Origin of the sequence: Marinobacter shengliensis (genome assembly GCF_003007715.1) — a bacterium.
Classification (GTDB): domain Bacteria; phylum Pseudomonadota; class Gammaproteobacteria; order Pseudomonadales; family Oleiphilaceae; genus Marinobacter; species Marinobacter shengliensis.
This window is the reverse complement of record NZ_PXNO01000023.1, coordinates 684,989-736,526: the sequence shown is the minus strand read 5'-3', so window position 1 is coordinate 736,526 and position 51,538 is coordinate 684,989. Positions and strand designations below refer to the sequence as shown.

Here is a 51,538-nt window from a genome sequence, read left to right as displayed (position 1 = left end):
TGGCCGTCTTGCCACACCACCAGGTCCACCGGTTGTTCCAGAACGTCAGCAGCGGCCACATCGGGGTCGGTGCTCGCCAGTTCTAACCGGCCATGAAACAAGGAAGACAGCTGTTCGGCCAGCTTAAAGCCAACTACCGAAAAGTGATCTGAGGGGAATTCGCCTACACGGGCGGTGAACTGCAATCCGCTTGCCTGGGGCATGACTTCGGTCCCTGAAGAATAGTGGTTTGTAACTGACTCATCCTGAGCCCGACCGATTATAACCGCACAGTCGTGGATTACAAACCACCGTTCTTTGCGCTACTCCTCAACAAAATGATATTCCCAATGGCAACCAACGCCTACTCAACGAGCACCTTGCAGAACACTCACAGGATACTCCACCGAGTCAATGTCCCCCCAATAACGGATCAGACCACTACCATCCTGAAGCCGCTCAAGCTCTGGACCGGGCCAGCCATTGCCGAGGGGGAACAGCGCACCGCCTTCCTCATTGAAGGCGACCAATGGCAGCTGCTTGAGGCTGAACGCCGACTGCACCTCCTGCAGCGTTTTCAAAAACTCCGCACTGACTTTAAGCGTGCCGTTCTCAACCTGCTCCAGTTGCGAATTACCACCCGCCGACACCATCGGCAGGGCACTGCGCTCCATCCGATAGCTCGCAGCCTCATCACGCTCAGACTTCAGGTCAAATCTTGGCACGTTACCCCGGTACAGCGTTCTCTCGGATACCACTCTACCGCCACTGAGCGTTGTAAGCGCCGAAGGGACCGTCAGGGTAATCTCTTCCGTCCTGGTGCTGTAATAGTGGAACTGAAGACGATCCACCGGATGTGATTGTGTTCCGGTGTACTCGAAAATGAACACACCTCTCTTCTCATGAGGCGGCAGTGCTTCAAGGTAATCGAGGAACACCTTTGCCATTTCCCGCTTTCCCCCGCGGGTATTAGCTGAAGCGGTGTCTATCGCCGCTAATGCCGATTCAATCGTGGAATGGGCCATTCGCATCGTAAACTGGGGAACCGCGTCTCCAGACTGGTCCACGGGGTACCCCATTACGGGCGGTAATTCACCCACCGGAATACCTTCTTCTGTTTCGACCCGGATGCGCACCCGCTCGGGGCTCCAGTCTTCGATGGTCAACGTCAAACCCGCGCTGTCTAATTCAATCTCCTTCTGCGACGGCGTTAACAGGGCCGTTTGCATCTTGTCTGGCCGCGTTACCCTCATGTCGAGCTCAATCGTATCAACAGATTCGAGCTGATCATCCGTTAACTCCTGCCTTAGAAAAGGTAACCGGTCCGACCGGGGTCGGCTCTGACCAGCGTCCGGTTTGAGTAACGTGAAATCCGGATTGGGCACTACATTATTCCCCACTGGCTCCCCGTCCGAGCCCAGCAGTCGCACGGCTGTCACTGGCGAGAACTGCACTCGCTCCAAATCGCTTGAGTTTACCTGTGGTTCGACCCCCAGACCTCGCCTGTAGCCATAGTCAACTGGCTGCATTCCGAACCACACCAATGTTCTGCTCAGCTTTGCCAATCCCTGATCCGCCGACACTGCCCCGAATGGGGGTTTAAAGTGACGGGCGAACTCGGAACTGGATGTGTCAACCGGGAGAGCCCGCACAGACCACTCGGCCTGAGAAAGCAACCGGTCCGGCTCGGGCCCTGAAGGTATATCCGTCTGCCTGAGCGACAGGCGGCTGTTTACCTCGAACATGGTTCCACGGTAATTTGCCCCACCAAGAACCTTTGCAGCAGCCTGCCGCGGCCAGCCACTCTCTCGCTCCAGCTCAAGGTAACCCGAAATATGGTAGGCATTCGCCTGAACCTCACGCTCAGGATCAAGAGGGCCAAACGTCAAGGTCACGGTCTGATCATCAAGATGACTGACTTCAAATTGGAGCGGGTGCAGGGTTAAGCCGTCCATCTCCCGCTCCGCTGTTTGCCACGTCATTCCGGCGGCAAGTTCATCGCTCGGAAACTGAGCCGGGTACCACGCAAACAGTCGAAGGCTTCTGAGCAGCACAACCTGAAGAAACTCTGGCCGCGCCTCACCGCTTTCGAGTCCATCTGAAGGCCCCTGATACGACACATCCATCGGCACCCCGCCATGGCTGATGCGCTCAACCACACCGGCTTTGAGGAAGTCCGCCAGTCGGGTCTTTTCATCACTCTGGCGACCGACGGACTCTGTATCGACCAGCGTTCGACGGCCAACTCGCTCCGAAGCCCTGACCACCCCGGAGCGTAACTCGGTAAAATCATCCCCGGCATGAACAACTTCGCTGCGAAGGATACTGTTTGTATGACTGGAGATACCTTTTCGATTAGCCCACCCCGGCATGCTCACGTCTGAAGTCTGATCGACAACAAAGTAGCGAACATCGCCTGCTTCGGGATCGAAGGCCAGGGTCTCTTGATCGGATAGCCAGATAACCCCCGCTAAACCCAGCGCAAATACGCAGGCCAATACTGCGATAATCCTCATCATTCATGTCCTTTCCATGGATTTTCAGTTTGTTCATTCAGTGCATCGTCAGTGCGGTCCGGTCAAGCCGGTATACATTCAAATTCAGGCTTTTGTCGGATTCTGCCAGCGCTTTTGCTTCCTCGAACTGACCCAGCATCTCGCTTATTCGTCCTGACTCATCCTTTGCTCCGTGCTTGCCGATAACAAGGGCTAACGGGTTCACACAGCTCGAATGCTCCCAAAGCAGGTGCACACCACGGCTATACCATTGCTGATAACCGTCGGCCGAGAACCACTTCCAGTTTCCATCGTGCCTGGCTACCTGATTGTATTTGAACAGCTTGGCCACGGAGAGAAGCTCCCCACCCAGAGATGCACCACTGAGGTGAGTTTCAAGATCGGCAGACAACCTTAATGCCTCTTCGGTGCTGCAACGGTGCGAATCAGCCGTTTTCAGAGCAATCTCGTAGAGATACTGTGCTGGTATATCCTGGCTGTCAGCCCCCTTTTCGGTGTCCGGCAAAGTTTCGTATAACTTCTGCAAGCTCACATATTCAAGCTTATCAACCGTATAGGCGGGTGACTGTGCGTCAAAGCTGTTCTGATAGTCTTTGAAAAATGAAACCAACGCTGAGGGTGCATTGCCGTCCACCTCTTCAGACAAGTCAACTTCGGCCTGCAGAGTCATGGACCGGAAATTTTCAGAGACGACATTGCCAGCCAGTCCGGACTGAAAGATGCGTCTTTCAAGGTAGGGTCGTTCTTCATCGCTATAGTCCCTGGAACGTGAGACTACCGGGTGATGGGTTCCTGTAGAGCTGTCAAGAACAATGTGCGTCTGATCCTCGCTCCAAAGAGACGTCACACCCAAGAGACCAAGCTTCCCTTGCAACCGCTGCTCTGCCAGAGCTTCGTGCAATTGGTGAATATCGTTAAACACCGCAGGCGTCAGAACATCGTCTGCTTCCGATCTGGCAGAGACATTCACAGAGACCCAGCTTGCCTGGTCCTTCGGCGCATCGCCGAATGAACGCCGAAAGCTGCTGGTGTTCAGATCAAGAAGCCGCACCACCTCCGGACGATGCAAAAGCGCCTTGGTCAGCAGGTAGCCCGTGTACGGGTTCGCCTTATCCGTGCCTGCAAAGTGGTAATCATTGTCGGCAAGAAAACCAGTTCCCTGAGCACCGGTTACCAGTAGTCGTCCATTCTGTCCTTCCACAACTCCGGTCAAGGTTCCCGGCGGCAAATGTTCATCCTGCAGAAACATGGCCTCTCCGGCATGACGGCGAACCACCATGCCTTCGCTGCCAACCAGCAAAACGCTGCCATCACCAAGATGTGCACCAGCCAGGTAGTTGGCGGAGCTGGTGGTTTTAACTTCATTCCAGGTGGCTCCCGCATCCGCTGTTTCCAGTATCAGCCCATGAGAACCGAACGCCAGTATCCTACCAGACCCCAGATCGATCATGCCGAGCAGAGCCTTGCGACCAGGCCCATGCACCCGGTTCCACTTGCGCTCCCCCGGCAAGCGAACCAGCATTTCGCCCGCGCTGGTCGCAATCAGAGCATGGCCACTGTCGAGCAACAGCGCGGCATTATGGATGGAAGAATATCGCCCGGCTTCATAGACTTCGCGAGACCAGCTATCGCCGCCATCCCGGGTGGCCAATATCAGATTATCCTCACCAACAATCAGCCCTTGTTGATCCTTGCCAAACGTGACATCCATTAATGCCAAATTCGGGTGTTCTTCACCGGCAAACTGCACCTGCTGCCAGCTTCTACCTCCATTCAGGGTTTGCAAAACAATGCCATTGTGCCCTGTAACCCAGCCCTGCTTTTCGGTGACAAACTCAATGGCGGTCAGCGTGTGCTCAACGCCTGAGCTGACCACTTGCCAGCTGTCCGCGTTATTGTCAGACACCCGAATAGCCCCCGCCTCCCCGACAGCAAACACACCCTCACCGCCGAATGCCAGCCCCGTAAAGACTCGCTGCGATGGCGTTTCCTGCCCAGAACCCGCCATGCCTGGAACCAGAAATCCAAGAACAACGAGGGCGGAAACGATTGCTAGCAAAATAAGAGTTTTTTTCATCGAGTGATCGTCCCTGATCCTGAATCCGGGGATAAATCCATATAGAAGGAGCCCTCTCCCACCCTTTCCCCGTTGTCATAGTGAAGGCTGAAGAGGTGCTGTCCGAAGTCTCCCGTTTCAAGAAACTCGCCGTGGGGAACGCCATTACGGTAACTTCGCTTGCTTGCCATCCGGCCCTCGCGGTCAAAGCTATACTGGGCACCGTGCAGGTTACCCCGGCGATAGTGGGCCTTCTCAATCAGCCGGCCATGCCTGGTGTATTCAAGGTAATCGCCGTCTGGTTCGCCCTCATGGTAAGACGTCACCACCCGATTACCCGACTCTGTTTCGTGGTCTGCCGGGCCATGCTTTTCATCGTTCTTGTAGGTGATATAAGCCCTGCGAATACCATCGGCATCCATCACCTGCATCAACCCATGCAGTTTGCCATTTTCGTAACGAGCCTCTTCACGAGAGCCATCCCGCGCCACGCTCAGCCATAAGCCGGTTTTCTTGCCATGTTCGTAGTTGCCTTCAACTCGCTCCTCCCCTGAAGACGTCTCGACGAATCGCCCGTGCAACACACCATCCACGTAATGAGCGGTTATCACGTTGCGCCAGTCTTTTTGGATGAACAGGCCCTGGTAACCGTGCGGCCCCTCCTCCTTGCGCGCAACAAGGTTGCCGTTTTCGTCATACTCTTCCGCTAGCTCCCAGCCGGGCTTTTTATGATGCAAACTCCGCAACTGCTCCGCCTCGCCGTAGTGCTCCTCACGTCGCTCAACTTCTCTTCCACTGTCATCCAGCACTCGCATCACATTGCGTTTCAATAAGCCAACTTCACTGTAGGTGCGGTCCTCGCCTTCAGGCTCAAAGTGCTGACCAACAAAGTAGATGCGTTTCAAGGCACCGTCTGGATAGTAGCTCTTTTGGATTCCCTGGCGCCGGCCATTTACGTATTGCTCTTCCAGCACCAGCCTGCCGCCCCGGTACTCGGTGTAAAAGCCTTGTTTTCGGTAGCTTTTCATCGTGTAGGCGCGGACAACCCTGCCTTCAGAGTCGAACTCCTGGTAATCGCCATCGACCAAACCACCGCCATAGTAGGTAACCTTGCGCTTTAGCTGGCCGTTCGGGAAATACTCCTCAGACTCACCGTGCTCAACCGGCGTTGATCGCCCACAGTTGCATACATCATCACGCGGAACATAGTGTGTTTTCCGAGCCAGCTGCCCATCAGGGTAATACTCCCGAACGCCTCCAAGCAGAGCGTAGCGATTAAACTCCGGCGTCAGGGACTGCCCTTCCAGGGCAAGTTGCCCGTCCGGATAACGCACCACTACCCGGTACCGTTCTCCCTCTTTGGCAAAGGGCAATTCGAGATACTTTGCCCTGCGGTCATCCGGGTCTGCCCCATCAAAGTAGCGCCAGTCCTCCTGCAGCCAGACACGTTGGCCTGCCTGAACAAACAGGGGCAAAAGCAAAAGAATAAAAACGAGTCGTCGATTCATCATGACTATGTCCACACAAAAGGTTCTGGCAAATCAGGGAAGTGGCGGAAACTGCACCGGCAACTGAATGGATTCGCGATTCACACGGGCCGGATACCGGACTTCCGCCACCTCACCCCAAAACCGGAAGCGACGACCTACAGGCTGGTCATACATAGCAAAATTCCCATATACGCCTTCCGTCAGCGGCTCCAGCGCCAAACCGTCCTTGCTGAATGCAACGAATGGAAGCTCGCTTCGCAAACCGAAACCTCTGCGCGCCCATTTGAGATTCTGGTGCAGGGCCTCAGACACCTCCACGGTGTTGTCATCCAGCCAGCGCACTTCCGGGTCGGACCCCGGCGCTGAGGTTTTCATCTCAACACCGGTTACACAATCCACCAACACATCGACCGCGTAATCGTAGAAGAATGAAACACCGTGAGCGGTTGTCAGAAGATGCCCTTTCCTTTCTCCGAAGCTCTGGTAGGAGAAATCGAGCGGGCTCCTTTGGTACTCCGGCGCACCAGCAACGGACAGTTCGCAGCGATCACCCAGGCCATCGGGCAAACCAACACTGAGCCAGTTCGTCGACAGGCCTCTCGTGGAGACGTCCTCTGAGTGCAACGATACAGGGGGTAAATCGGACAACTCTGTTCTGTTAAGAAAACGTTCGCCGATCACGGGGCCGCCACTGAGCGTAGCATCAGCATTTCTGGCCACCAGGGTTCTGGCCTCCGTTTGGGTGCTGTGTAGGTAGACCACCAGCGCCTCAAAGGTGGAGCCTTCCGGCACGGAGATCTCGTAGATCATATCGCCGCGGCGCTCCTGAAGCGGCTTCGCCAGGATCTCCACAGCGACCTGATCGGCAAAGTAGTCCGATAACGTGCTGGGCGAAACGTAATCATATTCCTTAAGCAAGGCCGCCCTCATCGGCTCAACCAGCGAGTGACTGGTTCTGGGAGTGAAGGCCGGAAGCCGCTCACCGTTTCGGTCTAGTGGCACCACGCTGACCAAAGGCTGGTCTTGAGGAAGGTAGCCGTCATCCCGGCTCATGCGAACAAGGGCCTTATCGTAAGACCAGGACTCAACCGTCAACGTGACACCAGCTCCGACCACGTGGTGCTCCGTGTCGCCACGATTCAGGGTGATGGTAAACAGTTCGTCCGGCGTGGTAACGCTCAGATCTACCTCTACCCGATCGACCAATGCCAGCTGGTCATCGCTCAGGCCATCTGATAAGAAGGGCTTTAATCCAGAGCCCGGATCAAGCAGGCTTTCTTTCCAGGCTCTCGACAGAAAATCCGGATTAACCTGCACATCCTCCGCAACGGGAGCTCCCTCCTCAGAGAGAAGGCGCACCGCTGTTGGCGCGTGGAACTCAAAACTGGAGACGTCCAGTCCATGGGGCTGATAGTTCAAGCCATGCTTTTTGCCCCTTTGCCCGGGGCCAAACCAGAGCAGCGTTCGATCCAGCCACGCCAAAGACTCCTCTGGCGTATATGGGCCAAAAGGCGGTAAAAAATAGTTCTGGAATAATTCGGTATCCGTCTCCAGCTCATAGGCGAACATGGCACGCTTGGCGTTGAACCTGAGTCGGTCACGGCGCGTGACCGGATCAACGCCGGTTTGCTCCAGGGTAATCCGGCTGATCTGCGTCATCGGCTCGCCATCCAGGTTGGCCTCTTCGGTGATCGTTGCCCCGGCTCTCAGAGGCCAGCCACTGTGCCGCTCAAGCTCCAGATACCCCTCTACTTTTCGAGCGCCTTCAACACCTGCATCTCGGTTCCGAAATTTGAGTGTTAGCGAATGCTCGTCGATATAGCGGACTTCGTATTTCAGCGCAGGCATAGAAACGCCGGCGATGTGTTGCGGTGGCGTGTTCCAGGTTGCGCCCAGGCGGGGTTTACCGCCAGACAGATCAACTTGGTACGGTGCGGAGACGCTGAGGCCGCGATGCAACATGTTGCGGGCCACATCATCTTCATCGCGCTCAGATCGCAGGATTGAGGCAAGACGGGAGTCCGCATAGGCGCTTTGCAACAGTTTGCCGCGCTCAGAAATCCGCTGCACAACACCGGACGTCGCCAGGCCGGCCATCGCCTCGATGTCGGCACCATAGGCCGCCGCACCACCAGCATTGAAGAGTTGCCTGCCATTACGGGAGAAGTGAGTGCGGAGCGCCCGGGAGCGGATCTCGTAACCATCATCTTGCAGGGGGCCGGCGTCGGTTCTGAGAAGGCTTCTCATGACCAGCGTACTTTCGGGCGCCAGGCGCTTTTCCGGGCCCCAGTATTCGACTTGTTCCGCAACCTTGAAGTAGCGAACATCCCCCTCGGCGGGGCTAAAGGCGAGCGTGCTCTTGGTAACCCACATGAAACCGGCACCACCGAGCACAACAACAAAAGAAAGCACGACGAGACTCCGCATCGTCATCCACCCCTCCATGGGCAATCAAACATCGAATGGCCGGCGATTATAGGAACCCCCCAACCAAAACTCAAGGCGGGGTCAGACCCCAAGACATTTCACCCCATCAAATGTTCTGGGGTCTGACCCCAACTTAGTTGGAGAGCCAGACGCTTTGGTAGGGTTTCAGGGTTAGCACACCGGCCAGGTCGTCAACGGCAATACCAGAGAGCAAATCGGTCCACTGGTCGGTGCCGATGAGGTTGATGTCGGTGAGGGCCACTTGCTGCACTTCGTCGCTTATGTTGTGGATGCAGAAGATGGATTGCTCCCGGCGCATGCTCTGGCGCCAGAAGCCAAACAGCTGCAGGCCCAGGTGCAGGGTGAACTGGGTGGCGTTGGGGTGGAAGGCGGGTTGGGCGCGGCGGATGGCGATCAGGCGCTTGAGTTCGGTGAAAGCTTTGCTGTGGTGGCTGAGTGGGTCCGCCAGGGCGGCTTCCACGGCATCCAGCTGCCACTGGCCGCGATTAATAGAGCGGAAGCGGCCGGTGTGTTCTACCCGGGCATGGTCGTTTTCGGTCGCCAGCAGGCTGTGAATATAGAACGCAGGAATACCTTCCAGCGCCAGCATAATGGTGTGGGCGCAAAGGAATCGCTGTAACTGCCAGTGGTCTGCGCCACCCTCGGCGGTGCCTTTGAGGGCATCCCACAAGGCAATGTTCATTTCGTAGGGCTGGTCCCGGCCGTCGGCGGTGCGCCGGTAGGATACCTTGCCGCCGAAGGACTCCATGGTGTTGATCAGCCGCTGTTTCTCGTCCTCATCCAACAGGCCGTCAGTGGGCCGCAGGCCAACGCCGTCGTGGGAGGCAATGAAGTTCAGGTAGGTGGTGCCCATCTGCGCCGGCGGCATGCTCATCAGCCAGGTTTTCAGGTGCCGGCAATTACCGGTGACCAGGGTATTGATCAGCAGTGGCGGCAACGAGAAGTTGTAGATGGCATGGGCTTCGTTGGCGTTGCCGAAATAAGTCAGGTTCTCCCGGTTGGGCACGTTGGTTTCGGTGATCACCACCGCATCCGGCGTGTGATGTTCAATCAACAGCCGCAGAATCTTGATCAGCTCGTGGGTCTGCTGCAGGTGAATGCAGGGCGTGCCCGGTTCTTTCCACAAGAACGCCACCGCATCCAGCCGGAAGATCCTGACACCACGCTCCAGGTAATAGTGGATAATCCGGGCAAACTCGATCAGCACTTCCGGGTTGGCGAAATTCAGGTCCACCTGGTCTTCACTGAAGGTACACCATACATGGCGCTCGCCGTCGTCGGTCTGCACCGGGGTCAGCAACGGCGAGGTTCGGGGGCGCACCACCATGCTTAAATCGTCTTTCGGGTTGCCCTCAAAGAAGTAATCCTTGCCCGGCCCCACGCGCTTTCGGAAATTCTCAAACCATCGGCTGCGGGCGGACATATGGTTGATCACCAGGTCAGCCATCAGCTTGTAGTCCCCCGCGATGGCCTCGATGTCTTCCCAGCCACCGTGGGACTCGTTCACCGCCAGGTAATCCATCACCGAAAAGCCATCGTCCGAGCTGTATGGGAAAAACGGCAGAATATGCACGGCACTGATGACGTCCTGCAGGCAGTCGTCCAGAAACCGCTTCAAAGTCACCAATGGCTTCTCATCCGGCTGCTGAACGGTATCGGCGTAGGTGATCAGCACAATGTCCGATGGGTCCCAATGGTTCTGGTGCGCCGGCGGCGCCTCGGTATCGGGCGCCAGCGCCATCGCATCCATCAACTGCTCTGCCACAAAGGCACAGTCCACCGCCGGGTAGACCACTTCCAGCATGGCCACCAGTTTGCTGTCGAGGGTCTGGCTCATGGCCGGAACTCCTGGTTATCCAGTTCCACCGCCTCCAGCAACTGCTCCCGGATATCCGGAATGGCACTGGTTACCCGGTTCCAGCTCGGGATGAACGGCGTGTCCATGGGGTTGTCGAGGAAATAGGCGCCGGCGCGCATCACGTTCTGGGCGAACAGCTCCACCGCCTTCTCTTCCTTGTGACGATCGAAACTCAGGCCATTGATGATGGCGTCGTTCTGGTAGGTCTCTACAAAATCCAGGGCAATACGGAAGTAGCTGGCCTTGATAGTGCGGAATTTCTCGTTTGAGAAAATCTCACCGTTAGTGGCCAGCTTGCGGAACAGCGCCTTGGAGATGTCCACACTCATCTTGGACAGGCCACGGCTGGCGTCTTCCGGCGACAGCTCCTGATGCTTATGGTCATAAACATCCGCGACGTCCACCTGGCACAAGCGGTTGGTGGCGTAGTTGCGCTTCATTTCAGACAACACGCCGATTTCCAGGCCCCAGTCACTGGGAATGCGCAGGTCGTTGATGACATCAGTGCGGAAGGAGAACTCGCCCGCCAGCGGGTAGCGGTAGCTGTCCAGATAATCCAGAAAATCGTTCGGCCCACACACTTTTTTAAGTGCGCGAATCAGCGGCGTGACCAGCAGGCGGCTGACCCGGCCATTCATGCTGCCGTCCGCCACCCGGGCATAATAGCCTTTGCAGAACATATAGTTGAAACCGGGATTCGCCACCGGGTAGATCAGCCGGGCCAGCAAATCCCGGGAATAGGTCAGGATGTCGCAATCGTGCAGCGCCACGGATTTACTCACGCCCGAGGCCAGCACATAGCCAAAGCAATACCACACGTTGCGGCCTTTACCCATCTCAGTCGGCGCCAGGCCCTGCTCCCGCAATTTCATATCCAGCGCCCGCAACCGGGGGCCATCGTTCCAGAGCACCTTGAACGGCTGCGGCAGCTCGGAAAAATACTCCAGAGCATGGCGGTACTGGGTTTCATCGGCACGGTCCAAACCGATCACAATCTCATCCAAATACGGAACCTTGGTCAGCTCCTGGACGATGTTTTTAAGCGCAGGCCCTTCCAGCTCCGAGTACAAAGACGGCAACACCAAAGACATAGGCCGGGCTTTACGAAAGCTCATCAGGTCCGCTTCAACATCCTCCACGGGGCGGCGCACAAGGTTGTGCAGGGTGGTGATAATGCCATTCTGGTAAAAGTCGCCCATGGCGGCTCCTCCTTTACTGGTAGCCGTACTCAAAGAGCAGATTGAGCACGCATTCATTCCAACCCTCCGGGCCGGGCTTGAGGGAGCGCATGGCGTGCCGGGACGACGGCAACTGAACCTGATCACTGTTTACCCCGCGAATCACCACCGGTACGTCGGCGGCCTCCAGCATGCACTGGTCGTTGGGGCTATCGCCCAGGGCAATGGTCACAATCGGTTCTTCACCAAAGTGCTCCTGATAACGCTTCAGCAAGAACCGGGCCCCTTCCGCCTTATCAAAGGTGCCCATGGCATGCCAGAAGCGCCCGCCCTGCACCAGCTTCAGGCCCTCCAGCTCAAGCGCCGCGCGGAATTGCGCCAGCTCTTCCTCCGTGCCATCCCACACAAGCGGCACCGTCGCCAAACGCTGTTTCGCCCGGGCCGCCTCCGTTACCGTCAACCGGGTAAGCGACGCCACCTGCTCCGCAGACAGGTCATCAAAGCTCCGAAACTGTGCACCGGATTCCCTCTGCACCAAAATAGTGCGAACAACCTCCTCATAGGATCTGCCGACATGGACCACTTCTTCCTCCGCATTGCCCAGGCAGCCAGCAGGAATCACCACCGCCGCGCCGTTCTCCGCAATAAACGGCCCCCGCAGCCCCATTATGCTTTGCAACTCAATGATCTCCGCCGCCGTTTTGCTGGAATTGAAAATCAACGGAATGCCATTGGCCCCCAACCGCGCCATCGCCGGCTTCGCCGCCCGCCAGCTATAGCTGTCGTGATCCAGCAAGGTGCCGTCCAGATCCGTAAAAACAATCAACCGTGGTTGCATTTCCCCACCCCGCTCTGCAATGTAACTGGGGTCAGACCCCAAGACATTTGATGCGGTGAAATGTTCTGGGGTCTGACCCCAAATTAGATTCAAGAACCAGGCCAGACTATGAGCACGAATGCCTTTAAGGTGGAACACCGTTACCTGGAATTGCCAGACAGCTTTTATACGCGGGTGAAGCCGACGCCTTTGTCGCAGCCGGCGATGGTGTGTTTCAACCACAATCTGGCGGCGCAGATGGGGTTTCATGTTAAGGATGAAGCTAAGTGGGCCGATGTGGGGGCGGGGGCGGAATTACTGGAGGGTATGGACCCAGTGGCGATGAAGTACACCGGACACCAGTTTGGCGTGTACAACCCGGAACTGGGCGATGGCCGGGGCTTGTTACTGTGGGAAACCTTGGCGCCGGACGGCACCCGCTGGGACTGGCACCTGAAAGGGGCAGGCACCACGCCCTACTCCCGCTTTGGGGATGGCCGGGCAGTGCTGCGCTCCACCATTCGCGAATACCTGTGCTCGGAAGCCATGCACGGTCTTGGCATTCCGACCACCCGCGCCCTGTTTATGATCAGCGCGAAAGACCCGGTGCGCCGGGAATCCATCGAAACCGCCGCCGCGCTGATGCGAGTGGCGCAAAGTCATATCCGTTTCGGCCACTTCGAATTCGCCGCCCACCACGAAGGCCCCGAGGCACTGAAAACCTTGCTGGAACACGTGGTCACCCTGCACTTCCCGCACCTGATCAGTCTGCCGGAAGAACAACGCCACCAACGCTGGTTTGAAGAAGTGGTGGAACGCACCGCCCGGCTGATCGCTGACTGGCAAGCGGTCGGCTTCTGCCACGGCGTGATGAACAGCGACAACATGTCCATCATCGGCGATACCTTCGACTACGGCCCCTACGCCTTCCTCGATGATTTCGACGCCGGCTACATCTGCAATCACACCGACGAGGGCGGCCGCTACGCCTACAACCGGCAGCCGCAGACTGGCTTTGTGAACTGCCAGTACCTGGCTAACGCCCTGCTGCCAATCATGGATGAGGACCACTTGCGCCGTGGTCTGCGCCGGTACGAAACCACCTATAACGAACATTTCAAGAACAATATGAGGGCAAAACTGGGGCTGGAGGAAACCGACGACTCAGACATGAACCTGATCATGGAGACCTTCAGCATGCTGCACGAACACCGGGTAGACTACACCCGCTTCTTCCGAGGCATCTCAAACCTGCACCGCCACGGCAACACCCCGGTGCGGGATCTGTTTGCCGACCGAAGCGTGGCCGACGAATGGCTCGAACGCTACGAGGCCCGCCTCAAGACCGAAACCCGCGCCCACGACGAACGGGAATACGCCATGCGCCAGGTAAACCCCAAGTACATCCTGCGCAACTACCTGGCCCAACAAGTCATCATGGAAGCCCAGAACGGCGACTACGCGCCCCTGAAAGAGCTGTTAAAGGTGCTCGCGAACCCCTTCGCCGACCAACCCGAGTTCGAACACTATGCTGCCCTGCCGCCAGACTGGGGCAAACACCTCAACATCAGCTGCTCCTCCTGAAGTTGGGGTCAGACCCCAGAACATTTGATGGGGTGAAATGTCTTGGGGTCTGACCCCAAATTGGCTCGGTAGGTCATTAAAGCTCGCTCACTTGGCCATTGGGGTTTAATTCCGCATAATCCCGGTTCTTGTATTCCACTCAGCTCCGGACGGCCGTTCATGCCTCAGAGTTTTATCCTGAAGTTCCTTCAAGGCTTTCAAGTTTATCGAAACCCCCGGGTTATCGGCATGCTGTTCCTTGGCTTCTCCGCAGGGCTTCCGTTGCTGTTGGTGGGGGGTACGTTTACGGCGTGGCTGCGGGATCTGGGCGTTGAGCTTGCCACTATTGGCTTTCTCAGTTGGGTGGGCATGGCCCATTCGATCAAGGTGCTGTGGGCACCGATTGTTGATCGCACCAGCATTCCGTTTCTCACCCGGTGGCTCGGGTGGCGGCGCAGCTGGATGCTGGTTTCACAGATGAGTATTGCCGGCGCGTTACTGGGCATGGCGCTGACGGACCCAACCCAGCAACAGTGGCTGGTGGCCCTCTGGGCCGTGGTCGCCGCGTTCGGTTCCGCCACCCAGGACATCTCGGTGGATGCCTACCGGGTGGAAGCCGCGGAGCCCCATGAACAAGGCGGCATGGCCGCCAGCTATGTGACCGGCTACAGGGTTGCCATGCTTATGGCCAGTGCTGGCGCCCTGCATATTGCCGCCGTCGGCAGCTGGTCCCTGGCCTATGGCACCATGGCCCTGCTGATGGGCGTTGGCATGGTCACCACGCTGATCAGTTCCGAACCGAAGAACCGCCAGTCTGCGGCAGTGTTTGCCATGGAGGCGCGGGTTATCGGGTACCTGGACCGCACCAAACACAGTGGTGCCCGCAAGAACATCACCGCCTGGCTGATCGGCGCGTTTGTCTGCCCGTTCGCGGATTTCTTTCAACGGTACGGCAAAGCGGCGCTGGTGATCCTGCTGTTTATTGCCACCTTCCGCATCAGTGACATCTTTATGGGGGTGATGGCCAATCCGTTCTATCTGGACCTGGGCTTTACCAAGTCCCAGATCGCCAACATTGCAGCCGCGTTTGGCTTGATCATGACCCTGAGCGGGGCCGCGGTCGGCGGCGCACTGGTAGCACGGTTTGGCATTGCCCGAATGCTGTTGTTCACCGCGTTTATGGCCCCGGCCACCAACCTCACCTTCGCCGGCCTGGCCATCATTGGCCCCCAACAACCGGGCCTTGTGGCCGCCATCATTGCCGATAACGTCACAGGCGGCATGGCCATTTCGGTGTTTATTGCCTACCTGTCCAGCCTCACCAACACCGCCTACACCGCCACCCAGTACGCGTTGTTCAGCTCGTTGATGACGCTGCCCGGGCAGTTTGCGGCGGGCTTTACCGGGTTGCTTGCAGAACACGTGGGCTGGGTGGGATTCTTCCTGATCACCGCAGGAACCGGCGCGCCGGCCATTATCCTGGCGGCCCTGCTTTTCCGCATTGCTCACCCGGACAAGCCGGCACGAATAGAAGAGGATACTGCGCAGGGGCAGACAGCTCCCTAGCCATGCAGGGCAGGCCAGAACTCAATCGCGGAAGTTATTAAACTGCAGCGGAATATCCAGCTCCGCCTCGCGCAGCATGGCAATGGCTTCCTGCAGGTCGTCCCGCTTCTTGCCGGTTACCCGCACCTTGTCACCCTGAATGCTGGCCTGCACCTTCATCTTCTGGTCTTTGATCATTTTCACGATCTTCTTGGCCATATCGGTTTCGATACCCTGCTTCAGGGAAAAATGCTGTTTCACCAGCTTGCCGGCCTTGCTCTCGCCGTCTTCCGCCAGGGCCCGGGCGTCAATGTTGCGTTTGGCGAAGGCCATGCGCAGCAGATCAATCAGTTGCTCCAGCTGGAACTCCTGCTCGGCGCTCACCGTAATGCGCTTGTCTTCCAGTTCGATATCCGCCTGCACATTTTTAAAATCCCAGCGGTTACCCAGATCACGCTTGGCCTGATCCACCGCGTTGGTGACTTCGTGCATTTCAATTTCTGAAACAATGTCAAAAGAAGGCATGGTCGTTATTCTCCAAAGGGCACACGGGGGTATACTGTGGCGACATTAAAAATACCGGATGTTCCGAAACCGCCAAAGCATACCAAGAGCCGCGGCGAACCGCATCTGACAATGGACTGGTAAGAAGTAGACAAACGATGCCAAACCTGGACCTACCCATACTCGTAGTAGACGACGCCAAATTCAGCAGTATGGTGGTCGGCCGCACCCTGCGAAATGCCGGTTACCGCGATATACGCATTGCCAACAACGCGCCAGACGCCCTGAAGCTGATGGAACAGCGGCAGGTCAGCGTGTTGATTGCCGATTGGCTGATGCCTGAAATGGACGGGCTGCAACTGACCGACCACGTGCGCCAGCAGGATGAGCAGGACAACCACTACACCTACGTGATCCTGCTAACCGCCCGCGAAAGCGTGGAGGCACTGTCAGAAGCCTTCGACCGGGGCGTGGATGACTTCATCTACAAATCCGACATGACCAAACAGCTGATCCCCCGCATCTTTGCCGCCGACCGAATGGCCGACCGCCAGAATACCCTGCTGCGGGCCAACGCACTGCTGGTCGAAAACAACCGGGAGCTGGAATCCACCAACATTATCGACCTGGAAACCGGCCTGTGTAACAGCAAGTATGCCCGCCAGCGCCTGCAGAAAACCCTGCGCCATGCGGAATCCCGAGGCGGTTCCACCTCCTATGTGATGTGCGGCATTCGTAACTGGCAAGACCTGAAACGCAAGCATCCACCCAGCGTGATGAGCGAACTGGCCACCGGCATCGCTCGCCGCCTTAGCACCCTGATTCGCCCCATCGACGCCCTGTGCCGTGTTGGCGACAACCAGTTTGCCATCGTCTCCTACTTCCCGAACAGCGACCATTGCTCCACCACCGCGTTCCGGCGAATTTTTGATGGTATCAACCACAAGGCCCTGAAAACCACCGCTGGCTTTATCTCCGTGGAAGCCGGCATGGTCCTGTGCCGCGCCGACGCCCAGGACGGCACGCCCTCGGTGCAGGATATGGAACGGGCGGCGGTGCAAGGCCTGGTTGACGCCTACGAAACCCGCCGCTTTACCGAAACCAAACCCGAGATACGGGAAGGTGTGTAGCCCTCACAAACGGTAACAACGGGACACAGATCACAAACAGACAGGAAGGGCGCGAGGGCTTATTCTGAAATCGTGGAATCAAGCAGTATCCGCCCATGGCGGAGGAGCCGAGTAGTAACTCCGCCGTATTATGGGCCCTGACTCCACAGGATTAACGAATTTTTCAGGCACTTTCGTTCTTTCCGAAGTATTTTCGAGCCAGCTCTTGTGAGCTGGCTTTTTTATTGGTTTGTCTGGTCTGTTTCAGGGGGCTGTCCCCGCATGGGGACTGACCCTCTTTTGCCCGTCCTTGCACCAAAACTCGAACCCATGGGTCCAAAATGGGTCAGTCCCCATGCGGGGACAGACCCTTGGGTTATCAGGGTCTGACCCCAAAGGGGACTGACCCACCTTTGCCCGTCCTTGCCCCAAAACCCGAACCCATGGGTCCAAAATGGGTCAGTCCCCATGCGGGGACAGACCCTGGGGAGTCAGACTCTTACGATAATCCCCAGGCGTCTTCCCGGCAGCCGCCTTAAACTTCCGATGAAACGACGTGGTCTCGCTATACCCCAACCGCAGCGCGATATCGGGAATACTCATCTCGGTATTCCGCAAATAGTCCTCAGCCATCTGCTGGCGCACGTCATCCAGTAGTTTCTGGTAGGAAACGCCTTCCTGGCTCAGTTTGCGTTGCAGGGTGCGGCTGGTCATGCCCAGGTCTTCGGCGATCATGTCTTGCCGGGTCACGCCGGTGGCCAGTTGTTTCTGGATGCCTTGCTTCACTCTGGAGGTCAGGTCGGTATCGGTATCCAGCAGCGCCAGCTGGGACAGCGCATGGGCTTCAAGGGTCTTGCGCAGCAGCGGGTCTGGCTGGCGAAGGCGGGTGGCCAGTAGCTCCTGAGGCATGGTCACCACATTCTCCGGCGCTTCAAACTCAACGGGGCAGCCCCAGCGCTCTTGATAAGCGCCCTCATACTCAGGCCCTGGCGAGGAGCGTTTCAGGGCAACCCGGATTGGAGATGCGTTATCGTTATCCGCCAGCCAGCGAGCGTAGTTGATCCAGGAGGCAAAAACGTTATCCACCACCTGGGGCCACACCACCGGGTCGGTAAAGTTGCAGGTCCACACCAACGACACTTCGCTCCCCTTCATCCGAAGGCCCGTGGTGCCCATGTCCCCCACCAGCTTTTCATAAGGCGCAATCCGGGTGACCGCCTCCCCCAGCGTGGCACAGCTCATGGTGATATAACCAAGCACACTGTAGGAACCGGGCTGAACGAAATCACCAGTTTCCAGGCCAAGGATGGGATTGCCGGATGCTTCGGCCAGCAGGCGAATAAACGTCTGAAGCTGCTCGCCCGTCAGGCGGCCGTCATCGGTATCAAGGATATTCGGCTCAAGGCCAGCTTTGCTGAACAGCTCTAAGGTGCTGATGCCCTTGGCATCGGCATAGCGAACGTATTGGCGCAGAGCGGCGACAGAGGCGGTTCCAAGAGGGGTCATGACGACTGCTTTGGTTGTTGATTTTATGCAGCGAGTATAACCGAAAATGGGTAGGGCTGGGTGTTATGGGGTTTGTCCCAAGGGTCTGTCCCCGCATGGGGACTGACCCACCTTTGCCCGTCCGTAGCACTAAACACGAACCCATGGGTCCAAAATGGGTCAGTCCCCATGCGGGGACAGACCCTTAGGGGACAGACCCCTGCAGAGCCTACAGCTTCCGCCCTTTCCCAGCCGCAATCCGCAACCGCAGCGCGTTCAGCTTGATGAAGCCTTCGGCGTCTTTCTGATCATACGCACCCTGGTCTTCCTCAAAGGTGGCGATCTTTTCGTCGAACAGGGAGTCGTCAGACTTCCGGCCGACTACGTCCACGTTGCCTTTGTAGAGCTTCAGGCGAACGGTGCCGTTCACGTAGGTTTGGGTCTGGTCGATCAGTGCCTGCAGGGCTTCGCGCTCCGGGGACCACCAGTAGCCGTTGTAGATGACCTCGGCGTAGCGGGGCATCAGGCTGTCTTTCAGGTGGGCCACTTCGCGGTCCAGGGTGATGGACTCAATGGCGCGGTGAGCACGCAGCATGATGGTGCCGCCCGGGGTTTCGTAGCAGCCGCGGGACTTCATGCCCACGTAACGGTTCTCTACGATGTCCAGGCGGCCAATACCGTTGGCGCCGGCAACCTTGTTCAGCGTCTCCAACACTTCGTGGGGCTTCATTTCCTGGCCATCAACGGCAACAATGTCGCCCTTCTTGTAGGTCAGCTCCACGTATGTCGCCTTGTCTGGCGCGGCTTCCGGAGACACGCTCCAACGCCACATGTCTTCCTCGGCTTCCGCCCAGGGGTCTTCCAGGTTCATGCCTTCGTACGAAATGTGCAGCAGGTTGGCGTCCATGGAGTACGGGCTCTTGCCCTTCTTCATTTCCACCGGAATGTTGCGCTCTTCGCAGTACTTCAGCAGTTTTTCGCGGGAGTTCAGATCCCACTCACGCCAAGGGGCAATTACCTTCACCCCCGGCTTCAGTGCGTAGGCACCCAGCTCGAAACGCACCTGGTCGTTACCCTTACCGGTAGCGCCATGGGAAATCGCATCCGCGCCGGTTTCGTTGGCAATGTCGATCAAACGCTTGGCAATCAGCGGGCGGGCGATGGAGGTACCCAGCAGGTACTCGCCCTCATAGATGGTATTGGCGCGGAACATCGGGAACACGTAGTCGCGCACAAATTCTTCGCGCAGGTCCTCAATGTAGATTTCCTTAACGCCCAACGCTTCCGCCTTGGCGCGCGCCGGCTCAACTTCCTCGCCCTGGCCGATGTCGGCGGTGAAGGTCACCACCTCACAGTTATAGGTGTCCTGCAACCACCGAACGATCACGGAAGTATCCAGGCCACCGGAATAAGCCAGCACCACCTTTTTGATATCAGACATGCCCTTGCTCCAGACTGAACAGAATGGATGTATTGAAAAGAAGGTGCGTATTGTACGGGAGTGCGGGGGGAATGGCTATTGGGCGGAAGAAGTCTGGAAAATGCGCTGTAACTCGCCGTTGTCACGCATGTGTTGCAGCGCTTCTTTGAAAAGGCGAGCGTGTTCCGGGTTGCCGCTGTCTGGTGACATATACAGCCGGGCCTTTTGGCCTTTTACATGCTCCTGCAGACGGAACTCTTCAGCTGGAAAGCCGTAAGCATCAATCGTCATCGCGATGTTGTGATCGCTGGCAAGCACCGCAGAAATCCGCTCCAGCATCAGCATTTCAATGGCTTGCCGAATGTTATAAACCGGCACTTTCAGCACGGCCTCATCCGCTTTGAACGACTCGCCGAGATAGGTACCCCGCACATAGCCAACCCGCTTGCCGGCCAGGCCTTCCAGAGTCAGGGGGAAATCGGTGTCACGCATCGCCATCAGCATCAAATTAAGCTGAAGTACGGTATCGACGGGAAAAGCGTTCTCGTCCAGGTCTGGACTTTGAAACAGAAAAGTAAACTCTGCGCGCCCCGTGAGCAGGTCAAGGATGACCCGCCGCAGAGGAAGCAACTGCGCACTCACGGGCACACCCGAGAGTTCTGATAACCGGTCCATCAGCGTAATCAGACTGCCTTGCAGTTCACCCTGATCATCCTGAAAGCCCCAGGGCCAGACATCAGGAATCGCAAACATCGCCGGCGAACTGGCTGGAAGGCTCTCGCTTGAGCCGACAACTTTATCACTAGCGCTGGCCTGGGCAGCTACAAACAGAAAGGCCACCAACAGCCCGCGAAAAAACGCCATATGTTCGACCAACGCTAACTCAAACCGCCTGCTGCTGGCTCACCACCTCATCACGAATGCCATCCCAGCCGTCTTTCACAGAACGCAGCAGGTTCAGCACTTCATCCAGCTTGGCAACGTCATTCTTGGCGCTGGCTTCCAGCAAGGTGCGCTCCATGTAGTCGTACAGAGCCTCCAGCCGGGTGGCCAGCTCACCGCCTTTTTCGAAATCCAGGAACGCCCGCAGGCCACCGATAATCTCAATGGCTTTATTGAGCAACTGAGCCTTGGCTGCGTAATCCTTGGCCTGAATTTTGGACTTGGCCATGTTAATCCGCTCAATCGCCCCGTTATACAGCAGCTGAATCAGCTTGTGCGGGTCTGCATCGGTGATGCTGGTCTGAGTATTAACGCGCTGATACGCCTGTAAACCGTTCATATATAACCTCGTTTCACCGTTGTCCGGCATGCCATGGTTGGCTGGCCAACCATCAGTATAGCCGAATTAATCTCTCTGCCTGTTCGGCGCCAGGGCCGCCAGCTGCTGAGTCACGTAATCCCGCGTATTATTCAACTGGGAGATCAGGGAGTCGGCAGCGCTGAATTGCTTCACCAGGCGTTCCTGATAGCTTTCAATCCGCAAGTCCAACTTGACCCGGTCTTCCTGGATGCGCTCCAAGTCCCGGTTCAGGGCGTCAGTACGGGAGCTCAACGCACCGTCTGCACCCAGAATGCTGGTAATGGCATCTACCGCGCGCTCACTCACACCCTCGATGAACTTCACCGAGCCGCGATTACCAACGTCACCGCCGGTAATGCGCACCTGCAGACCAGCGGCATCGCCACCGGCGCTGTTTGCCAGGAACAGCACCTGGCCGTCGCCCTGAGCGGTCTGGCCGTTAATGGTGCCTTGGACATCCTGGCCGGCGGTGCCGGTGGCGGTATTCAGACCAGTCACATTATTCAGGCTGGTCAGGCTGACATTTGAGTCACTGCCAAAGCGATTGGATGTAAAGGTCAGGCCTTCGGTCGCGTCATAACCCACCTGGACTGACCGGCCCGCCGCACTCAATGCGGAATTGTTGCGCAGTGCCTCTTGAATGGCCGCAGCAAAATCAGCCCCGGAATAGTCGCCAGCCGCAATTGAAACAGTAGCATTAGTTGCGCCATCCACCCGGAAGGTAAAGCTGTTATCCGCCTGCACCTGAATTGCATCCGCAGTATCTGGAACCGCATAGTTCAGGGTACCGCGAGTCGCCATTTGGGTGACGTTTATATCGTAGTTCCCAGGCTGAGTATTTGAACCACTGCGAACAAACTCCACCTGGGAATCGCTGGTTCTGCCCTGCTCGGCGAACAGTGCAGTGACATCATCCGGGTTTTCCCGAAGCTGTTGCTGGAATTTCTGGCTATCAAACTGCAGCTCACCGGTGCGGAAATCCGTGCCAATTCCCACATCCGCCAGGCTGCGAACGCTGGCGTTTTCCAGCCCGGGAATAATATCTGTCAACACTCGCTTCAACTGGTTCTGGATATTCCGAACCGTGGAATCCCCGGTCAGGATACTGCCTTGCCCCGTCTCGCTATCAAATGAAGACAGCTCACGGATGGTGCCCTGCAGCTCGTTGAACTTGTCTACGAACGCCTGAACACGCTCGGCAACCGCCGCCGTGTCCTGCTCCACTTTGATAGTGGACTTACCCTCACCAGTAATGTTGAAGGTCAGCCCATCCACCACATTCTCAATGGTATTGGTGGCCCGGCGAATTTCGACGCCGTTGATTTCCATCACCGCATCGCTCGCCGCAATGGTCTGGCGCATGCCATCCATGTTTTCGGGATCTGCTGTGTCAAAAGCGAACCGGCTTAAACCCGGAGCGGCACCATCTTCAGAAACGGAAATATTGACCGCATTGGCTTCACCGGTTTCGTCCGCAGACAACACCAGTTGGAAACCGTTGCCGGTATCAATCACACCGGCAGACACGCCCGCATTGGCCTCGTTGATGGCATTCGCCAGGCCTTGCAGGGTGTCGTTGGAAGAATCGATGGTGATGTTGGTGGTCTTGTCACCCACCTGAAGCGTCATGGTGCCACGGCCGACACTGGTGGCATCCCGGTCGGCAAACACATCCCGGCTGGCCAGGGCCTGGGACTGCGCCAGACTTTTTACATCCAGACTGTAAGAGCCGCGGCTGGCCTTGCTGGCATCCACAGACACATCAATATTGCTACCCGAGGAAGTGGCCGAAAACGACTTCATCGCATCCGCAGAACCGAGCTGACGCATAGGCAGGCGCAGCTCCGTTACAGCGCTCCGCAACATGCCATAGGCAGAAATAAGCGCCTCTGTACGCTCCGTCTTCTGATCCAGCCGAACTTCCGTGGGCCTGCGCTCCGCAGCTACCAACTGTTCGACAAGATCCGACGTCAAAACGCCGGAGCCGATACCTAATGATGAAATACTGGCCATAACCGTGCCTCCTCAGGGGGGCGATTCTCTGTACTGATCAGTTTATCGGCAGCAGGCGGCAAAACTTTGCCTTTTTTCGGAAAATTCCTATGCCGATTTGTAACGGTGCGTAAACGCAGAACACCGCCGGCTCTTCTCAGAGGCGGCGGTGCTGAAATACCGTCGTTTTCATCCGCGCAAAAGCGGCAAGCTTTTACACCTTGATGTTAAACAACGTCAGCGGTTCGTCCTGCTGCAATTTTTCTGCCAACCTCATTGCCACTTCGTCCGGGATCTGGCGGATCACTTCCTGGGTTTGCTGATCAACCACCCTTACGATGGTCTGGCCCATTTCGTTATCCACTTCAAACTGAAGATCCCTCTGCACGGTTTGAACAAAGTCGTTCAACTGGCTAACCGCCTCATTCAGTTCCTTGCGCTGCTCTTCATTACGGGCCTGCAGCTTTTCAGCTTGCGAAGCCTGTTGAGCAACCTGGGGAGCCTGCACCTGGCGGGTACCGGCAGCCGAAGCTGCAAGGTCAGGGGCGTTCCGGCCCTCGGCCTGAGATGACGACATTGCCTTGGCCGGAGCCTGGGCGCCAGAGCGCACCAGTTTCAGGTCCGGGCTGTTCAGGTTAACGTCATTCATAGCTTTACCTCGCTATCCTTCAACGGCGGAAGGCCGGAACCCGAGGGTTCCGGCCGTTACCGCTATGCCCCTTACTGCAGGAGGGACAGAACCTGCTGCGGACGGGCGTTCGCCTGAGCCAGGACGGAGATACCGGCCTGCTGCAGTACCTGGGACTTGGCCAGGTTGGCAGTTTCTGCCGCGAAATCAGCGTCCAGGATACGGCTGTTGGAGGCGCTGAGGTTCTCGACCGAGGTGCTCAGGTTGGCAATCGTAGACTCGAAACGGTTTTGGACCGCACCGAGCTGGCCGCGAATTTCGTTTACAGTGCCCAGTGCGGCATCAACCCGCATGATTGCGTTGTTCGCATTCGAGACTGTGCTTACACTCAGGTCGGACAGGCTACCGGTGCCGCTTGCGCTGAGATCAAAGCTCTCGCTGAGGTCATCAACTGTAAGAGCCTCTGCGGCCGTAGCGGTAGCCTCTGTGTCATAAGCAAAGTCCTGAGATGCTGTGATTTTGACCTGATCGTTCTCATCTACCTCTGCAAACAATCCGCCAATACCCGCGCCGTTAATCTGCTCGGCGACGTACTGCGCTTGCTCACCTGCGGTGGAACCAGTTCCAAGAGCATCGTCAAAAGCTTCCAGTCGGACGATAATCGGATCGCCACCACCTACACTGAATACTGCAAAAGATTCAGCTGTGGCCGAACCAAAGTCGGTGGCAGCGCCAGAGGTCGCAAGAACACCGCCAATCTGCGCGGCCCTTGTACCCTTCTCCAGATCCACACTGATGGTCTCACCAGCGTTAGCACCAACCTGGAAGCTCTGCTTGCCGAAGTTACCGTCGAGGACTTTCGCTCCGTTAAAGGAAGTCTGGCCGGAAATCCGGTCAATCTCCGCAATACGCTGTTCTACTTCGTCATTCAGCGCTGCGCGGTCAGAGGCACTGTTAGAGGCGTTCGCTGCCTGAACCGCGAGCTCCCGAATGCGCTGCAGATTGTTGGTGATCTCGTCCAGCGCGCCCTCAGTGGTCTGTGCCAGGGAAATACCGTCGTTGGCATTACGGATCGCTACGTTCTGACCAGAAATCTGGGACTGGAAACGAGTCGAAATTGCCAGGCCTGCTGCGTCGTCTTTCGCGGAATTGATACGAAGGCCAGATGACAGTCTCTGAAGAGCCTGGTCATTCAACCCTTGGGATTTGCTCAATTGGTTCTGAGCGTTCAAAGAGGCAACGTTAGTGTTGATACCGAGAGCCATAGTGCTTCTCCTTTAAAACCGTTTCAGTTTTGCTTGGTGAAGGCCTGGCCCCCGGTTCTCTCCTGGGGTGCCCCGCCCTGTTAATCCACTTAACGGCACCCCAAAAGGTATCTTTAGAATTTTTTCGGATGAATATGTAAAAAAATGTTTCAGTAACTATTGCTACTCCCCAACTTTCTCCACGTCAGCGACAAATTCAGGATCCCGGTCACCTATGAACCTTCGGGACCATGGGTCGCTGTCCATATCTCGATCACACAGCATGACCTTGGCAAAGTGCTCAGGCGCTGTCTCCAGAAAATTCAGGAAACCTTGCTCCCAGATCTTCAAAAATGACTCTAAGCTATCATCTTCACTAGCCATGCCATGGCAAATCCCTACATAAAGGAAGTGCTGCAAGGTCCCCCTCAACAACTGACTCACCATAAATTGGGGGCCAGAAGGAGCTGTTGTTCCAGGGGATGCTGGAACGCGATGGAGTTGTTCTCGCATGGAATTGACCAACGTACAGAGATCTCGACGGCCTCGAAGCCTGGCAGCCTTCACGGTTCTGACATGCTCTCCACATACCCTTTCCAGCTCTTTGTGCACTCCCTTTAACGCGTCAGTGAATAACTCCGAACCAACGGTCCTCGAAAGGCCATCAAACAATTCCCCCGCCCCAAACGCTAAACGATCCTGAGCTTCCTCACACTGCCCGATGAAGTCGTCTTCGGACATCCATGGCGCACCTTCAATAACGGCGCCGTCGGAGCAATTTCGTATGTCAGGTGGAGTTCCTGAAGATCTCAACCTATAAATCAACTCCTCAACTGAGCGCTTTGCAGAGTAGTAATCACTCCGAGTGTATACAGTTCCCCCATCAACGGATGGCGTTTGGAACACCCGCCTCTTCTTAACCGCTGAGTGAACACGCTTCTGGATATCCTTCGCAATGGAAGAATCAGTATCGTCGCCATAGACCGACTTACTGGAGTGGTCCCTCTCTTTATCTTCAAAACCGTAGTCGGTTCCAAACAGGTATATTTGCCGGAACCCCAAGGAGTGCCCTATAGACAACGCAGCATTTGTCACGGTGGGATTACAGTTGGCGAACGACTCTGCCGACAAACCCAACAGCGCCGGCTGCATATTGTCCCTCTTGAAATAGTAATAAACGTTATCAAAGAGTGTCGGTACGAAAGGGTTTACTTCGTTCACTGCCAATAACGGTATATCGCGAATTTTGTCCTGACCAATGTCAGAAAGTAGCTGGTAAATCAGATACGATGGATCGAGCTCTGCGTGGAAGTCTGGTGTGACACCGTGCGCCAACAGTGGTCGCAGCGCTGTGCCTGCGCTCACCACCACCACTTTGTCACGGACCTTCTTCAGGCTTTCCACCCGCTTGTCAAGTGAGGGCCCGCTCCCGACAACAACAAGCGGCTTACTTTGGGGCGGCATCTCGGTTTTCGGAAGATAACGCCCACCATGCCTCATATTGTATGCAGTATTGGATAACCGCATCATCTCATTATCGTAGTTAGACCAGTTAGTGCTGATTACCGCCAAGTCATTCGCATTTTCCAGGACCGCTTTCGCAAGCTCAACGTCAGCTAGATGATTGTAATAGGTTGAGAAGAAAGGATAGAAAGGTACGTCTTTGGTCATGTACCGACTGACCAGGCGCCGTATCTCCTCTGGTTGTTCAGCCCTGCCAATAGCAAATGTAAGGGAGAAACCTTTCCGGGAAAAACGTGAGCAAATCTCTTCCCAGTCCACCGTATATAAACTGACTGCAAATTTTTCCGGTTCCCGCTCAATGATAATGCCGTTAACAATGGGAGACTTCTTGGTCAACGCATCGATGTGATATCCCAGGCCACACCCAAGGAACACCATCGAGGGAAAAATATTTCCTCGAATATAGCCCTTGAATGTCGAGGGCGTGACCGGGCTGGACTTGATGATATTTTGCAGAATCCGGTCCGCAAAGTTTTCTCGCACATAAGAGTTTTCCCAAGGCGGCGAGAAAGTTCGAATTCGTTTACTCTCGGGATTCTCGTCCAGTACCTTGTCGGCTTCATCCATTGAATACTCGCGAGCCACCCCCCGGTAACAAGACTTGCCATTGGCAACCATATCCACGTCATCCCGCCCCGGTGTAACCACCAACTCGACGCGCTGAAGTTCCATATTTGCAAGCATTTGGTAAATAGCAGGCCGGCGTTTCTGGAAATACTCCAGATTTTTCTGGAGCCGTTGCATAAAGATTTGACCGTCATCCTGTTCCGTTTGCCGATTTTGCTTCTTACTTTTTTTTGCCATGAAATACTCCGGAAAGGATAAATGTAAAAAGAGAACACTTAGGAAACAGGTAAAGGGTAGCCAGATTCTGCCATAGCAACAAACACTTCTCACGCACCATCCACTCTAAGAAACCGGCAAAGTTATTCCCTTTGGTTCCGTCAAATAGTTGCCTATCCAAAGTAACCAGGGATACTACAATCCTAAAATAAGCCTTAAAAAACAGCCAACTAATGGCCTAAAGTCAATTCTGGCACGGTAATAGCTTGAACCACAAAAACGGCAATTATACGAATTTGGCCGGCAAGCTCTTTTCAGGAGGTTGCGGCCTCTCTGAGCAGGGAGAATAGACAATGCCTCAGATTATCAACACCAACATCGCCTCGCTGAATGCTCAGCGTAATCTCAACGCTTCCCAGGGGGAGGCAAATGTCGCACTTCAGCGCCTTTCCTCGGGGCTACGGATCAACTCAGCAAAAGACGACGCGGCAGGCCTGGCCATATCTGAGCGCTTCCAGTCACAGATTACCGGCTTGAACATGGCTCAAAGAAATGCGAACGACGGCATTTCTCTTGCCCAGACCGCCGAGGGCGCACTGGATGAAGTCGCCAACAACCTGCAGCGGATACGGGAACTGGCCGTTCAATCTGCTAATGCCACCAACAGTAATTCAGATCGTGAGGCACTGAACCAGGAAGTTCAGCAGCGCCTGCAAGAGATAAACCGCATTGCCTCACAAACCTCATTCAATGGTCTTAAGGTGCTGGACGGCACCTTCAGGACTCAGACCTTCCAGGTCGGCGCCAACACCGGCGAGACGATTGGTGTAAGCGGGCTAGACACTCGCGGCAGCCAAATCGGGTCAATCATCGATCAGACTCAACTGTTCTCTGATCTCGCCCTTGGGCCAACTGAGGCCTCGGCGGCGCTTGGCGCCTTCCCGGCATCCGGCGTATCCGAAATTGAGATTACGCTTGGGTCTGCGGTAATCGGTACCGTCAGGGTAACAGACCCGGACAGCGTGGAAGATTTCCTTGCGCAATTCCGCGAGCAGGTCCGAAATAACCCGGATCTTCAGGGCATCACCATTGAAGCGGGTTCCGCGTCAGGCTCCGTCGTTATTGGCAACAGTCTCGACCAGGAATACGCTTTTGATCTATCCGACATCGGCGGTCCGAGTGGCTTTACAGTCAGCGCAGCGTCCAACGACACAACTCTCGACGAATACTTCAAAGCCGGAAATACAATCGATTTTGCAATAAGCATCCAGTCTGATCGCAACGAGGACCCGGTGGACATCGAAGTGCTCGGCGCAACATCAATCAACGACATCGTTGCCCAAGTAAACGCCGCGTCCAATCGGACAGGGGTCCAGGCAAACCTCGACTCAAGCAATCGGAACATCATCTTCTCATCCCAGTTTGGCGAGGAATATTCAGTTAACATCTCGGCGACCGTCGATGCCGACACTATCGATATCACGGTTGACGGCTCACAAGAAATAGACGCGCTCTCTGCTGACTTCCTGGATATTTCTACCCGAGAAGGCGCCGATCGAGCCATGATCGCAGTGGACTACGCCATAGACACCATCAACGGCTTCCGAGCCGAGCTGGGCGCGGTCCAGAACCGCTTCGAGTCCACCATCGCCAATCTGAGTACTACCTCAGAAAACCTCTCGGCCTCCAACAGCCGAATCCGCGATGCCGACTTCGCCGCAGAAACCGCCGAACTGGCCCGCACCCAGGTGCTCCAGCAGGCTGGCCTCTCTGTACTGGCCCAGGCCAACGCCAGGCCCCAGCAGGTGCTCCAGCTGCTGCAGGGCTAATCTCCTGCAGCACAACCAAAACGGCCGGGCTAATCACCCGGCCGTTTTGCTTTTGGGGTCAGACCCCAAGACATTTCGCTGGTTCAAATGTACTTGCGCACTCCGGCATTCACCGTCGGTTAACCTGACTCTCCATATATTGTCTGAGCAATTTGTTAATACGGGTTTGATAGCCTTTCCCCTGGGCCTTGAACCAGGCCAACACATCCTCATCTATCCGGAGCGTTACAGGTTGCTTGGCTGGCACTCGCAGTTCAGCCCTCTCGAAGAATGCATCATCCAGCTCCGGTATATCGCTGGTATCGATTTGCTCGTCGCCATGTTCTGCCATTCGTTGCCAGTCTGTTTTAGATGTTCTGTTCATAGAGCCTTACCTCCCGACGAGTTGCTTTCCGAGCTGAAATAATCCGGACAGCGTCCCCACATCTCTCTACATAAACTACCACCCCGATAAACTGCTTGATCAGACCAATGGCAATCCAACGTTCTTCACCATAGGCATAACGATCATCTATAGCCGTCAACATTGGGTGATTAAAAATATCAGCGGCATCCACAAAATCGATACCATGCTTTCGGATATTTCGGGCATTCTTTGCCTCATCCCACTCAAAGCGCATCATACATCCCTGTATTTACTTCTGTACGTACAAAATACCGCATTCTGGGGTCAGACCCCAAGACATTTCACCCCATCAAATGTCCGGGGGCCTACCCCCAACTCAAGCCTTCGCAAACACACCCTCAAACAAAGCCGTTCTCCGAAGCCGTTGCTCACCCTCCTCGCGGAACAGCACCCGTTCCGGGTTTAACTCAATCAGCCCCAACAGCCGGAACAGGCGGATTACCCTGGAATCCAGTGCCCAGCGGGTTTGTTGTTCTTCGCTGGCATACGGCCGCGGGTGCGCTGAAAGTGGCAATTGCGGGAAGGCCGCCAGCATGTCGTTTATGTAACCATCAACCGGCAACCAGTCGCCCCCTTTATCTGCCAGCAGCCACAAGAAGAAGGGGCCGACGGTTTGTATATCGTCCAGCCCGTCGTAATGGTCCATCCAGGCCCAGTTAAATTCAGAGAATGTGACGGCCAAAATGTCCTGATAAAGGGTTAGCCAGCCTTTGGTATCGAGGCGTTTGGCGGCGGCTTTCTTCAGCAGCAGGCGGCCCTTTTCCTTTCGGGTGTAGCCGGCCAGCTCCAAGAGCACACGGGTAAGCTGCACGCCTAGAATGTCTTCCTCGGAACGCACGGAACCGTACCCGGCAAACGGCACCACAACCTCCTCGCCGGCGGCCTCAATCATGGCCTTCACCTGCTTGAGCGGCAGGTTACCTTTACCGGTCAGGCGAATGCCCTTCTCGCCAAGCTCGTTAACCAGTACCTTTGCCATTTTCAGGATGGGTGCAGTATCCAGTTCCTGATCAACCGTTTTTGCATTGATCAGCGGCTTGAACACAGACGGACAATGCAGCGGGCTTTGCAGCAGTTCATGCATCTGGCTTGAGCTCAGGCCAAAGAAATCCGCAGGCGGCAGCGCATCAACGTCGCTCTCCGCAAACAGGGCATCCCGCTCTGGGAGCAGCTGATTGATGTCCTCCAGGTTCACAAACTCGGGATCAAACTCCCCGCCCCACCACTCCTTAACACCCTCGTGTTCCGGGTGCGCGGGGTCATGCATTGCATCCAGAAACTCATAGTAGCCATGCACCCCACCCACATCCTCCGGCGGGCACTGGCGGGCGGCTTTTATGCAACGGGGCAATTGTCCTTCATCGCCTTCGGGCAGAATCTTCTCCAGCTTCACCTGGTGTTCCCAACTGTCGCCAAAATCATACTCATATTTGATGGCCTGGCCTTCCCGCGTCAGAACACTGCCCACCCGCAAGCGGGTTTCATCCCGAAACCCCATCATGTCATCTTCATCCTCCGCCGGGTCGCCAATCAGCCTGCCATCGGCCGCCTGAAACAAATGCAGATGCGACGCCCGCCACCCCATGACAATCTGAGTAATCCGGTGCAGATCCCGAAACGTCGCCTCCGGCGAAATCAGTAAGCGCCGCCAGATAGGCGGCCTGATGCCAGAAAGCGTGACCTTAACCTGATAAACACCCTTACCCTGCGCACTCATAACCGCTCCTATTTTTGGGGTCAGACCCCAAGACATTTCGAGGCTGCAAATGTATTGGGGTCTGACCCCAAATTCAAACACCAAACTGGCACACCTTTCGCAACACCTCCCTCAAAGCACGGCAAACCGTCAAAAAACTGCAGACCTTTGCCGCATCGAATCATGGCTGGTAACGAGGTGTTCCATGCACGTACAACATCACAATGCTCATCTTCCCCGCTCGGTTCAGGCGCAGGCGGCGCGGTTGGTTTTGCAGGCGAATCTGGCGTATGGGGAGTCCAACAGTAACGGGCTTTCCTATGTGCAGCGGCTGAAGGCGCGGTTTGAATGCCGGGAGTACCTGGACCAGGCGCTGGCGCTGGAGCCGGAAAACGCGGCGGCCCTTGGCCTGCTGGGCCGGGTGGAGATGGACGACGGCCAGCTGGAGAAAGCCCATGCGCTGTTCAATGCCAGCCTGAACAGCCAGCCTGGGCAAGCGCAGCAGTACTGCAACCTGGGTTACTGGGCGCTGAAGAGCGAGCGCCCGGCCCTGGCGGAGGAATACTTCCTGCGGGCGCTGGAATGCGACCGGCAATCCGCCGCCGCTTTCTGCGGTGTCGCCCACGCCAAGCGCTTGCAGGGCCAATTCGATGTGGCCTACCTGCATTACCGCAAACTGCTGCAAACCGGTTCCCGCTGGGATTCGGTGTATTCCGGCATGCTTACCTGCGCGCAGCACCTGCAGATTCACAAGGCAGACACCGACCTGGCGCAAGATGCCATCGCCCTGCTCCGCAAAGACGGGCTGCCGCACCAGGAAATCGGCCGGTTTGTCGGCGCCATCATTCAGCAGCAGTACGATCTGGATAACCCAAATGCCGAGGTGTTTCTGGATGCTGCCGCCGAAGACGAACTGCTGATTCTGGCCCTGCAAAAAACCCTGATGCCCAACGCCGCCGTGGAAGAACTGGTGGTGATGCTGCGCCGGGCGATCATGGCGGAAGTGGCGCAAACCGCCAGCCTGCGGGATGAACTGCAGCCCCTGTGCCTCGCCATTGCCGAGTACGCGGACCGCACTGGTTACGCCCTGGCCGCCGAAGACGATGAAGAGCGCCTGGCGGCCACGATAAACGACAGCATTGTGGCGCAATTCGCCGTGCGCGAACCGCAAGAGGCCCTGATTGGCTCGCTGATGATCAGCGCCATGTACGGTGCCCTGTTCCATCAAAGCTTTGCTATGCAGCTGGGGCAATGGAACCTGATGGACTGGCCCCTGGCCATGCAGCCGATGATGGCCGCCAGCTATTACAGCCGCGCCGAAGAAGAAGCCATTAAACAGAACTTTGACGAAAAAGCGGAAGAGCTCTGCTTGGCCAAAACCGACGTGCCACAGGCCTGGCCAGCGTGGAGCCAGCTGGCCTACCGCACCGAAACCAGTTTGAAAGCGGTGATGGCCCAGGAACTTGGCCTGAATACAGACAACCTGCCCGCCACCCTGCGCATTCTGGTGTGCGGCGCCCAGTCAGGCCAGCGCGCCATGGAACTGGCGCAGTACCTGGACGATGTAGAAGTGATCGCGGTGGACGAATCCCTGGCCAACATCGCCAAGGCCACCCGCATGGCGCAAACCCTGAACATGGACAACATCGTGTTCTGGCCCTGGTCCATCGCCCAACGCTTCGTGGCAGATGGCCATCAGGTCCATTGGGTGGAAGTGGGCCGCCTGCCATCACCGGCCATGACCGAGCTTTCCCTGGCAGCGCTCATCAATAGCGCCTCCATCAGTGGTGCCGTCGTTCACATGCACACCAGCATGGCCGAGCAAACCGCCGGCGACAAACAGATCCGCCGACTGATTGCAGAACACCAACTGCAACCCACCCGCACCAGCCTGCGCCAGCTACGCCGTATGGTACTGGCTAACAAACAAGACGCGGTATGGGCCAACCTGCTGAAAGACGACGACTTCTACAGCCTCGGCGGCTGCCGCGACCGCTGGTTCCGCCCACAAGACGCCGCCCAGCTCAAAGAACTGCTGGCGCTGGTCAGTAACGAAGTGGAATGGAAACTGGTCAAAGCCCGGGACGAAGACGGTCACAGCCTGGCCACCGCTCCGGTACAACGCCAAATCCAGGCCGAGGCCCTGGGCAGCGAAGTGCAAAGCCTCATGGGCCAGAACCTCAGCGTCTATTTCCAACGCCGGAGATAAACGTTGGGGTCAGACCCCCGGACATTTGGCAGCATCAAATGTCTTGGGGTCTGACCCCAATTTCACATGTAGGGGATGAGGGATTCGCCGTAGAGGTGTAGGTCTTCGAGGATTTGCTGGTTCCTGGGCGTGAGTTCCGGATCGGCGGCGAGTTTTTGCAGGATACGGCCGTACTCTTCGAGGGAGCGCCAGCCTTGCTTGGGGTGCATCAGGCGTTGGCTGCGAAATTCTTCCCAGCGTTCCATTTCCTCGCCGCTCAGGGTGCCCGGGTAATTTCGGGCGCGGTAGCGGAACAACATGTCTGGCAGGCGTGCGTCTTCGAAGCTCACGTCTTGCTCGCCCAGGGTATCTGCCGGCTGGGTTAACAGCCAGTTCAGTTTCTCCCGATCGGTTTTGCTGATGAAGCCGCCGGCGTAGAGTTGTTCGTCCGGGTCGGTCAGGTCGCTGCCGGCGAAATCCTGCTCGAAGGCTTGAGCGATGCGGCCTGGCAGGTCTGGCGCTTGCCGCAGTTTGGCCAGGTTGGCGCGCAGCACGTCGCCATCCAGCTCCAGTTCCGCCAGCCGTTCCGGCGCCAGCGTTGACAGCATATTGGCCGGCGCCAGCACCGGGCATTTGTTCAGCTGCACACCTTTCAACGGAAAACGGCTTACGCCCTCACCCAGTTCTGCCTGTGACGTAAATACCCGCTCACGAATCTGCTCCACGGTGGCGTTGATCAGTTCAGTGGGGTCTTCCCGCAGGTCGTACACAATCACCTGGTTCTTGTTGCTCAGACTTTCCGCCACCGGCGCCACCAGGGCGCAGCACCCACGGGTGGCCGGGTACTTGGCAGAAATATGGAACACCGGTTTCATGGCGGCGGTGTCCAGCATTTGCCGGGCGGAGTGCTTGTCTTTATTGTTCAGAACGAAATCAAACAGCTTGGGCTGCTTCTCTTTGATCAGCTTGGCCACGGCGATGGTGGCCAGCACGTCAGACATCGCATCGTGGGCAGCCTCGTGGGCGATGCCGTTGGCGACCGTCAGCTCTTCCAGTTTGAAGCTGGGGCTGCCGTCTTCCTTTTTCGGCCAATTGATGCCTTCCGGGCGCAGGGCGTAGGTCAGGCGCACCATGTCGATGATGTCCCAGCGGGAGTTACCGTTCTGCCATTCCCGGGCGTAAGGATCACGCAGGTTTCGGTACAGGGTGTGGCGGGTAACTTCATCATCAAAACGCAGGCTGTTGTAACCCACGGCGCAGGTGCCGGGCTGGCTGAAAGCTTCGTTGATCTGGGCGATGAATTCCGCTTCCGGGAAGCCATCCTCCAGCGCCTTCTGCGGGGTGATGCCGGTAATCAAACAGGCTTCCGGGGAAGGCAGGTAATCGTCTGTCGGCTTGCAGAAGATCACCAATGGATCTTCGATCACGTTCAGATCGGCATCGGTGCGCACGCCAGCAAACTGGGAGGGGCGGTCATGAACCGGGTCCACGCCGAAGGTTTCGTAATCGTGCCAGTAGAAAGAACGGATCAAGGGAGCACTCCTGCCAAACGGATCAATGGCAGGAGTCTACCAAAATTCAAAACAACTTCGTCCCCATATCCACCTGATGAGTCCGCAACCGGTCTACACCCTCACCCGTTAACTGGCTCAAATCCACTGTCATATTCGTAGGCAGGTTAATGAACACCCCCTTACCCACGCTGATGGTGTTGGCGCCATCCAGACTTTGCCAGTCCACATTCTCATCACGCTGGAACCCGATGAAGAAGCCATCGGTGAAGGCTACCTCGCCCTCTGCCGCACCTTCGTCACCTACAATGATGGAGCGCAGGTTGGTGAGCGGCGCGCAGTTCACCCCAGAAACACAGGACAACGGCTCATCGCCATTGGGCACAATACCAATGTGGGATGCGCGGTAATTCGTGGCTGTTTCACCCTCACCGGCAAACAATGCAGTATCGTAAATGGTGCCAGACTCGTCTTCCCGTACCTTCAGGCCGGGCATGGCGCCACTAAAACTGGTGGTATGAGAAGACACCGAACCCCGCGCCTGCTGGAACCCCAAACGGAAGCCCGCCAGGCCCTGGGCATCCTCAGCCAGCTCGATATAAGGCCGCTGGGCCTCAAAGGGAATAACCTCACCTTCATTATAGGTTCGGCCATTGAATACTTCGCCGTTGGCACGGGCGATATGCCCCAACGCCAGGTGGCTTGCTGAAAAATCGGTGCCGCCATCAATCTGGCCCACCTGAATATCATCCACATTGACTCGCGTTTCCACGTCCATACCCAGGGTCATCCGGGTAAAGTCATGGTTTTCGCCGGCAATGTTTTCTATCTGCATAAAGGCCTGCCCGGTCACCTCGCCCATTGCATCATCTGAAATGGGCTTAAGATCGGCCTGGGCAACGGGCGAAATACCCAGGCAGAACGTGGCAAGGGCAGCGTATCCATACGCTTGCGTCTTCATATTAGTGTCTCTGATTGTTTTTGTGAGTCAGTTTCCGACGCCGACTCATGCCGCCCGCTTATTTTGTTATTTCGGTGCTGGCATACGGCCACGTTATTCTTTGTAACGTTATGTGTCTTTTTGACCGTCACCAGACTATAACGGAGGCCCGCGCGTATATAGAGTGACCAAAATCACATTCACTCATTACGTAGATGTCATTTCCTCGTTAAGCATGATCGCCATCACAGGATTACACTTATCCTCACCTGCCCACAGCACGGAAGAAACAATAACCAGCGCACCGGAAATCAATGATGTAGCCTATAGATACATATCATCCGGCACTGCTATACTGAATCACTTTACCCATGGCACTGATCAACCACCGATGTCTACCCAGATCCTGATTTGCGACGACTCTGCCCTCGCCCGCAAGCAAATGGCCCGGGCACTGCCTGCTGGCCTGGCGGACGACATCCTGTTTGCGACCAATGGCGAAGAGGCCCTGCAAATTCTTCGCGGCCACAAAGCCGAGCTTCTGTTTCTGGATCTCAACATGCCAGAAATGGACGGCTATCAGGTACTTGAACATATCCGCAAGGAAGACCTCCCCGTCCTGACCATTGTGGTCTCCGGCGACATTCAGCCCGAAGCCAGGGAGCGTGTGCGTAAACTCGGCGCCATCGACTTCATCAAAAAGCCCACAGACACCGGCCTTGTTACCAGATTGCTCGAGGAGTACGGCTTTTATCGCCCCGGCGAATTGGAAACCGCAGCGCTGAAGGATTCCTCTCTGCGCAGCAGCGTCAGCAAAGCCCGGGAAATCTCCGTCAGCCTGAACGACTACCTGCAGGAAATTGCCAATGTATCCATGGGCCGCTCGTCTGACCTCCTGGCCCGGCTACTCAGGGTGTTCGTAAAGCAGCCGATCCCGAAAGTGGCGTTTATCGCCAATTCCGAACTCCACATGGCCATTTCCGCTGCCCAGCAAGGCGAAGCTTACTCCGCCGTTTGCCAGGGATTTACCGGCGCCGGGCTTGCTGGTGAGGCCCTGCTGCTGTTCCAGGACGCCAGTTTTCAGGAAATGGCCGAACTGCTGCATTACGATGTAGTCGAGGGCGAAGCCGTTAACGTGGAGGTGTTGATGGACATGTCCAGCATCCTGTTCGGCGCTTTCCTGAACGGCATTGGCGATCAGCTGGATCTGAAACTTGGCCTGGGCCATCCCAGCGTTCTGGGCCAACATCGCCCCATCAACGAACTGCTGGAACACCACAGCAAGCGGGAAGAACAACTTCTTTGTATTGAAATCAGCTACGCCATCGAAAACCGCGATATTCATTGCGATATGCTGATACTGTTCACCGAAGACTCGGTGCCCTTCCTCGAAAAACGCCTCGAATACCTGGTGGATTGACCATGGCCTTTCAGAACCCCGAAGCAGGCGCCTTTCACTGGCTGGTAGACATGCTCGAATCGGTCGAGGTTGGCCTAGTTGTGCTGGACCTCGATTTCCGCGTACAGGCATGGAATGGCTTTATGGAGCATCACAGCGGCATTACCGGCAGCCAGATCCAGAACAAAGTCCTGTTCGACGTGTTTCCGGACATCCCGCAAGCATGGCTTACCCGCAAAGTCGATGCCGTGGCCATGCTCAACACCCGGGCGTTCACCTCCTGGGAGCAGCGCCCCTACCTGTTCAAATTCCGGAACACCCGGCCCATCACCGGCACCGAAGAGTACATGTTCCAGAACCTCACCATCAGCCCGCTAACCGGCACCAACGGTGAGGTCGACAAGATCTGCCTGCTGATTTACGACGTGACCGAATTCGCCAGTAGCAAGCGGGCCCTAGAGCGGGCCAACGAACAGCTCGCCAAACTGAGCATGACAGACCGCCTGACCGGCCTGCTCAACCGTGGCACCTGGGAAAACCTGGTAGACGCGGAATACGAACGCTATCGCCGCTACGGCCAGGCCACCAGCCTGGTAATGTTCGACATCGACCACTTCAAACCGGTCAACGATAACTACGGCCACCTGGCGGGCGACGAAGTCATTCGCCACACCGCCCAGACCACCCGCAATAACATCCGCCAATCCGACAGCGCCGGCCGCTACGGTGGCGAAGAGTTCGGCATCATCCTCCCGGAAACCGATGCAGAGAACGCCCGCCTCATCTGCGAGCGCATTCGCGAAAGCATCGAAAAAAGCACCGTGGAGACCAGCGCCGGCAACATCACCTACACCATCAGCATGGGCATCGCCCAACTCACCGAAGAGCCTGAGAACTATATGCAGTGGATGCAGAAGGCGGATGAGGCGCTGTATGCGGCCAAGGAGAGTGGCAGAAACAGAGTGGTAGTTGCTGAATAACCGCGACGTTGGCGATCGGCGCTGGCAGAAGGGTGGGGTCCGACCCCAAGGGGTCAGACCCCTTTGTAGCCTGCGAATTTTGACGCATCACCCAACTAAGCTACGGGGTCTGTCCCCACGGGACTGACCCCAAACGCACCAACTAAACTGGGGTCAGACCCCCGAACATTTGGCACCACCAAATGTCTTGGGGTCTGACCCCAACTTAGAAGAGGCGGTCGATGAGGCCGGTGATGGCTCCGGTTATCGGCGACAGCAGCCGGCCCAGCAGGCTGTCGGCGGTGGTCAGGGCGTTTCGGTCCAGTTGTTCAGTGACCTCGCGCACTACGGTGGCCAGCGCATCCGACAGAAAGTTGGTAGGCAGGGTGGCGTTCTGGTTGATGGAGTCCGGCGCTTCCTCAAGCAGCAGCACTTCCAACACCAGAGTATTCAACGCAGCATTGATTGAACCGATCAGCGCATCAGAAGCGGCCGAACTGTCCAGTTTAGAAACTTCCTCCAACGTGCCACCAACTCCTCTCAAAGTGGTCGCCAACAAGCTAGTGACACCCCGCAGCACTGGCGCTGGCTCGGCCTGTTGATCCACGGCATCCAGAATGTTCTCCAGGTTAATCACCAACTGTACGACCGGTCCAAGCAGGAACGCGGTGTCTTCCGACAATCCCTGGCCAGAGCTCGCATCGCCCTCCCCCCCGAAACCAAGCGCGAAGGCTTCAAACGCCGCCCCAAGGCGATCAAAAGGTGCTGGCAGCTCGGAGGTATCTATAGCCTGCAAACGCTCGGCAGCCACTTGTACCGCCAACGTAGCCTGGGCCATATCCTCCGGAGAGCCGGATTCAGAGACCGATGACGCCGCCGCATCCAGCGTGACCAGCAGAGTATCCAGACCGTTGATCAGCTGGGCAACGGCTTGCTGGGTTTCAGCGTTCGGATTGGCCATATTCAGGGTATTCAGGCCACTGACCAGCTCCTCCCGGAACAACTCGAGAGGGCCCGTGAAGTTGCCGTCGAAACCCGCACCGCTAGCCAGGGGCACCGCCAGAGAAACCGGCGAGCCGGAGAAATCCTTGCCCCGGGCGATATTCATTGGCTCGACCTTTTCCAGGCACTGGGTGTAGGCCGGGGCAAGCCCTCCATCAGCACCCAGCACACCAAAGCCCTCCAGCTCCGGGTCTACGGTATAGGCCTCAAAGCACATTTGTGCAGGCGCGCCCGTGGCCAGGTTGCTTTCCATTGCCTGCACCCAGAAAAAGCCGTAGGTATCGCCGGCCTGGTACATGGCCTGGTTTCGGTTTTCATCCTGCAGGGAACGGGTTTTGCCGGCCGCGCCGCTCACCAGAAAGCGCGTTCGACCACAGCTTTCCACCGGCTCCAGCAATTGCAGATCGTGATCGTGCCCGGTCATGATGAAATCGGCGTAGTCGCACACCCCCTCTTCCAGAAAATCTTTCCAGCGCTGGCCGGAGATCACCGGCAGAATGTAGGAGGGAATGAAATCGTAATTACCCGCGTTGCCATGCAAACCGTTGGACAAATACGGGTGATGCGCCATCGCGATGTTGAACAGAGCCTGCGACGAGATCAGCTCGTCCTGGGCCCACATCAGTTGGGTCATGCCGTAGTTTTGCCAGGTAAACCGGGAATCCGCGTCTGCTACCAGCGAGGCAATCGGGTTGGAATCCAGCGACACCACCGTCAACAGCGGTTTACCTTCCCGGGTTTTCGGCATCAATGCGGTGGGTATTTCGCCGCTATTGAACGCATAGTAGCGGGCAGGCATGCGCCACCTAGGGCTGTTGCCTTCGTAATGGTAATCCACCTGAATATCGCCCCGGCTGTTGTTGGCGCCATCGCCACCCACATAGCCTGTGTTGTCATGGTTACCCAGTACCATATAGAACGGGCGTTCCCCCATGGGCTCGAACGGCTTTTCAAACTTCTCGATAAACTGAATGTCCTCTACCGAGGTGGCACCGTCTTCATAGATGTTGTCGCCAAACCCCAGCACAAACTCGCAGGGGCCGGCTTCTGCAGACTTAAGCTCGCAAACCTGCGCCATGGCCTCGCCCACCGCATACTGGCCGGGGCTGCCGGAGCCGGAATCGCCCATGGCGATGAACTGGGTTGAGGCCACCGCACGAGCACCATCCTCGTCACCCGGCGCAGTTACATCGGGTTGAGTACCCGGCGTGGTGGACTCGGTCTCGTCATCGCCGGAACCGCCACAGGCAGCCAGGGTGAGTGGCACCACCAAAAGGGCGATAAACTTCAATTTAGCGTTCATACAACAGACTCCAGGGAATGAACGGCGCCCATCACAACCGCCAGTTCCTGTTGATGTTCAGGCGTGGCAGCCGGCGCCAGCAGGCTGGTTTGCGTGGTTCTGGGGCGGGATAGGGTAAGGTTGTCTGTGATCAGGCGATACCGTTGGCCAGGCTGTTTGGCAGCGACTTTCACCAGTTTGCGCTTGCCGGTGTCCAGCTCGCCTTTGCGGGTTTCATCTGCAATCGACGCCACATAATGAAACTCCGCCTGGGCGCCGAACCGGTCCACATCCATCAGAATAAACCCTCGGGTTTGCAGCTCGGCGTACTTCACGTGCGGGTTGGTGGTGCGCACCGCGACCGCAGCCAACTCCGCCAAGCCTGCCGGAAAGCCCGGCGAAGTTACCGACGGGCACACAAACTCCACCGCCAGCGCTTCCGGCGCAAACAAATCACCCACCACAGACGCCGGGTTCCGATAGATCTCATTGGCCCAGGAGGTATGAATATCACCGGTGAACACCACCACGTTCTCCACATTGTTCTGCTCGATGGCGTCCAGAATGCGGGTGCGGCTTGCGGTGTAACCATCCCATTGGTCCATATTCAGGCCCTGCTGGGTGGTGCCATAAGGCAGCTGTTCGGAGATCAGTTCCGGCTGGGGCAACTCCGCCAGGTTCAGCTGTCCGAACATCACCTGCTGGCCAATCATCTTCCATAAACTGCCAGAGCTGGTCAGGCCGTCCGTCAGCCAGTTCATCTGGGCATCGCTGATCAGCTTTCTGTCCGGGTCTGTGCGTTCAGGGCCGAAAGGCAAAGACGCCTGGGCATCCCGGCCTTCGATCCGAGTATCCAACATCCACAAATCAATCAGATCGCCATACCGGAACCGCCGCCACAGGCGTTGGCTGTCTGCGCCGAAGTCCCGCACCGGCATCCACTCAAAGTAGGCGCGAATGGCCGCCTGCTTGCGGGTTTCCCAATCCCCCTCCGTGGCCGGGTCATGGTTCTCCGCACCATCCATGTAGGCGTCATTGGCAATCTCGTGGTCGTCCCAGATGCAGATCATCGGGTATTGCTGATGCACCGCCTGCAAATCCGCGTCTCTCTTGTACTGGCCGTGGCGAATTCGGTAATCGGACAAGGAAAGGATTTCATTCGCAGGCTCATGGACGCGGTTCGGCACTGCAGCGGGGTCATCGTAATTCCCCGGCTCGTATTCATAGAGGTAGTCACCCAGGTGCAGCACAAAATCCAGATCCCGCTCTTCCACCTTCGCCAGAGCGTTATAAACAGAGAAGTGGCCATAAGGCAGGTTGGAACAGGAAACCGTGGCAAATCGGGCCCGCCGCACACGCTGGTCCGGCGCCGGGAAAGTGCGGGTACGCCCAACCGGAGACACATTCGGGCCGCAACGGAAGGCGTAGTAATACCAGGTGTCGCTGGCCAGGCCGGTGACATCCACCTTCACGCAGAAATCAGAATCTGCCTCTGCGGTTGCGGTAAACACCTGAGGCTGCGAAAGATCCGGCTGACGGCTGACCAACACCTGAACCGGTACCGAGGTTTCCGTAGGCAAGGCCGGGGTCACCCGGGTCCACAGAATTACCCGGTCATCCAACGGATCGCCGGAGGCAACCCCATGCTCGAAGAACCCAACCACCTGATTACCAGGCTGCCCGTTACCCCCGGCGCCAGGCCCTGGCCCGGTGGGCAACTCCCCCGAAGAACCAGAATCAACACACCCCACCAAAGAGAAAGCCGGCAGCGCCAGCGACGATGCCAGGAAAGATCGACGTTTCATTGTTTTCACCCAGAAGCTGTATACAAACCAGGATTTTATGGAGCGATCGTTGCAAAATTATTGCATAGAATACTCTATGCTGAATATTTCCTGAAAAAATCCGAAGGACACGCTCTACCGGGTTAAGGCTGTGAATTCGAAAAGATGGAAATAAACAAGGAAGGCTTTGGAGACTGACGCTGGCAGAAGGGTGGGGGTTGCCCTCTTTGTAGGCTGCGAATTTTGGTGCCGAGGGGCGCCTTTGCAGCCTGATTGTTTTTGTTCAGCCACCAAACTCAGCTACGGGGTCTGTCCCCACGGGACTGACCCCAAACGCACCAACTCAAACCAAGGTGCGCAAGCTTAATAGGGCCACCAAACCTCAGCAGCCCTATCTAATCAATCCTGCTGCCAGCTCTGAACAGCTTCCTTACCGTGCTTTTCACGCCACTCATTCAGAGTCTTGTGATTACCGCCACGGGTTTTAACCACTTCACCGGTGTGCGGGTTCTTGTAGGTTTTCATCGGGCGCTTGGCGCGGGTACCGGTTGAAGCATCCGCTTTGGCGCCAGCAATCGAGGGGTCAATCGCCGCCAGAATCTGCAGAACATCCTTGGGAGATTTGTCATATTCCTTCATCAAAGCGCGAACCTTGTTTTCAAATTCCAGTTCGCCTTTCAGTGCCTGGTCCTTCTCGAGCTGTTCCAGCTCAGCGGCCAGCTTTTCCATCAGCTGTTTCTTCTGGTAGTAATCGTTAATCTTTGCCATGGAAATAAAACCTTATTCGATGGATTTTAATAAAACATTGAATATGACGAGAAGTCGCGAACAATCATAATAAACAATTCACAAATTGGCAAAATAAAACGCTTACAGCCAATTAATAAAAAAGCCCAGCAACAATGCCGGGCTTTTCAATTTGGGGTCAGACCCCGATACATTTCATACCATCAAATGTCTTGGGGTCTGACCCCAATTTTATAGGCGCAGGTCTGCATGCCCCAACGGCAAGATGCCTTTCAAATCAAACAGCACACCGTTGCCATTGGTATAACCACGTAATTCATCCGCATTCAAAGCCGCGTATTCCCTGTGCGGAACGGCCACCAAGACAGCGTCATAGTGTCTTTTAGCCGGCTCTGTAACCAATGAAATACCATATTCATGCTCTGCTTCTGAATTATCGGCCCAGCAGTCGGTAACATCTACCTGGCAGCCATAATCCTGAAGTTCGCGCACTACATCAATCACACGGGTATTGCGCAAATCCGGGCAATTTTCTTTAAAGGTTAAGCCCATAATCAAAACCCGGGAACCCGCAATAGTGTGGCCTTTTTTAATCATCGCCTTCACCAGGACCGAAGCAGAATAGGGCCCCATATTGTCATTTACCCGACGGCCGGCAAGAATAATCTCCGGGTTATAGCCAATCGCCTGGGCTTTATGGGTCAGATAATACGGGTCCACCCCAATACAATGCCCACCCACCAAGCCTGGTTTAAACGGCAGGAAGTTCCATTTAGTTCCGGCGGCGGCCAATACTTCATTGGTGTCGATCTTCAAACGCGCGAAAATCATCGACAACTCATTCATCAAGGCAATGTTCAAATCCCGCTGGGTGTTTTCAATCACCTTGGCGGCTTCCGCGACCTTAATGGAACTGGCCTTGTGGGTGCCGGCGGTAATGATATCCGCGTATAAGGCATCCACTTCGTCGGCAATCTCCGGCGTAGAGCCAGACGTCACCTTCATAATCGTCGTCACCCGATGCTCTTTATCGCCCGGGTTGATCCGCTCGGGGCTGTATCCGGCGAAGAAATCCTGGTTGAATACCAGGCCAGACAACTTCTCCAGCACCGGCACACACACCTCTTCGGTGGCACCCGGAAACACCGTGGACTCGTAAATCACGATGTCGCCCTTCTTCAACACCTTGCCCACACTCTCACTGGCCTTCACCAGCGGCGTCAGGTCTGGGCTTTTGTATTCATCAATGGGCGTAGGTACCGTCACAATGTATATCTGGCAATCCGCAATGCCCTCCAGCGAATCCGTAAAGGACAGATGCTTCGCCGCGGCCAGCTCATCCGCAGACACCTCACGGGTAAAATCCACCCCATCTTTCAGCTCGGCAATGCGCTTGCTGTTGATATCAAAACCAACCACCTCGCGCTTCTCACCAAAAGCCGCTGCCAACGGCAAACCCACATAGCCCAGGCCAATAACACCAATCCTTTTCATGAATCCTCCAATTTTGGGGTCAGACCCCAAATCTACAATTTCACGCCGCGCGGGTGGTTATTAGCGGCCACGCACCACTCTCTTTGGCATCAAGAACCACAATCTCTACAATCGAGCCGTCTTCCGCATAGCTGATATGGGTGTTCCAGTCCTGAGAAACCTCTTTCACAATCGCCTTATCGCTGAGATGGATTGTCAGAATATCTTCCGATTCATCATAAACGGTACGCATATCATTAACCCTCCCAGGAAAAATGGTGCATTACAGTTTTTACTACCAGCAAATCTTTTTCATGAACCACTGGTACACATAACAGATTGTCACAGCGTTCCTCAAAAAAATGAGCTATCCAGAACCGCTTACTATCTTTGAATCGAGTTTGCCCTTCTTCAATCAATAAAGACAACTCCCTCTCACTGATAGCACGTGACTGCATGCGCTGAGCAGCATGCCGAGTAATCTGCACTTCCTTGGCGAATCGTTTCGAATACATATCGAGTTTTCATCCTTGAACCAACATTTACCCAGGAATCACCACCGCAACCTCATGCAGCCTCTCACGCAACTTCCCCTGCAAAGCCCGCTTCGCCCCGTCATCCCCATGCACAATCCGAATCTCGCTGGGCGGTTGTGGAATGCCCTCCACAAAGCGCAACAAATCCTCCTGCCCGGCGTGGGCGGAATAGCCGCCTACGGTGTGCACCTGCGCACGGATGTCGTAGCGTCCGCCATCCAGCTCTACCCAACCGCCGCGGGGGCCGTAGGTCAGAATATTGCGGCCCGGAGTGCCTGCAGCCTGGTAACCCACAAACAACACATCGTTGCGGGCATCGCCCAGCATTGCTTTCAGATAATTTACCACCCTGCCGCCGGCGCACATACCGGAACCTGCGATCACCACACAGGGGCGGTGAGATTTGGCCAGGTATTCCACAGCATTGAGGTGGTCTTCGTGGGAATTGATGACGGTAAGCTGCTCGAAGGAAAGCGGATGGCGGCCGGCGGCCACCAGGGCATGGGCTTCTTCATCCCAGAAGGGTTTGAGGTTTCGGTAGATTTTGGTGAACTCGGCGGCCAAGGGGGAATCGACGACGATTTCCAGATTGCTCCAGGTCAGAGACCCGCTACGGGGTCTGTCCCCTTGGGGACTGACCCCAATGGCACCATCCCCAAACTCCGCAATCAACCCTTCAATCTCATACAACAACTCCTGAGTCCGGCCAATACTGAACGCCGGTATCAACACCGTACCACCGTCTTCCAACGCATGCTCCAGAACCGCCTTCAACCGGTACCGCCGTTTTTCCCGGTCTTCGTGGTTCTTATCGCCGTAAGTACTCTCAATCACCAGGCGATCAGCACGCTCCGGGGGCGAGGGCTCCGGCAGCAACGGGGAGTGGGGCGCGCCGAGATCACCGCTGAACACAATACGCTCAGCCGCAATGCCAGACACTACATCACACTCCACATAAGCCGAACCCAGAATGTGCCCTGCCTTCTGCAGGCGCACCTTCAAACTCCCGACTTCCTACTCAAACACCGAATGCCATCGGCCATACGGCAGCGGAACCACCCTCGCCCGTATCAGCTCCAAAACACGGTTAATCAAAGCCCGATCCCGAGTGAAGCCAATCTTCAGAGCATCTTCCAGGATTTCCGGAAGCATGATGGCCGAAGGTTCGGAGCAGATGATGGGGCCGTCAAAGCCGGCGGCGAGCAGGTAGGGAATGCGGCCCACGTGGTCGATGTGAACGTGGGTAACCACCAGGGCGCGAATGTGGTCGATGGGGAAATCGATGGCGAGATCGGCGGCGGAGGAGCCTCGGGATTCTTCCTGGCCCTGGAACAGGCCGCAGTCTATGAGGATGCCGGCGGGGGAGTTTGCCGCTGAAAGAAGGGTGGGGTCTGACCCCGAGGGGTCAGACCCCTTTGTAGCCGGCGGTGTTTGGTGCAACCCCAAGGGGTCAGACCCCTTTGTAGACTGAGAGCCTTTTGTAGCCTGCGACATTCGGAGTTCGTGGCACGAGCCAGTTACGCCATTCACGGCGCCGTGGTGAAGAATTTCAATCATGGCAACATCCTTGTCGTCCTATCAACTACTTGGGAGGTTAACTCCAAGTCATTTCAAATGAAGCACTTTTCCACCGGTATCCGGTGCCGGCGAGGTGGGCAGGTCACCGTTGTTGCACCAAACAAGATCGGCAACATCACCATTCGGTTCGTATGCAGTTCGGCCTTCTTTCAACAGCTCTACCACAGCCCGGCAGTCGAACGCCTGGCTCGCTCGAGTAAACTTGTTCAAAAGGTCTTCGACATTGGCCCAAGGCAAAGAAACCTCCCGGGCCATCATAATACGGGGATGTGAAGTACCTTGTGGATTATCACCAATAAGAAGCTCCTCATAGAGTTTCTCACCCGGGCGCAATCCCGTGTAAACAATTTCTATATCCCCTGCGGGGTTATCATCCGATTTTTCTTCCAACCCCATCAGGTGAATCATCTTTCTAGCGAGATCAGCAATCTTGACCGGCTCTCCCATATCCAACACAAATACCTCACCACCGCGCCCCATGCTCCCGGCCTGCAGCACCAACTGGCTCGCTTCCGGAATGGTCATGAAATAGCGAATGATATCCGGATGCGTCACCGTTACTGGCCCGCCGTCCCGAATCTGGTCTCTGAACAAAGGAACGACCGACCCTGATGATCCAAGCACATTACCAAAACGCACCATTGAAAACACAGTTTTGCTCTGGCGTTGAGACAAGCCTTGCAGCACCAACTCCGCCATTCGTTTGCTGGCACCCATCACGTTAGTAGGCCGCACAGCCTTATCTGTAGAGATCAGAACAAAACGTTCAACACCGGCAGAGATGGCCGCCTCTGCCGTATGCCAGGTACCGAATACATTATTCTGGATACCTTCAATAATATTGTGTTCAACCAGAGGCACATGTTTGTACGCCGCCGCATGATAGACAGCCTGAACGTCGAAGGCCTTCATAACAGCCTCGCACCTCCTGCGATGCGTCACACTGCCAAGAACCGCATGCACCGAAACATCCAGGCCCTCAACATCACTGATCGTACGCAGTTCCCTCTCAATGGCATACAGAGAAAACTCGGATTGCTCGAACAACACCAGCACTCGTGGCTTGTGGCGCACAATCTGGCGACACAACTCAGAGCCAATTGATCCACCCGCCCCGGTTACCATCACAGATTTTCCGTAAAGGCTCTCGGAAACGATCGCCGCATCCGGGCGCACTGGGTCACGCCCCAGCAGGTCCCCAATCTCCAAATCGCGTATGTCGTTGATCCGTGCCTGCCCAGCTACCAGCTCCGACATCGAAGGGACGGTCTGGACAGGGATAGACAGCCTCTCAAGCGCGGCGAGCAATTCTTTTCGATTGACAGGCACCGCGTCCTCTAATGCGAGCAGCGCCCGTGAGGCATCCAACTCTCGTACTGCTTTCTCCAAATGCTCTACCGAGTAGACCGGCAACCCGCTAATTAAAGACCGGTGATTGCTGCTAACCAACGAGACAAACCCCACAGGGCGGTATTCAACGCCCTGTGCCAAGGCAGATGCCAACTGCATCCCTTTGGGCCCGGCGCCCACTATTAAAACTGTGTTCTTGGCCTTCTCTCGCGGCCGGCGAACAATCGCACGTACCGTAAAGCGCGTACCCGCTACCAATAAGAAAGCAAACGCACCATATATAACCGGCACCGAGCGAGGGACCAACGCCTGGAACAGAAATCCAAAAACAATCAGAGCAACACTGGAAATGGCGACACCCAGAATGATCGCCAGGAAGGCGTGCTCACTGAGGTATCGAATAACGGCCCGATACAACCCGAGCTTAATAAAAGCACCAATCGTAACCAGCACCGTGGCAAGCGACACAAGAAGCTGTTTCTCATTGGGCATCCACGTGAATGTCTCGAACCGCAGCGCAAAAGCGCCCCAAATCGCGACGGCCAGCAAGAGGAAGTCGACAGCCACCGAAACCAAACGCTTGGCAGGACGAGACCACCCCAGTACTGTTTCGATAGCATTCGATTTCACCAGCTACTCCCCCGATTTCACGCGATCACCCGACCCTTTGCCAGTGGCCGTTTGAACGATATAACGGAAATAGTGCTTTAAATCCAAAGAGCGCAACATCGCTGCATCGGTTTTAGCCAGCAATTGTGGAGTCGACATATCAATACCGTTCACCTGTGCCAGCCCCGTAATACCAGGGCGGGCCTTCAGAACTCCACGGCTCTCCCGCTCCTCAATAAGCTCGACCTGATTAAACAAACAGGGCCTTGGACCAACCAGACTCATCTCACCTTTCAGCACATTCCAGAGTTGAGGCAATTCATCAAGCTTTGTCCGCCTGAGAAACCGGCCAACCGGCGTAATGGACGATGAATCTGCCAGATGGCTGGCAACGGATTTAGTCTCCGGCGCCATGGTGCGAAACTTTACCAAGGTAAACGGTTTCTTGTACCGCCCAACCCGCTCCTGACGGAACAATGGAGAGCCGGTATCAAACAACCCGACGATAAAGATACCCACAAGAAAAGGCAGGCCAAACACCAAGCCAAAAATGGCAAAAATAATATCAAGAATCCTGATCACACCAGATCTCCAGATTCCCTTGGGCAGCTATAATCATCCACCGTCAATTTCAATCCTTCATTTACCGAATATGGTGCAGACCAGCCCAGAACATGACGAGCCTTACTTGAATCTACCCTCAACTCACCTGTCAAACGCTCAATCGCAGAGCTCTTACCTAACAGCACTGCTGCAAATCGAAACAGAAACACCGGCACTAACACCTGCCAAGGGGATCGCCCCTGAGCACGCCTGAGCTCCGCCAAAAGCTCCGATAACGAAAGCGCGTCATCGTCACTAATCAAAAAAGCTTCTCCCGCAGCCGCTGGCAAGCTGACACATTGAACCAGGAAATCTGCAAGATTGCCGACGTAAACCATGCTACGTTTGTTTTTCATACAACCAAATGGCAACGGTATCGGCAAGTTACACAGCTTCAACAAACTCGCAAAATTTCCCTTAACGCCGGGGCCATAGACCAAAGGCGGCCGCGCCACAACCAACTCCATGCCCACTTGCTCACAGAACGCTTTCAACTTTTGCTCTGCTTCGTGCTTTGAACGTGCGTACGCGTCCTCAGGAACCGGCTTATCAGCCTCGCAAAAGGGGGCCCTGTGATTGGTGTCTTCTCCGTGCACCTTAACGGTACTTATAAACACAAAGCGTTTAACGCCCGCCTTGCTAGCCTCGCTGGCCAAATTAAGTGCACCATCCACGTTAACACGCAGATACTCCGCCAAGGGATCCAAGGATTGGTCTTTCATTACATGAGCGCGAGCAGCACAGTGGACCACCACGTCAACTCCGTGAAGTGCATCAGCCCAGCCTTCGCAATTATTCAACTCAAGACCAGAAACCGAACGAAACCCGGGACCCTCGTCTGCTCGCGCAGAGCGCGCTACTGCAACCACCTCATAACTGTCTGACTGTGCAAGCAGGCGTTTTACAACAGCGCTGCCAACAAAGCCCGAAGCACCCGTTACCAAAACCCGTTGCTTACTCATTGCCCGGGCCGCCTGATCAGTTCCAATAACTTGAAGGGAATTTTGCTCAAAACGAAAAGGAGATTGGTGTAGACGCCGTTATCTCGGCAGGCGCGGACAATCTCGCGATTCAGACGTATGCTACTTCTGAATCCACTCGTGCTGACTCCGCCCGCACGCATTCGAACCAGAACCTTATCCAGATACTTCCACTTCAATCCAGCCACCAGCAGCCAGCGAACGAACATGTCATAGTCCGCAGCGATACGCATGTCGAGGCGGTATTTGCCCACTCGCTCATAGGCGCTTTTCCTGACAAACGTGGCGGGATGCGGTGGCATCCAGCCGAATCTAAGCTTCCAGGGTCGAAAATGTTCTGCACCGTAATAGCGAGTAATCCTTAAGAGATCCTCCGGGGCCACAAAAACAACATCGCCAAATACGACATCAACATCCGGGTTTTCAGCAAAGACGCGAACAACTGACGAAATAACATCTTCTGATTCATAGAAATCATCAGAGTTGAGAATACCGACAATATCACCCTTAGCCAGGGCAACACCTTTGTTCATGGCATCGTATAACCCTTCATCTGACTCTGATACCAGCACATCAGATTCCCGCACTCGGGTACGCACCTTGTCAACCGTACCGTCAGTTGAGCCACCATCGATAATCACGTGCTCTGTATCAGGATAAGTTTGCGACGAAACCGCAACCAAAGTCCCCTCAATGGTCTCAGCGCTATTAAAACAAACAGTAATGACAGAAACTTTCAAAAACGAACCTCAGGTCTTGGCAAAAATCAGCGATTTATACTCTGGCCTAAAAAAAAAGGCCAATGGTCCTACCAGAGCATAGTCAATCAGGTTCCCAAAAAAAATAACATCAAAGAAACCTCGAAAAAGCATTACACATAGCAGCACAAGGAGGAACCCTGAACCCGATGAAAGCAAGCGTATAAAAACAGCCAGGATAGCCACCAGACTTACAAACAACATAAATCCAAAGTTAGAATGAAAACGAATGAAGGCATTGTGAGGATTTCCACCATATTCCTGAATTGCCAACACCAGCCTTTCGTCGCCCCCCAAAAGTAATGAGAACAGATCCAGCTCACTCAAATAACCAAGAAGCATCTCATACCGTGGACTTTCAATCCCCGATGAAAAATTGGTTTCTGACGAAAAGTAATCAGCCACAACGGGCCCTAACACTATTACAGCCATAACCGAAGCACAGAAGTAAAATAAAGAGACCTTG

The 51,538-nt window shown here is 55.9% G+C and carries 40 protein-coding genes and 1 pseudogene (1 of these 41 only partly in view); 7 read left to right on the top strand and 34 right to left on the bottom strand.

The annotated features are described in order from the left end of the window. The 8 genes from C7H10_RS12615 to C7H10_RS12580 form a co-directional block, all read right to left on the bottom strand. A partial coding sequence (locus C7H10_RS12615) for a hypothetical protein (protein WP_146136814.1) occupies positions 1-203 on the bottom strand: 203 nt, incomplete at its 3' end. Positions 204-347: 144 nt separating this feature from the next. Continuing rightward, a complete protein-coding gene (locus C7H10_RS12610) occupies positions 348-2,498 on the bottom strand; it encodes a hypothetical protein (RefSeq protein WP_106695141.1) in 2,151 nt (716 codons plus the stop codon). A gap of 34 nt (positions 2,499-2,532) precedes the next feature. After that, on the bottom strand, positions 2,533-4,503 hold the full coding sequence (locus tag C7H10_RS12605; RefSeq protein ID WP_167392902.1) for a YCF48-related protein: 1,971 nt from the start codon (positions 4,501-4,503) through the stop codon (positions 2,533-2,535). Between the two features lie 65 nt (positions 4,504-4,568). After that, a complete protein-coding gene (locus tag C7H10_RS12600; RefSeq protein ID WP_106695139.1) occupies positions 4,569-6,062 on the bottom strand; it encodes a toxin-antitoxin system YwqK family antitoxin in 1,494 nt (497 codons plus the stop codon). A gap of 30 nt (positions 6,063-6,092) precedes the next feature. Next, positions 6,093-8,453, bottom strand: a complete 2,361-nt coding sequence (locus C7H10_RS12595) for a hypothetical protein (RefSeq protein WP_106695138.1) — start codon at positions 8,451-8,453, stop codon at positions 6,093-6,095. Positions 8,454-8,601: 148 nt separating this feature from the next. Then, positions 8,602-10,326 carry a sugar phosphorylase gene (locus C7H10_RS12590; RefSeq protein ID WP_106695137.1) on the bottom strand — a complete coding sequence of 575 codons (1,725 nt, stop codon included), beginning with the start codon at positions 10,324-10,326 and terminating at the stop codon, positions 8,602-8,604. Beyond that, positions 10,323-11,546: a glycosyltransferase family protein gene (locus C7H10_RS12585; RefSeq protein WP_106695136.1), complete on the bottom strand. Its 1,224-nt coding sequence runs from the start codon at positions 11,544-11,546 to the stop codon at positions 10,323-10,325. The genes C7H10_RS12590 and C7H10_RS12585 overlap by 4 nt, the downstream gene beginning before the upstream one ends. A 13-nt stretch (positions 11,547-11,559) precedes the next feature. Further along, positions 11,560-12,363 carry an HAD-IIB family hydrolase gene (locus tag C7H10_RS12580; protein WP_106695135.1) on the bottom strand — a complete coding sequence of 268 codons (804 nt, stop codon included), beginning with the start codon at positions 12,361-12,363 and terminating at the stop codon, positions 11,560-11,562. Between the two features lie 108 nt (positions 12,364-12,471). On the opposite strand from C7H10_RS12580, the gene C7H10_RS12575 reads away from it, so the two are divergent. Further along, positions 12,472-13,926 carry a protein adenylyltransferase SelO gene (locus C7H10_RS12575; protein ID WP_106695134.1) on the top strand — a complete coding sequence of 485 codons (1,455 nt, stop codon included), beginning with the start codon at positions 12,472-12,474 and terminating at the stop codon, positions 13,924-13,926. A 159-nt stretch (positions 13,927-14,085) separates the two neighbouring features. Next, positions 14,086-15,471, top strand: a complete 1,386-nt coding sequence (locus C7H10_RS12570; RefSeq protein ID WP_106695133.1) for an AmpG family muropeptide MFS transporter — start codon at positions 14,086-14,088, stop codon at positions 15,469-15,471. Between the two features lie 21 nt (positions 15,472-15,492). Here C7H10_RS12570 and C7H10_RS12565 read toward each other — a convergent pair whose 3' ends face one another. Beyond that, a complete protein-coding gene (locus tag C7H10_RS12565) occupies positions 15,493-15,975 on the bottom strand; it encodes a YajQ family cyclic di-GMP-binding protein (RefSeq protein ID WP_058092389.1) in 483 nt (160 codons plus the stop codon). Between the two features lie 137 nt (positions 15,976-16,112). Between C7H10_RS12565 and C7H10_RS12560 the strand changes: the two genes are divergently transcribed. Continuing rightward, complete coding sequence (locus C7H10_RS12560; RefSeq protein ID WP_058092390.1) at positions 16,113-17,084, top strand: response regulator; 972 nt, start codon at positions 16,113-16,115, stop codon at positions 17,082-17,084. A 438-nt stretch (positions 17,085-17,522) separates the two neighbouring features. Here C7H10_RS12560 and C7H10_RS12555 read toward each other — a convergent pair whose 3' ends face one another. From C7H10_RS12555 to C7H10_RS12520, 8 genes are all read right to left on the bottom strand, one after another. Continuing rightward, the gene (locus tag C7H10_RS12555) at positions 17,523-18,569 is read right to left on the bottom strand and encodes an AraC family transcriptional regulator (protein WP_106695132.1); all 1,047 of its coding nucleotides are present in this window, start codon (positions 18,567-18,569) and stop codon (positions 17,523-17,525) included. A gap of 208 nt (positions 18,570-18,777) precedes the next feature. After that, the gene (locus C7H10_RS12550) at positions 18,778-19,989 is read right to left on the bottom strand and encodes an argininosuccinate synthase (RefSeq protein ID WP_106695131.1); all 1,212 of its coding nucleotides are present in this window, start codon (positions 19,987-19,989) and stop codon (positions 18,778-18,780) included. 75 nt (positions 19,990-20,064) lie between these two features. Further along, on the bottom strand, positions 20,065-20,832 hold the full coding sequence (locus tag C7H10_RS12545) for a substrate-binding periplasmic protein (protein ID WP_106695130.1): 768 nt from the start codon (positions 20,830-20,832) through the stop codon (positions 20,065-20,067). Between the two features lie 19 nt (positions 20,833-20,851). Beyond that, positions 20,852-21,250 carry a flagellar export chaperone FliS gene (gene fliS, locus C7H10_RS12540; RefSeq protein ID WP_106695129.1) on the bottom strand — a complete coding sequence of 133 codons (399 nt, stop codon included), beginning with the start codon at positions 21,248-21,250 and terminating at the stop codon, positions 20,852-20,854. 66 nt (positions 21,251-21,316) lie between these two features. After that, positions 21,317-23,284 carry a flagellar filament capping protein FliD gene (fliD, locus tag C7H10_RS12535; protein WP_106695128.1) on the bottom strand — a complete coding sequence of 656 codons (1,968 nt, stop codon included), beginning with the start codon at positions 23,282-23,284 and terminating at the stop codon, positions 21,317-21,319. A 193-nt stretch (positions 23,285-23,477) separates the two neighbouring features. After that, positions 23,478-23,912, bottom strand: a complete 435-nt coding sequence (locus tag C7H10_RS12530; RefSeq protein ID WP_106695127.1) for a flagellar protein FlaG — start codon at positions 23,910-23,912, stop codon at positions 23,478-23,480. A 71-nt stretch (positions 23,913-23,983) separates the two neighbouring features. Further along, positions 23,984-25,156, bottom strand: coding sequence for a flagellin (locus tag C7H10_RS12525; protein ID WP_106695126.1), 1,173 nt, complete (start codon positions 25,154-25,156; stop codon positions 23,984-23,986). 162 nt (positions 25,157-25,318) lie between these two features. Continuing rightward, positions 25,319-27,463: a motility associated factor glycosyltransferase family protein gene (locus C7H10_RS12520; RefSeq protein WP_106695125.1), complete on the bottom strand. Its 2,145-nt coding sequence runs from the start codon at positions 27,461-27,463 to the stop codon at positions 25,319-25,321. Between the two features lie 332 nt (positions 27,464-27,795). On the opposite strand from C7H10_RS12520, the gene C7H10_RS12515 reads away from it, so the two are divergent. Continuing rightward, positions 27,796-29,271, top strand: a complete 1,476-nt coding sequence (locus C7H10_RS12515; RefSeq protein ID WP_106695124.1) for a flagellin N-terminal helical domain-containing protein — start codon at positions 27,796-27,798, stop codon at positions 29,269-29,271. A 109-nt stretch (positions 29,272-29,380) separates the two neighbouring features. Here C7H10_RS12515 and C7H10_RS12510 read toward each other — a convergent pair whose 3' ends face one another. The 3 genes from C7H10_RS12510 to C7H10_RS12500 all read right to left on the bottom strand — a co-directional run bounded on the left by C7H10_RS12510 (position 29,381) and on the right by C7H10_RS12500 (position 31,394). Then, entirely contained in the window at positions 29,381-29,635 is a 255-nt protein-coding gene (locus C7H10_RS12510) for a BrnA antitoxin family protein (protein ID WP_106695123.1), read from the bottom strand. Then, positions 29,619-29,891, bottom strand: coding sequence for a BrnT family toxin (locus C7H10_RS12505; RefSeq protein WP_106695122.1), 273 nt, complete (start codon positions 29,889-29,891; stop codon positions 29,619-29,621). Before C7H10_RS12505 ends, C7H10_RS12510 begins: the two co-directional genes overlap by 17 nt. A 102-nt stretch (positions 29,892-29,993) precedes the next feature. Then, a complete protein-coding gene (locus tag C7H10_RS12500; RefSeq protein WP_106695121.1) occupies positions 29,994-31,394 on the bottom strand; it encodes a plasmid pRiA4b ORF-3 family protein in 1,401 nt (466 codons plus the stop codon). Between the two features lie 184 nt (positions 31,395-31,578). Between C7H10_RS12500 and C7H10_RS12495 the strand changes: the two genes are divergently transcribed. Continuing rightward, positions 31,579-33,582: a tetratricopeptide repeat protein gene (locus C7H10_RS12495; protein WP_106695120.1), complete on the top strand. Its 2,004-nt coding sequence runs from the start codon at positions 31,579-31,581 to the stop codon at positions 33,580-33,582. Between the two features lie 62 nt (positions 33,583-33,644). On the opposite strand, the gene sbcB is transcribed toward C7H10_RS12495, so the two are convergent. Both sbcB and C7H10_RS12485 read right to left on the bottom strand, forming a co-directional pair. After that, positions 33,645-35,093 carry an exodeoxyribonuclease I gene (sbcB, locus tag C7H10_RS12490; protein WP_106695119.1) on the bottom strand — a complete coding sequence of 483 codons (1,449 nt, stop codon included), beginning with the start codon at positions 35,091-35,093 and terminating at the stop codon, positions 33,645-33,647. 46 nt (positions 35,094-35,139) lie between these two features. Then, entirely contained in the window at positions 35,140-36,033 is an 894-nt protein-coding gene (locus C7H10_RS12485; RefSeq protein ID WP_106695118.1) for a DUF6160 family protein, read from the bottom strand. A gap of 370 nt (positions 36,034-36,403) precedes the next feature. On the opposite strand from C7H10_RS12485, the gene C7H10_RS12480 reads away from it, so the two are divergent. Together C7H10_RS12480 and C7H10_RS12475 are read left to right on the top strand one after the other, a co-directional pair. Then, the gene (locus tag C7H10_RS12480) at positions 36,404-37,432 is read left to right on the top strand and encodes a response regulator (protein ID WP_106695117.1); all 1,029 of its coding nucleotides are present in this window, start codon (positions 36,404-36,406) and stop codon (positions 37,430-37,432) included. 2 nt (positions 37,433-37,434) lie between these two features. Next, on the top strand, positions 37,435-38,391 hold the full coding sequence (locus tag C7H10_RS12475) for a GGDEF domain-containing protein (protein ID WP_106695116.1): 957 nt from the start codon (positions 37,435-37,437) through the stop codon (positions 38,389-38,391). A gap of 205 nt (positions 38,392-38,596) precedes the next feature. On the opposite strand, the gene C7H10_RS12470 is transcribed toward C7H10_RS12475, so the two are convergent. From C7H10_RS12470 to C7H10_RS12415, 12 genes and pseudogenes are all read right to left on the bottom strand, one after another. Then, positions 38,597-40,675, bottom strand: a complete 2,079-nt coding sequence (locus C7H10_RS12470) for a metallophosphoesterase (protein WP_106695115.1) — start codon at positions 40,673-40,675, stop codon at positions 38,597-38,599. Further along, the gene (locus tag C7H10_RS12465) at positions 40,672-42,459 is read right to left on the bottom strand and encodes an alkaline phosphatase D family protein (RefSeq protein ID WP_106695114.1); all 1,788 of its coding nucleotides are present in this window, start codon (positions 42,457-42,459) and stop codon (positions 40,672-40,674) included. The genes C7H10_RS12470 and C7H10_RS12465 overlap by 4 nt, the downstream gene beginning before the upstream one ends. Positions 42,460-42,837: 378 nt before the next feature. Continuing rightward, on the bottom strand, positions 42,838-43,206 hold the full coding sequence (locus C7H10_RS12460; RefSeq protein ID WP_058089975.1) for a histone-like nucleoid-structuring protein, MvaT/MvaU family: 369 nt from the start codon (positions 43,204-43,206) through the stop codon (positions 42,838-42,840). A gap of 210 nt (positions 43,207-43,416) precedes the next feature. Then, a complete protein-coding gene (gene tviB / locus C7H10_RS12455; protein ID WP_106695113.1) occupies positions 43,417-44,679 on the bottom strand; it encodes a Vi polysaccharide biosynthesis UDP-N-acetylglucosamine C-6 dehydrogenase TviB in 1,263 nt (420 codons plus the stop codon). Between the two features lie 40 nt (positions 44,680-44,719). Further along, positions 44,720-44,911: a DUF2283 domain-containing protein gene (locus C7H10_RS12450; protein WP_106695112.1), complete on the bottom strand. Its 192-nt coding sequence runs from the start codon at positions 44,909-44,911 to the stop codon at positions 44,720-44,722. Positions 44,912-44,915: 4 nt separating this feature from the next. Further along, the gene (locus C7H10_RS12445; protein ID WP_082780652.1) at positions 44,916-45,173 is read right to left on the bottom strand and encodes a DUF4258 domain-containing protein; all 258 of its coding nucleotides are present in this window, start codon (positions 45,171-45,173) and stop codon (positions 44,916-44,918) included. A 27-nt stretch (positions 45,174-45,200) separates the two neighbouring features. Beyond that, positions 45,201-46,751 (bottom strand): annotated as a pseudogene (locus tag C7H10_RS12440) (MBL fold metallo-hydrolase). Positions 46,752-46,799: 48 nt separating this feature from the next. Continuing rightward, entirely contained in the window at positions 46,800-48,752 is a 1,953-nt protein-coding gene (locus C7H10_RS12435; RefSeq protein WP_106695111.1) for a nucleoside-diphosphate sugar epimerase/dehydratase, read from the bottom strand. A gap of 3 nt (positions 48,753-48,755) precedes the next feature. Further along, the gene (locus tag C7H10_RS12430; RefSeq protein ID WP_106695110.1) at positions 48,756-49,313 is read right to left on the bottom strand and encodes a sugar transferase; all 558 of its coding nucleotides are present in this window, start codon (positions 49,311-49,313) and stop codon (positions 48,756-48,758) included. Continuing rightward, positions 49,310-50,296 carry a UDP-glucose 4-epimerase family protein gene (locus C7H10_RS12425; protein ID WP_106695109.1) on the bottom strand — a complete coding sequence of 329 codons (987 nt, stop codon included), beginning with the start codon at positions 50,294-50,296 and terminating at the stop codon, positions 49,310-49,312. The genes C7H10_RS12430 and C7H10_RS12425 overlap by 4 nt, the downstream gene beginning before the upstream one ends. Beyond that, a complete protein-coding gene (locus C7H10_RS12420; RefSeq protein ID WP_106695108.1) occupies positions 50,293-51,054 on the bottom strand; it encodes a glycosyltransferase family 2 protein in 762 nt (253 codons plus the stop codon). Before C7H10_RS12420 ends, C7H10_RS12425 begins: the two co-directional genes overlap by 4 nt. Positions 51,055-51,063: 9 nt before the next feature. Next, positions 51,064-51,538 carry the 3' portion of a hypothetical protein gene (locus tag C7H10_RS12415; protein ID WP_106695107.1) on the bottom strand. Its footprint extends 650 nt past the window's final position, so 475 of the gene's 1,125 nt are visible here — the last part of the coding sequence; its start codon lies off the right edge, out of view; the stop codon is at positions 51,064-51,066.

Excerpts from the sequence above, each read along its gene's own strand:
- C7H10_RS12610 (WP_106695141.1), bottom strand. The coding sequence starts at position 2,498 with ATGATGAGGATTATCGCAGTATTGGCCTGCGTATTTGCGCTGGGTTTA.
- C7H10_RS12605 (WP_167392902.1), bottom strand. The coding sequence starts at position 4,503 with ATGGCGGGTTCTGGGCAGGAAACGCCATCGCAGCGAGTCTTTACGGGG.
- C7H10_RS12600 (WP_106695139.1), bottom strand. The coding sequence starts at position 6,062 with ATGATGAATCGACGACTCGTTTTTATTCTTTTGCTTTTGCCCCTGTTT.
- C7H10_RS12590 (WP_106695137.1), bottom strand. The coding sequence starts at position 10,326 with ATGAGCCAGACCCTCGACAGCAAACTGGTGGCCATGCTGGAAGTGGTC.
- C7H10_RS12585 (WP_106695136.1), bottom strand. The coding sequence starts at position 11,546 with ATGGGCGACTTTTACCAGAATGGCATTATCACCACCCTGCACAACCTT.
- C7H10_RS12580 (WP_106695135.1), bottom strand. The coding sequence starts at position 12,363 with ATGCAACCACGGTTGATTGTTTTTACGGATCTGGACGGCACCTTGCTG.
- C7H10_RS12575 (WP_106695134.1), top strand. The coding sequence starts at position 12,472 with ATGAGCACGAATGCCTTTAAGGTGGAACACCGTTACCTGGAATTGCCA.
- C7H10_RS12570 (WP_106695133.1), top strand. The coding sequence starts at position 14,086 with ATGCCTCAGAGTTTTATCCTGAAGTTCCTTCAAGGCTTTCAAGTTTAT.
- C7H10_RS12565 (WP_058092389.1), bottom strand. The coding sequence starts at position 15,975 with ATGCCTTCTTTTGACATTGTTTCAGAAATTGAAATGCACGAAGTCACC.
- C7H10_RS12560 (WP_058092390.1), top strand. The coding sequence starts at position 16,113 with ATGCCAAACCTGGACCTACCCATACTCGTAGTAGACGACGCCAAATTC.
- C7H10_RS12555 (WP_106695132.1), bottom strand. The coding sequence starts at position 18,569 with ATGACCCCTCTTGGAACCGCCTCTGTCGCCGCTCTGCGCCAATACGTT.
- C7H10_RS12550 (WP_106695131.1), bottom strand. The coding sequence starts at position 19,989 with ATGTCTGATATCAAAAAGGTGGTGCTGGCTTATTCCGGTGGCCTGGAT.
- C7H10_RS12545 (WP_106695130.1), bottom strand. The coding sequence starts at position 20,832 with ATGGCGTTTTTTCGCGGGCTGTTGGTGGCCTTTCTGTTTGTAGCTGCC.
- fliS (WP_106695129.1), bottom strand. The coding sequence starts at position 21,250 with ATGAACGGTTTACAGGCGTATCAGCGCGTTAATACTCAGACCAGCATC.
- fliD (WP_106695128.1), bottom strand. The coding sequence starts at position 23,284 with ATGGCCAGTATTTCATCATTAGGTATCGGCTCCGGCGTTTTGACGTCG.
- C7H10_RS12530 (WP_106695127.1), bottom strand. The coding sequence starts at position 23,912 with ATGAATGACGTTAACCTGAACAGCCCGGACCTGAAACTGGTGCGCTCT.
- C7H10_RS12525 (WP_106695126.1), bottom strand. The coding sequence starts at position 25,156 with ATGGCTCTCGGTATCAACACTAACGTTGCCTCTTTGAACGCTCAGAAC.
- C7H10_RS12520 (WP_106695125.1), bottom strand. The coding sequence starts at position 27,463 with ATGGCAAAAAAAAGTAAGAAGCAAAATCGGCAAACGGAACAGGATGAC.
- C7H10_RS12515 (WP_106695124.1), top strand. The coding sequence starts at position 27,796 with ATGCCTCAGATTATCAACACCAACATCGCCTCGCTGAATGCTCAGCGT.
- C7H10_RS12510 (WP_106695123.1), bottom strand. The coding sequence starts at position 29,635 with ATGAACAGAACATCTAAAACAGACTGGCAACGAATGGCAGAACATGGC.
- C7H10_RS12505 (WP_106695122.1), bottom strand. The coding sequence starts at position 29,891 with ATGCGCTTTGAGTGGGATGAGGCAAAGAATGCCCGAAATATCCGAAAG.
- C7H10_RS12500 (WP_106695121.1), bottom strand. The coding sequence starts at position 31,394 with ATGAGTGCGCAGGGTAAGGGTGTTTATCAGGTTAAGGTCACGCTTTCT.
- C7H10_RS12495 (WP_106695120.1), top strand. The coding sequence starts at position 31,579 with ATGCACGTACAACATCACAATGCTCATCTTCCCCGCTCGGTTCAGGCG.
- C7H10_RS12485 (WP_106695118.1), bottom strand. The coding sequence starts at position 36,033 with ATGAAGACGCAAGCGTATGGATACGCTGCCCTTGCCACGTTCTGCCTG.
- C7H10_RS12480 (WP_106695117.1), top strand. The coding sequence starts at position 36,404 with ATGTCTACCCAGATCCTGATTTGCGACGACTCTGCCCTCGCCCGCAAG.
- C7H10_RS12475 (WP_106695116.1), top strand. The coding sequence starts at position 37,435 with ATGGCCTTTCAGAACCCCGAAGCAGGCGCCTTTCACTGGCTGGTAGAC.
- C7H10_RS12470 (WP_106695115.1), bottom strand. The coding sequence starts at position 40,675 with ATGAACGCTAAATTGAAGTTTATCGCCCTTTTGGTGGTGCCACTCACC.
- C7H10_RS12465 (WP_106695114.1), bottom strand. The coding sequence starts at position 42,459 with ATGAAACGTCGATCTTTCCTGGCATCGTCGCTGGCGCTGCCGGCTTTC.
- C7H10_RS12460 (WP_058089975.1), bottom strand. The coding sequence starts at position 43,206 with ATGGCAAAGATTAACGATTACTACCAGAAGAAACAGCTGATGGAAAAG.
- tviB (WP_106695113.1), bottom strand. The coding sequence starts at position 44,679 with ATGAAAAGGATTGGTGTTATTGGCCTGGGCTATGTGGGTTTGCCGTTG.
- C7H10_RS12450 (WP_106695112.1), bottom strand. The coding sequence starts at position 44,911 with ATGCGTACCGTTTATGATGAATCGGAAGATATTCTGACAATCCATCTC.
- C7H10_RS12445 (WP_082780652.1), bottom strand. The coding sequence starts at position 45,173 with ATGTATTCGAAACGATTCGCCAAGGAAGTGCAGATTACTCGGCATGCT.
- C7H10_RS12425 (WP_106695109.1), bottom strand. The coding sequence starts at position 50,296 with ATGAGTAAGCAACGGGTTTTGGTAACGGGTGCTTCGGGCTTTGTTGGC.